The organism is Ruminococcus sporogenes (assembly GCF_054655175.1).
In genome coordinates this window covers 1-40,816 of record NZ_BAAHOA010000007.1, presented here as the reverse complement: position 1 = coordinate 40,816, position 40,816 = coordinate 1, and the positions used below count along the sequence as shown (strand labels likewise).

41 protein-coding genes are annotated in these 40,816 nt (G+C 42.5%); 16 read left to right on the top strand and 25 right to left on the bottom strand.

What is annotated here, in order from left to right:
• Positions 1-69 precede the first annotated feature (69 nt).
• A complete protein-coding gene (locus tag ACYQ0N_RS14985) occupies positions 70-1,368 on the bottom strand; it encodes a hemolysin family protein (protein WP_460163135.1) in 1,299 nt (432 codons plus the stop codon).
• Between the two features lie 276 nt (positions 1,369-1,644).
• Here ACYQ0N_RS14985 and ACYQ0N_RS14980 point away from each other — a divergent pair, with 276 nt between their 5' ends.
• Positions 1,645-3,048, top strand: a complete 1,404-nt coding sequence (locus ACYQ0N_RS14980) for a MurT ligase domain-containing protein (protein ID WP_177532437.1) — start codon at positions 1,645-1,647, stop codon at positions 3,046-3,048.
• A complete protein-coding gene (locus tag ACYQ0N_RS14975; RefSeq protein WP_460163134.1) occupies positions 3,011-3,718 on the top strand; it encodes a hypothetical protein in 708 nt (235 codons plus the stop codon). Before ACYQ0N_RS14980 ends, ACYQ0N_RS14975 begins: the two co-directional genes overlap by 38 nt.
• Before the next feature lie 56 nt (positions 3,719-3,774).
• On the opposite strand, the gene ACYQ0N_RS14970 is transcribed toward ACYQ0N_RS14975, so the two are convergent.
• Positions 3,775-4,068 carry a hypothetical protein gene (locus tag ACYQ0N_RS14970; protein ID WP_177532439.1) on the bottom strand — a complete coding sequence of 98 codons (294 nt, stop codon included), beginning with the start codon at positions 4,066-4,068 and terminating at the stop codon, positions 3,775-3,777.
• Positions 4,069-4,176: 108 nt separating this feature from the next.
• On the bottom strand, positions 4,177-4,896 hold the full coding sequence (locus ACYQ0N_RS14965; RefSeq protein WP_460163133.1) for an RsmE family RNA methyltransferase: 720 nt from the start codon (positions 4,894-4,896) through the stop codon (positions 4,177-4,179).
• Positions 4,897-5,066: 170 nt separating this feature from the next.
• On the opposite strand from ACYQ0N_RS14965, the gene ACYQ0N_RS14960 reads away from it, so the two are divergent.
• From ACYQ0N_RS14960 to ACYQ0N_RS14950, 3 genes are read left to right on the top strand one after another with little or no spacing between them, the layout of a single operon-like run.
• Complete coding sequence (locus ACYQ0N_RS14960; RefSeq protein WP_177532441.1) at positions 5,067-5,666, top strand: hypothetical protein; 600 nt, start codon at positions 5,067-5,069, stop codon at positions 5,664-5,666.
• 14 nt (positions 5,667-5,680) lie between these two features.
• Positions 5,681-5,992 (top strand): hypothetical protein, encoded by a 312-nt coding sequence (locus tag ACYQ0N_RS14955; protein WP_460163132.1) that lies wholly within the window; start codon positions 5,681-5,683, stop codon positions 5,990-5,992.
• Positions 5,985-6,416, top strand: a complete 432-nt coding sequence (locus ACYQ0N_RS14950) for a HEPN domain-containing protein (RefSeq protein WP_177532443.1) — start codon at positions 5,985-5,987, stop codon at positions 6,414-6,416. Before ACYQ0N_RS14955 ends, ACYQ0N_RS14950 begins: the two co-directional genes overlap by 8 nt.
• An 81-nt stretch (positions 6,417-6,497) precedes the next feature.
• Here the strand turns inward: ACYQ0N_RS14950 and ACYQ0N_RS14945 are convergent, their stop codons facing one another.
• Positions 6,498-7,382, bottom strand: a complete 885-nt coding sequence (locus tag ACYQ0N_RS14945; protein ID WP_460163131.1) for a phosphatidylserine decarboxylase — start codon at positions 7,380-7,382, stop codon at positions 6,498-6,500.
• A complete protein-coding gene (locus ACYQ0N_RS14940; RefSeq protein WP_177532445.1) occupies positions 7,379-8,008 on the bottom strand; it encodes a CDP-alcohol phosphatidyltransferase family protein in 630 nt (209 codons plus the stop codon). Before ACYQ0N_RS14940 ends, ACYQ0N_RS14945 begins: the two co-directional genes overlap by 4 nt.
• Positions 8,009-8,338: 330 nt before the next feature.
• Between ACYQ0N_RS14940 and ACYQ0N_RS14935 the strand changes: the two genes are divergently transcribed.
• From ACYQ0N_RS14935 to ACYQ0N_RS14910, 6 genes are all read left to right on the top strand, one after another.
• Positions 8,339-9,127, top strand: coding sequence for a peptidylprolyl isomerase (locus tag ACYQ0N_RS14935; RefSeq protein ID WP_460163130.1), 789 nt, complete (start codon positions 8,339-8,341; stop codon positions 9,125-9,127).
• A gap of 172 nt (positions 9,128-9,299) precedes the next feature.
• The gene (locus tag ACYQ0N_RS14930; RefSeq protein ID WP_177532446.1) at positions 9,300-10,583 is read left to right on the top strand and encodes a UDP-N-acetylglucosamine 1-carboxyvinyltransferase; all 1,284 of its coding nucleotides are present in this window, start codon (positions 9,300-9,302) and stop codon (positions 10,581-10,583) included.
• Positions 10,584-10,737: 154 nt separating this feature from the next.
• Positions 10,738-11,520 carry an MBL fold metallo-hydrolase gene (locus ACYQ0N_RS14925; protein ID WP_177532447.1) on the top strand — a complete coding sequence of 261 codons (783 nt, stop codon included), beginning with the start codon at positions 10,738-10,740 and terminating at the stop codon, positions 11,518-11,520.
• On the top strand, positions 11,520-11,996 hold the full coding sequence (gene rlmH, locus ACYQ0N_RS14920; protein WP_460163129.1) for a 23S rRNA (pseudouridine(1915)-N(3))-methyltransferase RlmH: 477 nt from the start codon (positions 11,520-11,522) through the stop codon (positions 11,994-11,996). The genes ACYQ0N_RS14925 and rlmH overlap by 1 nt, the downstream gene beginning before the upstream one ends.
• Positions 11,997-12,171: 175 nt before the next feature.
• Positions 12,172-14,532 (top strand): cellulase family glycosylhydrolase, encoded by a 2,361-nt coding sequence (locus ACYQ0N_RS14915; protein ID WP_460163128.1) that lies wholly within the window; start codon positions 12,172-12,174, stop codon positions 14,530-14,532.
• A gap of 188 nt (positions 14,533-14,720) precedes the next feature.
• Positions 14,721-17,177 carry a glycoside hydrolase family 94 protein gene (locus tag ACYQ0N_RS14910; RefSeq protein WP_460163127.1) on the top strand — a complete coding sequence of 819 codons (2,457 nt, stop codon included), beginning with the start codon at positions 14,721-14,723 and terminating at the stop codon, positions 17,175-17,177.
• Positions 17,178-17,242: 65 nt separating this feature from the next.
• Here the strand turns inward: ACYQ0N_RS14910 and ACYQ0N_RS14905 are convergent, their stop codons facing one another.
• From ACYQ0N_RS14905 to ACYQ0N_RS14865, 9 genes are all read right to left on the bottom strand, one after another.
• The gene (locus tag ACYQ0N_RS14905) at positions 17,243-18,034 is read right to left on the bottom strand and encodes a peptidylprolyl isomerase (RefSeq protein WP_177532451.1); all 792 of its coding nucleotides are present in this window, start codon (positions 18,032-18,034) and stop codon (positions 17,243-17,245) included.
• 8 nt (positions 18,035-18,042) lie between these two features.
• Positions 18,043-19,440 carry a cysteine--tRNA ligase gene (gene cysS, locus ACYQ0N_RS14900; protein ID WP_460163126.1) on the bottom strand — a complete coding sequence of 466 codons (1,398 nt, stop codon included), beginning with the start codon at positions 19,438-19,440 and terminating at the stop codon, positions 18,043-18,045.
• A gap of 14 nt (positions 19,441-19,454) precedes the next feature.
• On the bottom strand, positions 19,455-19,955 hold the full coding sequence (locus ACYQ0N_RS14895; RefSeq protein ID WP_177532453.1) for an FUSC family protein: 501 nt from the start codon (positions 19,953-19,955) through the stop codon (positions 19,455-19,457).
• Positions 19,948-20,601, bottom strand: a complete 654-nt coding sequence (gene epsC / locus ACYQ0N_RS14890; RefSeq protein ID WP_177532454.1) for a serine O-acetyltransferase EpsC — start codon at positions 20,599-20,601, stop codon at positions 19,948-19,950. Before epsC ends, ACYQ0N_RS14895 begins: the two co-directional genes overlap by 8 nt.
• Before the next feature lie 465 nt (positions 20,602-21,066).
• On the bottom strand, positions 21,067-22,230 hold the full coding sequence (locus ACYQ0N_RS14885) for an FprA family A-type flavoprotein (RefSeq protein WP_177532455.1): 1,164 nt from the start codon (positions 22,228-22,230) through the stop codon (positions 21,067-21,069).
• A 144-nt stretch (positions 22,231-22,374) separates the two neighbouring features.
• Positions 22,375-23,073 carry a hypothetical protein gene (locus ACYQ0N_RS14880; RefSeq protein WP_177532456.1) on the bottom strand — a complete coding sequence of 233 codons (699 nt, stop codon included), beginning with the start codon at positions 23,071-23,073 and terminating at the stop codon, positions 22,375-22,377.
• A 90-nt stretch (positions 23,074-23,163) separates the two neighbouring features.
• Positions 23,164-24,108: a glycosyltransferase family 2 protein gene (locus ACYQ0N_RS14875; RefSeq protein WP_460163125.1), complete on the bottom strand. Its 945-nt coding sequence runs from the start codon at positions 24,106-24,108 to the stop codon at positions 23,164-23,166.
• 12 nt (positions 24,109-24,120) lie between these two features.
• Entirely contained in the window at positions 24,121-25,263 is a 1,143-nt protein-coding gene (locus ACYQ0N_RS14870; protein WP_460163124.1) for an SGNH/GDSL hydrolase family protein, read from the bottom strand.
• 13 nt (positions 25,264-25,276) lie between these two features.
• Positions 25,277-27,631 (bottom strand): hypothetical protein, encoded by a 2,355-nt coding sequence (locus ACYQ0N_RS14865; protein ID WP_460163123.1) that lies wholly within the window; start codon positions 27,629-27,631, stop codon positions 25,277-25,279.
• Between the two features lie 570 nt (positions 27,632-28,201).
• Between ACYQ0N_RS14865 and ACYQ0N_RS14860 the strand changes: the two genes are divergently transcribed.
• Positions 28,202-28,471 carry a helix-turn-helix domain-containing protein gene (locus tag ACYQ0N_RS14860; protein WP_460163122.1) on the top strand — a complete coding sequence of 90 codons (270 nt, stop codon included), beginning with the start codon at positions 28,202-28,204 and terminating at the stop codon, positions 28,469-28,471.
• A gap of 429 nt (positions 28,472-28,900) precedes the next feature.
• On the opposite strand, the gene ACYQ0N_RS14855 is transcribed toward ACYQ0N_RS14860, so the two are convergent.
• The gene (locus ACYQ0N_RS14855; RefSeq protein ID WP_177531345.1) at positions 28,901-29,146 is read right to left on the bottom strand and encodes an IreB family regulatory phosphoprotein; all 246 of its coding nucleotides are present in this window, start codon (positions 29,144-29,146) and stop codon (positions 28,901-28,903) included.
• Between the two features lie 259 nt (positions 29,147-29,405).
• Here ACYQ0N_RS14855 and ACYQ0N_RS14850 point away from each other — a divergent pair, with 259 nt between their 5' ends.
• From ACYQ0N_RS14850 to ACYQ0N_RS14840, 3 genes are read left to right on the top strand one after another with little or no spacing between them, the layout of a single operon-like run.
• Positions 29,406-30,086 (top strand): hypothetical protein, encoded by a 681-nt coding sequence (locus ACYQ0N_RS14850; protein ID WP_460163121.1) that lies wholly within the window; start codon positions 29,406-29,408, stop codon positions 30,084-30,086.
• A complete protein-coding gene (locus tag ACYQ0N_RS14845) occupies positions 30,086-31,033 on the top strand; it encodes an ABC transporter ATP-binding protein (protein ID WP_177531343.1) in 948 nt (315 codons plus the stop codon). Before ACYQ0N_RS14850 ends, ACYQ0N_RS14845 begins: the two co-directional genes overlap by 1 nt.
• On the top strand, positions 31,026-32,402 hold the full coding sequence (locus ACYQ0N_RS14840; RefSeq protein ID WP_460163120.1) for an ABC transporter permease: 1,377 nt from the start codon (positions 31,026-31,028) through the stop codon (positions 32,400-32,402). Before ACYQ0N_RS14845 ends, ACYQ0N_RS14840 begins: the two co-directional genes overlap by 8 nt.
• Positions 32,403-32,870: 468 nt before the next feature.
• Here the strand turns inward: ACYQ0N_RS14840 and ACYQ0N_RS14835 are convergent, their stop codons facing one another.
• The 3 genes from ACYQ0N_RS14835 to ACYQ0N_RS14825 all read right to left on the bottom strand — a co-directional run bounded on the left by ACYQ0N_RS14835 (position 32,871) and on the right by ACYQ0N_RS14825 (position 34,865).
• Positions 32,871-33,374: a flavin reductase family protein gene (locus ACYQ0N_RS14835; RefSeq protein WP_177531340.1), complete on the bottom strand. Its 504-nt coding sequence runs from the start codon at positions 33,372-33,374 to the stop codon at positions 32,871-32,873.
• Positions 33,375-33,465: 91 nt separating this feature from the next.
• Positions 33,466-34,236, bottom strand: coding sequence for a sporulation transcription factor Spo0A (gene spo0A / locus ACYQ0N_RS14830; RefSeq protein WP_177531339.1), 771 nt, complete (start codon positions 34,234-34,236; stop codon positions 33,466-33,468).
• 197 nt (positions 34,237-34,433) lie between these two features.
• Positions 34,434-34,865 carry a hypothetical protein gene (locus ACYQ0N_RS14825; protein ID WP_460163119.1) on the bottom strand — a complete coding sequence of 144 codons (432 nt, stop codon included), beginning with the start codon at positions 34,863-34,865 and terminating at the stop codon, positions 34,434-34,436.
• A 253-nt stretch (positions 34,866-35,118) separates the two neighbouring features.
• Between ACYQ0N_RS14825 and spoIVB the strand changes: the two genes are divergently transcribed.
• Entirely contained in the window at positions 35,119-36,321 is a 1,203-nt protein-coding gene (gene spoIVB / locus ACYQ0N_RS14820; protein ID WP_177531337.1) for a SpoIVB peptidase, read from the top strand.
• 74 nt (positions 36,322-36,395) lie between these two features.
• Here spoIVB and ACYQ0N_RS14815 read toward each other — a convergent pair whose 3' ends face one another.
• From ACYQ0N_RS14815 to ylxM, 7 genes are all read right to left on the bottom strand, one after another.
• Positions 36,396-36,659 (bottom strand): HPr family phosphocarrier protein, encoded by a 264-nt coding sequence (locus tag ACYQ0N_RS14815; protein WP_177531336.1) that lies wholly within the window; start codon positions 36,657-36,659, stop codon positions 36,396-36,398.
• Between the two features lie 281 nt (positions 36,660-36,940).
• Complete coding sequence (gene trmD / locus ACYQ0N_RS14810) at positions 36,941-37,645, bottom strand: tRNA (guanosine(37)-N1)-methyltransferase TrmD (RefSeq protein WP_177531335.1); 705 nt, start codon at positions 37,643-37,645, stop codon at positions 36,941-36,943.
• Positions 37,635-38,141 carry a ribosome maturation factor RimM gene (gene rimM, locus ACYQ0N_RS14805; protein ID WP_460163118.1) on the bottom strand — a complete coding sequence of 169 codons (507 nt, stop codon included), beginning with the start codon at positions 38,139-38,141 and terminating at the stop codon, positions 37,635-37,637. Before rimM ends, trmD begins: the two co-directional genes overlap by 11 nt.
• A gap of 112 nt (positions 38,142-38,253) precedes the next feature.
• The gene (locus ACYQ0N_RS14800; protein ID WP_177531333.1) at positions 38,254-38,487 is read right to left on the bottom strand and encodes a KH domain-containing protein; all 234 of its coding nucleotides are present in this window, start codon (positions 38,485-38,487) and stop codon (positions 38,254-38,256) included.
• Between the two features lie 91 nt (positions 38,488-38,578).
• On the bottom strand, positions 38,579-38,821 hold the full coding sequence (gene rpsP, locus ACYQ0N_RS14795; protein WP_177531332.1) for a 30S ribosomal protein S16: 243 nt from the start codon (positions 38,819-38,821) through the stop codon (positions 38,579-38,581).
• Between the two features lie 68 nt (positions 38,822-38,889).
• Entirely contained in the window at positions 38,890-40,251 is a 1,362-nt protein-coding gene (gene ffh, locus ACYQ0N_RS14790) for a signal recognition particle protein (protein WP_177531331.1), read from the bottom strand.
• 22 nt (positions 40,252-40,273) lie between these two features.
• Positions 40,274-40,621, bottom strand: a complete 348-nt coding sequence (gene ylxM / locus ACYQ0N_RS14785) for a YlxM family DNA-binding protein (protein WP_460163117.1) — start codon at positions 40,619-40,621, stop codon at positions 40,274-40,276.
• Between the last annotated feature and the right edge of the window lie 195 nt (positions 40,622-40,816).

Below are 40,816 nucleotides of genomic sequence, written 5' to 3'. Positions count from 1 at the left end.
AACAAAATATATCGTGATTTCTCTGATAAATGCAATATTATGCACAATATATACACTTTTGCTAAAGCGTTACTCGTCATTCTCTTCCGATTTCTTAAAAACAGCCTTTATCTTAGTAATCCAATTATCCTCTGTCAGAAGAACGGTAAATTCAAAATCTCCGTATTTAACCGAGGGCGTTTCGTCCTCATCGGGAATACGTCCCAGCAAATCCACTATAAACGCGCTCATCGTATCGTAGTTATGACCCTCGGGCAACTGGATTCCTATTATTTCCTCGGCGTCCTCCGGATTCGCGTCTCCCGAAACGGTAAACACCCCATCTGAAATCTGCATAATATCAGCCTTTTCATCGTCGTATTCGTCCTGAATGTTTCCGACTATTTCCTCCAGCAAATCCTCAAGGCTGACCATTCCGGCAGTTCCGCCGTATTCGTCCACAACTATCGCCACCTGCGACTTGGTTTTCGTCATATTTTCAAAAGCGTCGGCGCATTTGCAGGTTTCCGGTATGTACATAACCTTTCTCATAAATTGTCTGACCGTAAAATCCTCGGAATGCTCGCAGCCCACCAGACATAAAAGGTCCTTTACATATATTATTCCTATAATGCTGTCCACTGTTCCTTCATAAACAGGGATTCTGGAATAGCCCTCGTTAATAGCAAGATAAACTATATCTCCTATCTTTGATTCGACGTCGGCGGCGCATAGATCTGTTCTGTGCGTCATAACCTCTGAAACAACGGAGTCTCCGAATTCAAAGATATTATTTATCATTTCCCGCTGGCTCTCCTCGATAACTCCGGTTTCATTTCCGGCGTCTACCATCATAAGAATTTCCTCTTCTGTCACAACGTCCTTAGAGGAGCTGACGGGAATCCTCAGTATAAAGCAGAAAACCGCTGAAACGCCATAGCTCAGAGCGCTGAACGGCGACATAACAACCATCAGAATCTTCACCGGCAAAACGGTGTTTACGGCAAACGCCTCTATATTGCTTCTCACCAGCTTTTTGGGGAGCATTTCCGTCAGCGCCGTTATACCCACTGAAACGCAGGCAACGGTGACGCCTGAAAGCGCCGCTCCCTTGACGCCCCTTGCGTCATGAGAAACGAAAATAACCGCTAAAACAGCAATCAGTATGCTGAACACAGTCCTCGCGGCAGAAAAGGTTATGAGCATTCTGCTTGGATTTTCAAGAAGCCTCATAAGCCTTTCGTATTTTTTATCCTTTTCCGCGGCGGTTTTTATTTTTGAATCGTTCACCTCGATGTCCGCATATTCGCATGCGGAATAAAAGCATTTGAGAACTGTAAATATAATTAGCAAAACAAGATAAAAATACCGGCTCCCGTCAGAATCCATTTTACTCTCCGTTTAACTGCAAAAGCAGCAGCCGCATTTTCCGGCAGACGGCCCGCCGTATTTCAATTATGTTAATTATATAATACGCCCGATGTTTTGTCAATAGCGCGGCTTTATTCTCTTTATTAATATACTAAGGACTGCATATAAAAGACGTTTGATGACAAGAATATAAATTGGAAGTCTTTAATATCGGGACAGATTATTGACAATTACGGCAAGTAATGATATCATAAGAATTAAAAAGATAAAAATTGTGGAATTAAGGTAAATATTATGAAAAAACCAATAAGATTTTATATTTCCGTAATAGGCGCAAAGCTTATTATAAAGCTTATGCGGATAATGCGGAGAAACGCGACCAATCTGCCCGGAGAAATAGCTCTTATTTTCTATCCGCAGCTTCTAAAATATTTTGAAATGCCCGACACTGTTATTGCGGTAACCGGAACGAACGGTAAAACCACCGTTTCAAATCTCATCGGAGAAATACTGGGCAAAAACGGCTTCGACCTGATATCAAACAGCTTTGGAGGCAACGTGGATACCGGTATAGCGTCAATTCTTCTTGACAACTGCACTCTTTCCGGAAAATTCAAAAAAAATACCGCGCTTTTCGAAATGGACGAAAGAAGCGCGCCTCGTGTGCTGCCCTATCTCCGTCCGGACTGGCTTGTATGTACAAACCTTCAGCGGGATTCAATGAAAAGAAACGCTCATCCGGAATTTATATTCCGCATACTAAATGAAAACATGCCTGAAAAAACAAAGCTTATCCTCAACGGCGACGACCTTATAAGCGGACGCCTTGCACCGGAAAACAAAAGGAGCTATTTCGGCATATCAAAGCTGAAATACGAAACGCCGACAGAGGATAATATCATATGCGATATATCCGATTGCCCGGAATGCGGCTCGGAGCTTGACTTTGAATTCCGTCATTATAACCACATAGGGCGCGCGGTATGCCGCCGCTGCGGATTTTCCACTCCCGAAATAGACTACGACATGACCTCGGACGAGCATGATACGGCGGTTATAATGCATAACGGCAAGCCGGAAAAATACAGACTGCTGAACAAACGTATAACAGATTATTATAACGTTACCGCCGCCGTAGCTTTCTGCCGCGAATTCGGTTTGTCTGAACAGCAGGTGGCGGATTCTCTTAACGGAATGAATATAGTAAAATCAAGATACGATAATTTTGAAGCCTGCGGCAAAGAGGTAATAGTTTCGCTTGCAAAGGGTCAGAATCCCGTCGCCTGCTCCGGAGTATGCGATTTTATAAGACGGGAACCCGGAAAAAAGGCTGTTATAATGATTCTTGAGGATCTCTACGATTCCAAGCGCACATCTGAAAATATAGCGTGGATATATGAAACAGATTTTGAATTTCTAAAGGGAAACGGCGTCGAGCAGATAATAGTCGGCGGAAAAAGAGCCTCCGATTATATAGTCAGACTGCTTTTAGCCGGAGTGGAAAAGGAAAAGATCTTTACCTGCACCGATGAAAAGGAAACAGTTAAGCTTCTGATTCCCGAAAACATAGATAAAATCATGATAATGTACGATCTTTTTAATGTAGAATCGCTAAACAGCATAAAATCTCAGCTTATGCAGATGAAGATTGGAGACGGCTATGAAAACAGCAGAAATATTATTCCCGGAAATCTGTAATCTTTTCGGCGATACGGGCAACGCCCGCTTTATAAAAAGCTGCGCTGAGGATTATATTGAAACTCCGTTAAACGGCACGCCGGCCTTTGTCGGCGAGGACGTGAAGCTAATTTATTTAGGACCGCTGACAGAAAATAATCAAATAAGAGTCATGGAACGCCTTGCGCCTTACAGAGAAAGAATTTCCCGGCTTATAGATAACGGAACGGTCTTTATCGCCACCGGAAATTCCTATGAAATTTTCGGAAACAGCATAACCGACTCTGACGGCTCCGTCACGCCGTGTCTGGATATTCTCGATTTCAGCGTTAAAAGGAATTTCTTTAAAAGGGAAAGCGGTCTTATACTTGGAACCTATAAGGATCTGGAAATAGTGGGATTTAAGGCTTCCTTTACAAAAATCTATCCCGGAGAATCGGCAGAATGCTTTGTCCGCGTAACCAAAGGTCTTACTATGAATCCTGAAAGCAGCTTTGAAGGTATTGTAAAAAACAACTTTTTCGGAACTTCGATTCTTGGACCCTTGCTTATACTGAATCCGCTCTTTACCAAAAGAGTTTTAAGCGTCGCCGGTATACCTGCGGAAAAAATTCCGTTTTACAACGAAATGATGGACGCCTACAGAATAAGACTGAAGGAATTCAAGCAAAAACAAATAGGCATACACTGACATAAAAAAGGACTTGCAGAAAAAAGCCTGCAAGTCCTTTTTTATATCGCTGCAAATCAAACCTCGTCCGACTCCACAGCGTCTTCAGCTTTATCAAAAATTTCTTCCTCAGTACAAGCGCACGCGTCGGATACAACGCCCACGTCCTCAGCCTTGTCCGCCGGAATATCGTTGAAGTCGTCGTTGTCACAGTCCTCGCGGTAATCGTCGTCGCAGCCGCAGCAGCAGTCGTCGCAATCGGCGTCTATCGCGTCGCAGCCGCAAGACTTATTTTTTGAAGATTTATAAATAACTGCGGCGGCTGCGGCTGCGCCGGCGGCTAAAAGTCCTAAAATCAAACCTTTTTTCATATTATTGTCCTCTTTTCTCCGCAAGAAAAATATTTTACGGCTTGCGGTCCGAAAGAAATATGTGCGTTTTTATTATTATATCACAAAGCAAAATAAATTTCAACAATTTTATAAATTTTTTGTGATATACATCAAAATTGAAATTGCTGTGACGGGCGCCGTTTCACATCTTAATATTCTGTTTCCGAGCCACACGGCGTTTATACCGGCTCTGCACGCATAATCCGCTTCCTCGGCGTCGAATCCGCCTTCGCTTCCTATAAAAAGAGAAAAATTACTCTTTCCCAAAACCTCAAGCTCCGAAAATCTGATACCGCCCTCCTCGTAAAGCATTACCGGACATTCGCTTTCAGACATTTCGGCAACCGCTTTCTTAAAGCCTATAAGCGGCATAACCCGCGGAACTATTCCCCTTCCCGACTGCTTGGCCGCGCCCATGGCTATCTTATTCAGTCTTTCAAGCTTTTTGGAAAAATCCTTTTCGGAGGGCCTTGAAACGCACCGTCTTGTCAAAACCGGAACTATTTCGGCGGCGCCCAGCTCCACCGATTTCTGAATAATAAGCTCAAGCTTATCCAGCTTAGGCACGGCCTGATACAGGGTAAGATTTATATCCGGTTCGGCGGCGCAGGGCGTATGCTCCAGTATATCAAGAAAAACCGCGTCCTCGGTTATTCTCTTGACGGCGCACCTGTAATCCACGCCCTCCGCGCATACCGTCAGCCTTTCTCCGGGTTTCATTCTGAGCGAAAAACCGATATGCCTCGCGTCTCCGCCTGTAATAACAGGCAGCTCCGGATTCATTTTTTCAAGAAAAAATCTCGGCATAATTCCTCCCTTTTATTGTTTGCATGAATATTATAAAAAATCCTAAGTAAATTATACTATATCCGGCCTTTTTTTTCAATATTTTTTTACAAATTTATGCGTAGTCCATTGACACCGCCGGATATATGGAGTATTATAAATATCAGTACTGAATGAAAAGAGGATTTATTTTGATTAAGAAATTTTTTTCACTTTTAACATGCGCCGTGCTTTCAGCGTCGCTTTTCTGCGGCTGCGGCGATGAAAGCGGCTCGTCCAATGAATATTATTACGGACAGGCTCTCAAGGAGGTCGACGGCAAGGATATATATCTGATTTATGACGGAAGATACGTTACGGACGACGAAATGGACGTTTTAACAAATTATTACAGCTCTATCCAGAGAAAGGACTATGAGCTGTTTAAAACAACTCAGCCCGGGCCGTACGTCGATTTCCTTGAAAAAAAGCAGTCAAAGGAAGTCTCCTCGTATGTGGACGACTTCTATAAGGAGGTCGAGGACGGCGTCGGGGGAGATTTTGATTTTACCCAGATAGAAGTTACCGACTGCGGCACAAGTCGGGAGGATTCCGGAATAAACGATATAAAAGAGCTTCTCGACGGAATTTACGAGGACGCCGGTATGGAAAAGAGCTTTTCAGATACTGTCAATGACGCCAAATATATAGTGTTCAATCTGTCTGCTGAGAGCAAGGACGGTGAAACCTTTAATCTTTCGGACGAAATGAAGTATATTTTTACCTGCGAGGACGGAACGTATATTTTTTAAACGGAGGGATAAACATGAAGGACGATCCTGTCATAGTAAAAACTGCGGAGCTGATCAAGGAAAACTGCTCTGAAATCGTTAAGATATATCTTATTAGCTATAAGGTGGATAACGGAGGAGAGGTTACCAGCTTCAAGCTTGCGCTTATACTGAGGGATGAGGCGGAAAATCTTCCCGAGCTTGAATGCCGTCTCTATCTCAACGTAGACTGCGAGCTGCCTTTCGACATGGTAATTTACCGCAGAAGCGAATTCGATAAGCTTAAAAGCGAAATCGGCACCTTCGCATGGAAAATAAATAATTCGGGAGCTGTGCTTTATGAGTAGAGGATACCGCGACGGCGACAGCAGAAGATATTTTGACTGGCTTTATTACGCCAACCTGGATCTGCTTGCGGCAAAAAATCTCCAATGCGACGAAAGGTGCTACAACGGAGCCGCGTTTCACTGTCAGCAATGCATAGAAAAAGCTCTCAAGGGCTATCTTCTTTTTAAAAAACACCGTCTTTACGACGGTCATAACCTTACATGGCTGTGCAAGCAGGCAATGCAGATAGACGGACATTTTTCCAAATGGCTTGAAAAAAGCGCGCTTTTGAACCATTATTATATAGAAACCAGATATCCGGCAGATATACCCTTCGACATAGACACGGATACTGTTATGGAGCTTATACACTCCTCGTCAGAAATGCTTAGCTTTATAACGGAAATTATACATTTTGATTTCAGAAGCTACAGAAAAAAATAAAAGCGGGCTTTTGTCTTGTAAAATAAATATTGATAAAGGCTTTATTAAAAGCAAAAAGGAGCTTAGCGCTCCTTTATTTTTTTATTTCAGTAGAAAATTTCCCCTGCGGCCTATTTTTTCCCCCATTTTTACAACCGTTTCAAAACCGTCGGCGGTATTTTTCAGTATGTCCCCGTCAATAATAACCGCGTCCTTTTTTACCAGCAGAACAATGGTCGAGCCTCCGAATTCAAACATTCCCTTTTCCATGCCTCTGCGTATTTCACCGGCGTCGTCGTGGTTGACAATTCTTCCCACCATCATAGCTCCGACCTCCGCTTGAACCACATCGCCGAAATTATCCGTGTGAAGCACCGTATATTCACGGGTATTCTCTTTATAAATATCGGCAAATTCTAAAGCGATAGGATTTACCGTATGATATTTGCCTTTTATCTTCCTGTTACCGGATTTTCTGCCGTCGTCTATATAAATATATCGGTGATAGTCGTCTACCTCAAGCCTGAATATCATGCAGTAGCCGCCCGTATATCTCCGGGCAAGCTTTCCGCACCGCAAAAGCGAACTGACGCTGTAGCATGAATTCTTTATTTTAAAAACGCTGTTCCGATCTATCTTAAATACGCTCAGCTTGGAATCGCAGGGACTTATAAAATGCTCCGGGCTTTTATCAATCGGCCGATTTTCGGCTTTTATCCTTCTTGTAAAAAATTCGTTATACGAGCGATAGAAGGCAGGCTCATATTCCGACATATCTATACCGGATTTCCTTATAAACGGAACTATCATAAACCGCGACGCGGTACCGCTGCAAAATCCGCCGGCTATCTCGGAAACCGCCGGAGCAGTCAGCAGCTTAAGAACCGCTCTGCCCGGTAAAGAGCCGTAAAGCAGATTCAGCAGCGTTTCCTGCCCGTCGTTCTTAGTTATTATATTTCCGCTTCTGTCCTTGAATTTCTTTATCATCCGTTGTTTTTCACCTTATATATAAGCCAAATCATTTCAGCCGCGCCAACGGCTATAAAAATGAGCATAGTTTTCATTTTCGGCTTTTTCAGCCTGAAGCGAGTAATAAAAGCCGCGCCTATAAGCAGAAGCAAAAAAGCGTAAATATCCGGAAACAACGCTCCCATATCCTTGCGGAAGCTGTAAAACAGCGGAAGTATAAGAGCGACGCTCGTTACCGGCAGTCCCTCGTATTCACGTCTTGCCTCGCTTGTTCTTACCTGTCTTGATTCCTCCGCGACATTGAAATACGCAAGTCGTATCAGCGCGGCAAGAGTAAAGAAAATCATTATAGCGATATGATAAAATTTGTTCATACCGACAGAATAGCCGATCGCCGCGGGAAGCAGTCCGAAGCAAATAAGATCGCAGAGCGAATCTATTTGTATTCCGAATTTTTTCTCGTCGTCGGTTCTCTTTCTTGTGCGGGCGACCTTGCCGTCGAACATATCGCACAGACCGGATATCATCAGAGCAATCACCGCCATGGTGATATGGCTTCCGCTCATGGCAAGATATATTCCTATCAAAGACGACGCGAGCCCCATATAGGTCAGGATAACCGTATAATTATAAAAGCCTATCATGACGTAATCTCCTCATTAACTAAAAAACATATGAATTTATTATACCAAATTTCCGTCAAACTTTCAAGGCATAAAAAATATAAAGTTTTAAAAAGACGGAATTTAAACCTTCGCGCTGAAAACGTCTGCGTTTTCTCTTTATTTCCAACATATTCAAAACGCGTAAGAATATTTGTTTTGTGTATATTTTACATTTTACAATTAAGAAAACCAGCATGTTTAATAAAATTTAAACCAATAATACGCATGAAATGTCCTATATACTTTACAAACTCAGTTAATTAGGGTATAATGGTAAAGTTATCAAGAATTTATCAGAGGTGTTAATATATGTTTAAACTGAAAAGAACGGCGGCTTTTGTTCTGAGCCTGGCTATGACGGCGGCTCTGCTTTCAGGCTGCGGAGACAAGGAAAACTCATCGTCGGACAAGACGTCGGGTTCGGACGGTAAATCCTCCGCGCAGCAGTCCAGCGGCAAGCTTATGAATTTCACTCCTCCGGAAGAGGGCGAGGAAATTATCGTTATGACTATAAAGGATTACGGCGACGTAAAGATCAAGCTTTTCCCGGAACAGGCTGAAAAAGGCGTTGAAAATTTTACCGGTCTTGCTGAAAAGGGCTATTACGACGGTCTCATTTTTCACAGGGTAATCAATAATTTCATGATTCAGGGCGGCGATCCCGAGGGAACCGGAATGGGCGGCGAATCGCTTTGGGGCGGTAAATTCGACGGAGGAACGTCTCCCGACCTTACCCATGCGGCGGGAGCGGTCGCATACGCGAACAGCGGCGGAACATCTACGGACGGCAGCCAGTTTTACATCGTTACCGGCGAAACTTACGATGAAGATACTCTGACCTCGCTTACCGAATATTACAAAATAACGTTAAGCGACGAAGCCAAGGAAATTTACACTACTATAGGCGGAACGCCGTGGCTTGACGGATCCTATACGATATTCGGACAGGTTTTCGACGGACTTGATATCGTTTTCGACATTCAGGGCGTTTCCACAGATTCCAACGACAAGCCTGAAAAGGACGTTGTAATCGAAAAAATTTCAGTTGAAAAATACGACGGCGGCGACGTTAAATTCTATATGAGCGACTATAAATAAATTTAAGAATTTAAATCTGGTAATATTATATAAAATTATATATGAAAATATTGTTCTGTTTCTATACTGGAATAAGGATAATTTCACCTGAACAGACTATAATATAGGTGAGAAAAAAGAAAAAGATATTTCTGCTGTGTACATACGGGAAATATCTCAAGGAGAGGAAATCTTGGAAAAATTTGTTGTTAAGGGCGGACGCCGTCTGCATGGCGAAGTCGAAATAAGCGGAGCAAAAAACGCGGCCGTCGGTATTATTCCGGCTGTAATATTGTCCGACGAGCCCTGTATACTTGAAAACGTCCCGGATATCAGCGACGTATCAATCAGCCTGAGAATACTCTATGAAATGGGCGCGGGCGTTCAGACGATCGCCAGAAATACGTTTCGGATAGATCCTTCCGGCATAATGAATTTCTGCGTCCCCTACGAAAGCGCAAGGCAGATGAGAGCGTCCTATTACTTCTTAGGCGCGCTGCTCGGAAAATTCAATAAGGCGAGGGTTTCAATGCCGGGGGGCTGTCCTCTGGGAGACCGCCCCATAGACCAGCACCTGAAAGCGTTTTCCGCCCTCGGCGCGGCATGCTCTATCGACCACGGAATGGTGGACGTAACGGCGGATTCGCTTAACGGAAGCCAGATATATCTGGACGTTGTTTCCGTGGGAGCTACAATGAACGCTATGCTGGCCGCGGTAAAGGCAAAGGGCTTAAGCATTATTGAAAACGCGGCGAAGGAGCCGCATATCGTAGATCTCGCAAACTTCCTTAATTCCATGGGCGCCGACATCATGGGCGCCGGTACTGACGTTATCAAAATCAGAGGCGTCGATTACCTGAAGGGAACTACTTACTCAGTTATACCGGATCAAATCGAGGCGGGTACTTTCATGGTAGCGGCTGCCGCAACAGGCGGAGACATACTTGTAAAGAACATCATACCGAAGCATTTGGAGCCAATAACCAATAAGCTTGAAAAAATAGGAGTAAATGTCGAGGAATTTGACGACAGCGTAAGAATCTGGGTAGACGGTCCTTTGGTTAAAACCAATATAAAGACAATGCCTCATCCGGGTTTCCCGACAGATATGCAGCCTCAGATGGCTACTCTTTTGACTCTGGCGGAGGGCACAAGCATTATTACGGAGGGCGTATGGGAACAGCGTTTCAGATATGTCGACGAGCTGCGGAGAATGGGTGCCGATATATCCGTAGACGGCAAGGTGGCGGTTATCGAAGGAACCGGACATCTTCAGGGCGCTCCGGTCAAGGCCTGCGACCTTAGAGCGGGCGCAGCTCTCATTATCGCGGGACTGGCGGCGGCAGGCGTGACGGAAGTAGAGGATATCCACCATATCGAAAGAGGCTATGACAATCTTGACAGAAAGCTTCAGCTGCTGGGCGCGGATATTGTAAAGAAGAGCTTTCCCGGAGCTTCGGTAAAAAAAGCATTATAAAAATATTTATTCGGGCAGGCAGATACGTCTGCCCGTTTTTGTTGGTTTTAAAATATACGACGATTAATGATTCTGTTTCGCCGTATATTTTAAAGTTTTATAAAAATACATGAAAAAATGAAATTTACTTAGTATTATACAGAAAGGAAAAAATATGGCAAGGATATACCCTCTTTTCAGTTCAAGCAAGGGAAATTCCTCTTTTTTAGGAAATCCGTCCGCCGGAATACTTATCGACGCGGGAGCGTCCTTTAAAAAACTATGCGGCGCGCTGGATCGCTGCGGTATAGAAATCGGCGCGGTTAAGGGAGTATTCATAACTCACTCCCACAGCGATCATGTAAAGGGACTTAAAACGCTAACTGCGAAAACCGGTATTCCGGTTTTCGGGCAATGCGAAACTCTCTGCGAGCTTGTTAAAAAGGAGCTTATTTCTCCATGCTCTGAAATATATGAGCTTGACTGTCCGGCCGCCGTGGCAGGAATGGAAGTAAGCTGCTTTGACACTCCTCATGACACGGTCAGAAGCTGCGGTTACCGAGTGAGCTTTGAGGACGGCCGCACCTGCGCCGTATGCACAGATCTCGGCCATGTCACTAAAACCGTAGACGAAAATATACTCGGCTGCGATTTGGTTCTGCTGGAATCCAACTATGACGAAAATATGCTGAAAAACGGACCGTATCCATATTATCTGAAAGAAAGAATACTCTCGGCAAGCGGACATCTTTCAAATAAGTGCTGCGCCGGACAAGCTCGAAGGCTGATAAGCAGAGGAACTACAAGAATAGTTCTCGGTCATCTGAGTCAGGAAAATAATACTCCGCAAACTGCGGAAAAAACTGTTTTATCAGGTCTTTCAGAATTTAAAAGAGACATGGATTACATATTGAAGGTAGCCCCGGTAGAAACTGACGGCGAAGCCGTGGTGTTCTGATGATAAATGTAAAAATAGTAGCGGTGGGAAATTTAAAGGAGCAGTATCTGAAAGACGCCTGCGGAGAATACATAAAAAGACTTAAAAGATACTGCAATATAAGCGTTAAAGAATTAAACGAATCAAAACTTTCCGACAAAGCTTCTCCCAAGGATATACAAAAAGCGCTGGAAACGGAAGGAAAAGCTATACTCAGAGAATGCCGCGGATATCTGATAGCCATGTGCATAGAGGGAAAACAGCTTTCCAGCGTTGATTTTTCAAACAAGCTCATGTCGGCGGCGGCGGCAGGAGGAAGCAGCGTTACCTTTGTTATAGGAAGCTCGTGCGGAATATCCGACGAGGTCAAGCGAACCGCCGATCTGAAGCTTTCTATGTCTGAAATGACTTTCCCTCACCAGCTTGCGCGAGTTATGCTGACAGAGCAGATTTACCGCGCCTTTCAGATAGCCTCAAACGGAAAATACCATAAATGATTTCATAGAATAACTATACGGTTATTGTGCAAATTGTATAATATATACAACTCTTTTTTGTATCTCCGATTTTAGTCATATTCTATATTTTATATTGACTTTTTTATTAAAATATGGTATTATTATTTTAACAATAATTGTTCGTTATTGAAAAAAAATAAGGAGTTTGATAGAAATGAAGCTATTGAAAAAAGCGCTTTCTGCTTTTGCCGCACTGGCTATGTGTACGGCGTTTTTCGTAAACTCGGCAGCTCCGGCGGATATAATAACCGCGGCAGGAACCGTCCGTGATATGACCTCGCAGGAAGTTGTAAGCGATATGGGCTTGGGCTGGAATCTCGGAAATTCATTCGATTCCTATTATGAAGGACAGACAATGTCTCCTTCAGCCGTTGAAACGGCGTGGGGCAATCCGACTGTTACTAAGGAGCTTATACAAGCAATCAAAAACGAAGGTTTTAAGACTATTCGTATACCTGTAACCTGGATGAACTGCATCGACTCGTCAAACAACATAAATGAAGATTATATGAAAAGAGTTCAGGAGGTTGTTGATTACTGCATTAACGAAGGCCTTTACGTCATACTGAACGTTCATCACGACGGCGGCTCAGAGGGCGGCTGGCTGAGAAACGCACAGAACGACTATACCAACGTTTCCGCAAAATATCAGAAGATCTGGGAACAGATCGCTTCTAACTTTGCAGATTATTCAGACTATCTTATTTTCGAATCTATGAACGAGGTAGGATTCAACACATCGGGAAATCCTACGTCTGAAAACTACAAAACTCTTAATAGCCTTAATCAGCTTTTTGTTAATACAATAAGAAATTCAGGCTCTAATAATGAAAAGCGTCACCTGCTTATCGCTGGATACTTTACCGACACCAATATGACGTGCGACAACAGATTTGAGGTGCCTAACGATCCTGCCGGAAGATGCATAGTTTCCATTCATTATTATTCACCGTCGGCGTTCTGCGTAGCGGAGCCAAGCTCTACATGGGGCTACAGCAAGACATGGGGAACAGCCGACGAGCAGGAGGCTCTTGAAGCCGATCTTGATCTGCTTAAAACCAGATTTGTAAATGCCGGAATTCCTGTAATCATTGGCGAATACGGAGTTCTGACGGAATCTGAAAACGGCAAGGACAAGGCGAGCATAGTTACATATCTTAAATCAGTTGCTGAAGGCGCTCTGCAAAGAGGTATTTGTCCTATTCTTTGGGACAGCGGCAACGGCGGCGATATGAAATTCATAAACAGAACCTCCAAAACATGGAATATTTCAGAGCTTGAAGCCGTTTACGCTGATCTTGCCGGAAAATATTCCACAGGAGTTACAACGCCTGCCGTAACCACTCCGGACGTAGAAGAAAATTCACAGAAGGTTGCGCTGAAAGAGGACGAAAAGGGAAATCTGTATGTTGACCTTACGCCTTATGTAGGCAGACTTATAACCGGAGTAGGCTTTACTGTCGAGGGCGATACGTATAACGGCAACGGCGGCGTTCTGCTCGGCTTCAACGTATACAGCGACGCTACTTCCTGGGGCGGCGTTTATAAGGGCATACAGGCTCCTTTCCTCGGACAGAACAACGGTCAGGTTACAAAATACACCTTCGACGCTGAAAATGAGGAATCCGTTGATCCTAAGGAAATAATGTACGACGGTCAAACTATGACCTTCTCAATAAACTGGACATATCCTGGTACATATAAGGATAAGCTTTCACTCGGCGGCGAGGTTATACTTTATTTTGACGGAGCAGAGCAGATTACCACGACTACCACAAACCCTCTTGAAACAAAATTTGAAGAAAGAGTTACGGCAGTGGTTGATAAGGAAGTAAACGAAGAAGAAGGTATAGACAGACCTACAATGAGAATTGATATTTCTCCCTACAAGGGCAATAAGCTCGTAGGCGTTAAATTCAATATGACCGGAACTCACGGCGACGGAAACGGAGCTTTAAGCTATAATCTTGTGGACGAAACCGCTGAATCGGGTACAAAGTGGGCTTACACTGCATTTGACTTCAAATCTGCAAACGACGATATTTATGTTTCTTTGGCTTCCGACGTCACTGAAAACCTAAGCTATGATTTCTTAAGCTTCAATATATGGTATGAGAAGGACGGAAAAACCTCGGCGGATTATTCCTTTAACCCCGACGTAACTCTTTATTTTGAGGACGAGGTAGTAATTCAAACCACGCCGGCGGCTACGACAACGACAGGCGGCGATACCACTACAACCGTAACGACGACAGCAGACGTCCCTTCTTCAGACGAAACAATAGATCCTGAGCTTGTTACAAGATACGGCGACGTAAACTGTGACGAATCTGTAAACATCGCGGACGTTATTGCGATTAACATGTATCTTCTGGATAATAAATCCAACCCTCTTACAGACGTCGGTATCGCAAATTCCGATGTTGTAAGGGACGGCGAAATCAATACTTCTGATTCGCTGACGCTTATGAATTATGTTGCAATGGTAGTAGACGAATCTAAGCTCGGAGCTTAAAACAAACTAAGAAAACCGCAGTTTCTGCGGTTTTTCTTTTTTTAAAACAGGCTTAAGCCGTTTATTGCCGCTGATTTTAAAATGCAATAAAAACTCTTGAATATAGTTTTAATTTATGCTATAATGTTAATAATTGCAGCGCTGATTTTCAGCGCGTTGTATTAAAAATTTACATAAGGAGAAAATCTATGAAATTTGGATTTTTTGACGACTCAAAAAAAGAATATGTCATTACTTCCCCTAAAACCCCTTATCCGTGGATCAATTATCTCGGAACACAGGAATTTTTCTCGCTGATTTCAAATACAGCCGGCGGATATCATTTCTATAAGGACGCCAGACTAAGAAGAATTACACGTTACCGCTACAATAATGTACCGGTCGATATGGGCGGACGCTATTTTTACATAAATGACAACGGTACGATCTGGGCTCCGGGCTGGTCGCCTGTTAAAACGGAGCTTGACGGATATGAATGCCGTCATGGTATGGGCTATACTATAATTAAGGGAACTAAAAATAATATTTCCGCAGAAGTCACTTTCTTTGTTCCCCAGAATTACAACGGCGAAATACAGAAAATGACGCTGAAAAACGAGGGCGGCGAAGCGAAAAAAATCAAGCTGTTCTCTCTTGCCGAATGGTGCCTTTGGAATGCGCAGGACGATTCAACCAACTTCCAGAGAAATTTCAACACCGGAGAGGTTGAAATCGAAGGCTCGACTATCTATCACAAAACAGAATATAAGGAAAGAAGAAATCATTACGCTTTCTATACTGTAAACGCTGATATTGACGGCTATGACACTGACAGAGAAGCTTTCCTTGGACTTTACAACGGATTTGAAAATCCTCAGGTAGTGGCTGAAGGAAAGGCGTCAGGCTCCGTTGCCGACGGTTGGTCGCCTATAGCTTCTCATTATATGGAAATAACTCTCGCTCCGGGAGAATCAAGGGATCTTGTTTTCATTCTCGGATATGTTGAAAATCCGGTTGAGGAAAAGTTCAATGCCGACGGTTCTGTGAATAAATCAAAAGCTCACGCTATGATAGAGCAATATAATACGGTTGAAAAGGTTGAGGCAGGTCTTGCCGAGCTTAAGGCTATGTGGGACGCTCTTCTTTCAAAATATACCGTTGATACTCCTGACGATAAAATGAACAGAATGGTAAACATCTGGAATCAGTATCAGTGTATGGTAACGTTTAATATGTCCCGTTCCGCGTCTTATTTCGAAAGCGGTATCGGCAGAGGAATGGGCTTCCGCGACTCAAATCAGGATCTTCTGGGATTCGTTCACCAGATTCCGGAGAGAGCAAGGGAAAGACTTATCGACCTTGCTTCAACGCAGTTTGAAGACGGAGGCTGCTATCACCAGTATCAGCCGCTTACCAAAAAAGGTAACGATGAAATCGGAGGCGATTTCTCAGACGATCCGCTGTGGATGATACTTTCAGTAGCGGCGTATATCAAGGAAACCGGCGATTATTCCATACTTGATGAAATGGTGCCTTATGATAACGATTCCAGCAAGGCCCAAACAATGATGCATCACCTGAAGCAGTCGTTCTACCATGTTGCTGAAAACGTTGGTCCTCATGGACTTCCTCTTGCAATGAGAGCGGATTGGAACGATTGTATCAATTTAAGCTGCTTCTCGTCTGAGCCGGGAGAATCCTTCCAGACTTCGACGTCTCCTAAATACGGCGAGGATAAATACAGCAAGGTTGCCGAATCTGTAATGGTTGCAGCGCTGTTTACATATGCAGGTCCTAATTTCGTCGACCTTTGCAGATATAAGGGCGACGACGGCGAGGCGGTCAAAGCTCAGGCTGAAATTGATAAAATGAAGAAAAACATTATGGATTACGGCTTTGACGGCGATTGGTTCCTCAGAGCATATGATGATTTCGGCAAAAAAATGGGCTCCAAGGAATGCGAAGAGGGTAAGATATTTATCGAGCCTCAGGGCTTTGCGGTACTCGGAGGAGTAGGCAAGGAATCAGGCGCCGACATCAAGGCTCTTGAAAGCGTTGACAAATATTTAAACAGCGAGCACGGTCTTGTTCTTAATAATCCTGCCTTCACAAAGTACTATATCGAATACGGCGAAATCTCCACATATCCGGCAGGATATAAAGAAAATGCAGGTATATTCTGTCATAATAATGCATGGATTATTTGTGCTGAAGCCTTCGTAGGCCGCGGCGACAAGGCATATGAATACTATTCAAAAATCGCTCCTGCCTACAGAGAAGAAAAGTATTCTGATCTTCACAGAACAGAGCCGTATGTTTATGCTCAGATGATTGCCGGCAAGGACGCAAAGCGTCACGGCGAAGCAAAGAATTCTTGGCTTACCGGTACGGCTGCGTGGAATTTTGTTGCGGTATCACAGTATATTCTGGGTATAATTCCTGACTGGAACGGTCTTAAAGTAGATCCGGGCATTCCTCACGAATGGGACGGATTTAGAGCTATAAGACAGTTCAGAGGAGCATCCTACGATATAACCTTCAGAAATCCCGATCATGTATGCAAGGGAATCAAATCTGTAACGGTTGACGGAAAAGCTATTGAAGGCAATGTTCTTCCTGTATTCAACGACGGCAAAACTCATGAAGTTGAAGTTATAATGGGCTGATCCCATATATAAAAAACCGGACTGTAAAAAGTCCGGTTTTTATTATATTCTTAAAGCCTTGAAATTCAGTCCTGCTCTTCTCCGTAGGTCGAAATCTCAATTGTTTCTATCATAACGTCGTCAACAGGTATCTTTATTTCGTCCTCGTCCTGTACAACTTCAAGATCCGTCAGCTTGTCTATTACGTCAAAGCCCTCATAGGTCTGTCCGAATACCGTTATCTGCTGGGAAAGATTAGGAACGCCGCCAAGCTCTATAAAAGCGTCAGCAACGGTAGTGTCGTCCTTGTTTGTATCAAGCAGCTCCTTTTTGAAATCCTCGGTAAATTCCACGCTGTTGAGCACCGCGAAACGGCTTCCGTTAAGCGTCTTAGAATTTCCGAATAGCTTTTTGAAAAAGCCGCCCTCCTGCCCTGTCACCATGCTGCAAAGCGCGCCCTTAAACGGCCATAAATTCTGATTCAGCTCCTGCTCGACAGATTCTGCCGCTTCATTGTATTTATCTCCTAAATCGCCGTTCTTTTCAGCGCTTCCCGCGCCGAAATAAACGCCCGGCTCAGACTGAAAAACATAAGTATTGTCATAATAGCCTTCTTCTGCAAGCTTTGTAAAGCTTTCAACAGCCTTTGGAGCATATTCGGGGTAAAGCACAGCCTTTATATCTCCCATACTCGTCTTTATAACCGCCACCGGATCATCGTTCTCCGGAGTCTCCTTCTGAACAAGCTCCAATGTTTTCATATCAATATAATTAGCGCTTTTCTTGCCCATATAATTCATACATGAGACAGCGGCGAAGCTGAACGCAGACGCCGCAACAAGTCCCATAAGTATGAATCTTACTCTTTTATTCAGCATATACTACCTCAATTCGTCTTTTTGATTTCCGTTCCCTGTCTCGTTTCCTTAATCGTATAGCCAAGCGCGGCTATTTCATCCCTAAGCTTATCGGCAAGCGCAAAATCCTTTGCTTTTCTTGCCTCGGCTCTTTTCTCAGCCAACGCCATTACCTCGGACGGTATTTCGTCCGCAGGTTTTCTGTTATAAAGCAGCCCGAGAACTCCCGTCAAGGTATCAAAAAGCTCCGCGCCCTCCTCAAGCTGCTCTCTTGAAACTGAACTATCGGCAGCCATTGTGTTAAGATCCCTCGCCAGCTCAAACACCGCCGTAAGGCCGTCGGCCGTATTCAGGTCGTCATCCATAGCCTCTGTAAACTGAGTCTTTCTTTTTTCAAAGGTCTCTTTTGCGCCGCTGCCGACCTCGCCGCTTTCAGCGGCCTCAATAGCCCTGTCAAGACCGCTGCGGCAGTTATACAATCTTTCAAGAGACGCTTTGCAGGAATCCAGAAGCTCCGCGGTATAATTCATAGGCATTCTGTAATGAGCCTGAATCATAAGATAGCGGATAGTTTCATATCCGTATTTTTCCGCCGCGTCTCTGGTCAAGAAAAAGTTTCCCGCTGATTTGGACATTTTTTTATTGTCAATATTTATATGACCGTTATGCATCCAGTAATTTGCAAACGTCTTTCCGGTCGCCGCTTCCGACTGCGCTATCTCGTTTTCATGATGAGGGAAAACAAGATCCTTTCCTCCGCAGTGAATATCAATCGTATCTCCAATACAGTCTTTTGCCATAGCGGAGCATTCAATATGCCAGCCCGGACGTCCCTTACCCCACGGAGAATCCCAGTGCTGTTCATTTTCGTCCGCCGACTTCCACAATGCAAAATCAAGAGGATCTTCTTTAAGGCTGTTAACCTCCACTCTCGCTCCCGCAACAAGATCGTCCAGCGACTGTTTAGAGAGCTTTCCGTAGCCTTCAAACTTCCTTGTACGATAATAAACGTCGCCGCCGGACTCATAGGCATAGCCTTTTTCCACAAGAGTTTTAATCATATCTATAATTTTATCCATGTAAATCGAAACCTTAGGATGAACATCAGCCGGACGGACATTCAATCCCTTGGCGTCCCTTTCGTATTCCGCGATGTATTTAAGAGCCGTTTCCTCGGGAGTCTGACCTTCGCTTTCAGCCTGCTTTATAATTTTATCATTTACGTCGGTATAATTCTGAATAAATTTTACGTCTAACCCCCTAAACTCCAGATAACGCCTAAAGACGTCGAATACGCATATAGGGCGGGCGTTTCCTATATGAATATAATTATAAACCGTCGGACCGCATACATATATACATGCTTTTCCCTCGTTTATAGGCTTAAACTCCTCTTTTCTGCCGGTCAATGTATTGTATATTTTCATCTATGTGATTCCTTTCATTCATTATTTTCTTTATTTCTGTCCGGACTTTTTATCGTCCTGTTGACGATCACTGCCGTAAGTATTCCCGCAATGGTTTCAAGCATACGCGAAACGGCGAAAAGATAATGATTTTCGACCTCAAGATGCGACAGAACTATACTCAAAAAAACAACGCAGGCTATGAACGCGCTCGACTCACGGTTCATCAGCACTGTAAGATATATAACAGGGGCAATACAAAGGCTTATTAAAACATAATAAAGCAGCGAAAACGGCACAAGAGGCGTATAATCTATTACAAGGAGAATCAAAACTGCGGCGGCTCCCCCGATAAACGTGCCGACACATCTTATAATTCCCTTTTTTATACTTTCGCTTGTGGTCGCCTGCATACACAGTACGGCGGCAATCATACTGTAAAAAGGATGTATATCAAATATCATACCCATAACGGCACACAGGAAAACCGCGATAACGGTTTTCCATATTCTCATGCCGATACGGATTTTAGGCATTTTCCTTATTTTCAAGCTCATCAATTCTTTTCATAAGTTTTTCTACCTTAACCTCCAGAGAGCACATTTCCTGAGAAACGGGATCAGGTATATGAATCTGGTCAAGCTCTTTGCATACCTTTACCCTTACTCCCCTGTTTTTAACAATTCTGGCTGGAACTCCCGCCGCCGTACAGTTATCGGGAATTTCCTCAAGAACCACTGCGTTTGCCGCAATTTTAACGTTGTTACCGATTTTAAACGGTCCTAAAACCTTAGCCCCGGCTCCCACCATAACGTTGTCGCCAAGGGTAGGATGACGCTTTCCCTTATCCTTTCCGGTTCCTCCCAAGGTTACGCCCTGATAGATCAGGCAATTGTCGCCTATTTCGGCGGTCTCGCCGATAACAACGCCCATTCCGTGATCAATAAAAAGACCCTTGCCAATTTTTGCGCCCGGATGTATTTCTATACCCGTTCTGAATCTCGCAAACTGGGAAATTATCCTTGCAATTGTCAGCATACCATGCTTGTAAAACCAATGCGCTCTCCGATAGCTGTGAACGGCATGCAGACCTGAATAAGTGAGCCAGATTTCAAAGGCGCTCCTTGCAGCCGGATCACGTTCCTTCACAAGCGCTATATCTTCACGAAGCTGTTTAAACAAATTATCACCTTCTTTATATTAAAAAACCTCCGACCAAAAGGTCAGAGGCGAAATTTCCGCGGTTCCACTCCGATTTATTGCTCAACCCCTTAACGCAGGAAATACGCGGAGCAATACTAAAAAAAGCCAAGGCTTTATTTTTTCCTGCTCCGGACTGACAGCCGCACTTCACATTGCTTCTCTGCCGCGCTCACACCGCCGCGCAGCTCTCTGATAGAGATTTATCAACGCTACTCTGACTGCTACGTCTTTAACCTATATAATATATTATACTCAACAGCGGCGATTTTGTCAACGACCGCGTTACTTTTTAATCAATCTGTTTATAAGGTTAAAAACAAGCAGAAATATGTTTAATAGATGTAATTAAAATAAATATCATTGTTCTACCCCCTATTTTCAATGTGCCCGTTTATTTTATCTTTCAACATAAAAAAACCTCCGCTTAAAAACGGAGGTTTTATTTTATTTAATTACAGCTTCTGCAAGCTCTTCCATTTTCGGAATATCCGCGTCTTTCATTACCGATTTAATTGTTACCGCCGGCTCTGCAATCCTGATATTTTTCATTCCGTCAAGAATACCCCTTATAGTCTTAGCCGCGGAAGGAGCCCACGAGCCGTTTTCAATTATACCTATTTTTCTGTTCTGATAATTCTTTGACTTAAGATGGTGCAGAAAATCCTCCATGCAGGGAAAAACTCCGGCGTCATAGCTTGCGGCGGCAAGTATCATTGAGCTATAACGGAACGCGTTCTCCACAGCCTCCGCCATATCCTCCCTTGCCAGATCCATAACCTCTATCTTCTTAGCGCCCTTAGCTTTAAGAATCTCCGCCATTTTTAAAGCGGCGGCGGCCGTATTGCCGTGTATCGACGCATAAGCTACGAAAACTCCCTCTTCCTCAGGCTCATAGCTGCTCCAAACGGAATACCTTTCGATATAATGTCCTAAGTTTTCCTTAAGTATAGGTCCGTGCAGAGGACATATCATTTTGATATCCAAAGCCGCGGCTTTTTTAAGCAAGGCCTGAACCTGCGCTCCATATTTGCCGACAATATTAAAATAATATCTTCTTGCCTCGCAGTCCCATTCCTCATCAGTGTCTAAAGTACCGAATTTTCCAAAGCCGTCTGCTGAAAAAAGTATTTTTTCTGTTTTCTCATATTCAACCATAACCTCCGGCCAATGAACCATCGGAGCCATGATAAATTTCAAGGTATGTCTGCCCAGATTCAGTTCTTCGCCCTCTTTGACAATGATTCCTCTTTTTTCAATATCAATTTCAAAAAACTGCACGATCATCGCCGCAGATTTAGAGTTTAGAACAAGCTTCATTTCCGGATATTTTTCAGCGGCCGCCCTTATATTTCCTGCATGATCAGGTTCAAGATGCGAAATCACAAGATAATCCGGCTTTCTCCCGCCCAGCGCCTTTTCAAGATTAGAAAGCCATTTTTCTGAAACCTTTGTATCGGCCGTATCCATAACCGCAATTTTATCGTCAATAATTAAATAGGAATTATATGAAACTCCGTTAGGAACCTCATATTGGCTTTCAAATAAATCCAAATCCCCGTCGTCAACGCCTATATATAGAATATCGTCTGAAATTCTTACGTCGCTCATTTTTTTACACTCCATTTCCGTTCTGATAAACGAATATTCATAAAACAGACAGGCTTCCGCTATCAGTAACAGTTATTATTTATGTATACTAATATAACACATTTTTTATCATAATTCAAGTATCAGCATTTAAAAATGTTAAAATCAGCCATAAGAATCCATTGTGATTTTTCCGAGTCCGCCGTCGTCGTAGATATTAAGATAAATAGTTTTTCCCGCATTATCGGTATACGTCAGATTTGTATATTTTTCATCGTCGTTTCTTTCAGAAGCGGAAGGCTCGCCGTAAGCCGATTTAATTGCCTCTTCGTCAGCTCCCCATGTTATGCCGCCCTCCAGCGTCACCTCAGGATACTGAGTCTTGTCCTTTGACGTAAATTCAATAGACCAGATATGCATATCGTCGACCTTGCTTTTTTCATCGTTAAAGTTGGCAAAACCGATACAGATTGTGCCGTCGTCCATTCCCTCATGATCAAGATATACGCTTCTCTGATAGAAAACTCCGGAGTCTGTCAGAAGATCCTTCATTCCGTAAACATTGTAATCAAAGCTCCAGCCCTGCTCTGTAAGAGAAGAATAAGGCAGCTTGATTAAAACCAGCTCATTGCCGTCAAGAGTGAATTTCATGGATTTCCACGCTCCGTCTGACGTTATCAGCTCTTCGGGGGCATTCTGTCGGCCGCTTTCCTGCTGACTTTCCTCGCTTGCGCTGCTTCCCTCAGCTTCGCTTCTGGATTTTGCTATATATTTATCTCTGTCTATATCGCCGCAGCCTGTAAATATTCCTGCGGCTGTCACAGCGCACAGTATAACCGCGGCTAACCTTTTAACACGATTCATTTTATACTCTCCTTTTGCTTTTTAAACATAGATATTTTACCACAGTACGCATTATTAGTCAATAAGCGGATTAAGGAATAATAAAACTTGTCAGTCGCCGAGATATTTATCTATAATAAATTTCGGACGTTCCTTGGTTTCAAGATAAATCTTGCCTATATATTCGCCGATTATTCCTATAGCCAGAAGCTGAAGTCCTCCGATAGCCCAGACTGATACGACAATCGAAGTCCAACCCTCAACCGTATCTCCCATAAAATGACGTACAAGAAAATAAACGAGCATTATTATGCTGACGGTAAATATGCCTACTCCAAGCGTCGTTATCATTCTTATAGGCTTGACAGAAAGAGAGGTGATTCCCTCCATTGCAAAAGCAAGCATCTTTTTAAGCGGATATTTTGATTCTCCTGCAAAGCGTTCCTTTCTTTCATAGTAAACAGAGTCGGATTTATAACCGATCAGGGGCACTATCCCGCGTAAAAACAGATTTACCTCCTTGAACTGTTCCAGACCTTCAAGAGCGCGGCGGCTCATAAGACGGTAATCCGCATGATTGAAAGTAACCTCTACGCCCATTTTAGCCATTATTTTATAAAAGGATTCCGCTGTAAATTTCTTAAAGAACGTATCCGTTTTTCTTGCGCTTCTGACGCCGTAAACTACGTCGCATTTCTCATTTGAAAATTTATCGACCATACCGTCGATAGCGTCTATATCGTCCTGCAAATCAGCGTCTAAGGAGATCGCGGCGTCGCATTCGTTTTTAACGGTCATCAGTCCGGCCAGCAAAGCGTTCTGATGACCTCTGTTTCTGGAAAGCTTCACTCCGCGGAAAATACAATCGCTTTCATGAAGCTCCTCGATAATCTCCCAAGTTTTGTCCTTTGAACCGTCGTCCACAAATACTATTCTGCTTTTATCGCTTATTTTTCCCGCCAAAATAAGATAATTCATTTTTTCCTTAAGCTGTCTTGAGGTTTCATGTAAAACCTCCTGCTCATTATAGCAGGGAATAACCAAAAACAATGTCATATAAAGCTCCAATCAATTTTGTTTTTTATCCTTCTTTTTTCTTTTCACTAAAACCGCCGCCAGAATTATAACAGCCACCGCCAGTCCGACTATCGGCAGTATAGTCATATAAGCCTTATCCGGTATCTTTTCAGCTTTTTTAACAGCCGTCTGTGTTTCTATATTTTTCGTTTCGTCCGTTTGAGCTTCCGCGGACGCCTCTTGAGTAATTTCCGGCCCGGCAAAAACGTCCTCGGTTTCATTTACACGAAACTGTCCGAGCGAAAGCCTTTCTATTTCACTTCTAAGCTCCTCGGGAATTTTATCTGTTGAAATCATGCTTTCCAGCTCTCTTATAAAAATACCGTTTTCTCCCGAAAGCCTAAGCTGCTGAACAATTTCCTCGGCAATTAGCAGATGACCTATTTTATTTGGGTGAATATCCATATTTTTAATATTGGTGTAAAGAGTACAGCCGCCCCTGAATTTATTCTGTATATCCGCATATTCCATTCCGGATCCGTTTCTTATAGAGCTGTTGATAGTTCCGAGATAGATCGACGTAAACGTATAAAGCGGACTGTAAACCGGCTTCATTTTCTCGTCGTCGGTTTCAAACGGGTTGTAAACCGTCTGAAAGATCAGTCTTGCGTCAGGATTTATCTCCTCTATCCTCAAGGCTATTTTTCTTATATTTTCGCCTGCCTGTGCGGCGGCGGGCCCAAGCGACGAAGAAAACGAAAGTATCAGCTCCTGAATGGCTTCGGGCGAAAATCCAAAACCGCCGTTACCTGACGGCGCTGAAAAACTGCCCGCAATACCTATCAGATCGTCATAGAAAACGTCCATCACGTCGTTTCCGCCTATAGAAATACAGATCAGGTCGGATTTTCCGACCGATTGCGATACAGCGCCGTCGCCCTCAAGCAATTCAAGAAGCTGGGAGGTTGTTTTTCCGTCGGCGGCAAAATTCTCAACCTCGGCTCCGAAATATTCGCCGAGATAACTCCCGTAGCTGCGTTCTCCGTCATTAAGACCATAGCCGGAGGAAATGCTGTCTCCCAAAACCGTAATGCTTTCTATTTCTCCCGCGCATGCGCCAAAAGTCAGGCAAACAACCGCAGACGCTGAAACTGCCGCAGCGGCAACCGCCTTTAATATGATTTTCACGTTCACCGTGTAAGCTCTCCTATCTCCAGAATTCAAACAGCCTGCCGAACGACGTTATCATAGCCTTCCACTGCAAAGACATACCGCCTCCGATTATCCAATTATATACCTGCCCGAAGCTTAGAACGAGGCATATTCCGGCCGAAAGCAGCATTAGCCTGTTAAGATGCTTTTTCAACGTCTGGGAGCATCTTCCGTACATAATAAACGCTATTGCCAGCGCGCCGATTAGTATCTGCCATGCGAAATCAACGCAGTATCTTGTGCCGTAGCCGCTTTCCCATATTGAAAAAATTATAATGAACGGCGCGGCTATGCATACGGCGAAAATCATAAGCGCGTAAAGCCGTTTATTTTTATTTTCAGTATATCTGTAGGCTCTTATTCCATAACCGTAGGACAAAACGGGAAGCGCCTTCCAGATAAGCCCCACGGCAGACGCCGTCGCAACAAAATAATATCCCTGCGGAAAGAACGTTTCAACACTTGAACTGTCAAAGAACGGAAATACCGGAATAAACGACGGTACCGCAAGCAGATAATTAAAAAAGCCTATCAGAACAAAATGAGTATGATACTGTGCCGCGGTAAAATCGTTTATAGTCAGCGAATACTGAATACCGAAATCAAATACCGAGCCGAACCTCGCATAATTATAAATCATCTGCGCTCCTCCGATAACCGCAAAGGGCAAAAGCGCGCAGAGGAAATAAGGCAGATAATGCCTGATCATTGATTTGCTTTTAGTATAGCAGGATCTTTTTTTCCTGAATCCGGCGTAAATAAATATCAGCGAAGCAACGCAGTATACCGCCAGCGTCGGACGGCACAAAACTCCAAGACTTAAAAATACCGCAGAAAGAGCAAGCCGCCAATTTTTTATTTTACCGTCCCCGATAACATTGGAGCTTATTAAAAAGAACGCTCCCGCGGCGACGCAAGCAAATCCCGAGGTCTGAGCAATTTCATAGAAATTCGGATTGCTGAAGCAAAACCATACGCCCGTAACAAGCTGGAGCATGAATAGTCCCGCAAGCGCCAACGAAGACCTTATTTTCGGGAAAAATTTTGAAATAAACGCAAGATAAAATTTTGAGAGAAAAAGTATTCCAACCGCTCCGTAAAGCCATACCGCCCAGACGGACGGGAAATAATGGTCGGTTATCAGATGATAGGGGAGAAACAGCGTAACGACCGGAGCAATGCCGTAATAGGAATAATATTTTCCCTCGTAAAGCAGATGATCCCATGCGTAATCCACTCCCGACTCCAGCCGCTGACTCCAGTCGTAAGGATTTTCAAGCTCCAGCAGCGGCTGTTCAGCCTCCCTCAGCAGAGATACCTGACCTGCCTCAAAGGCGTCCACAAGCTCCTGCGTCATCTGATTACCCGACTCCTGACTGAAATCCTTTTTAAGACTGTGATTGGAGTCGCTGTATCTGTAAACATTTGTGAGAAAAAGAGCCGCCAGTATGAAAACGCCTGTCAAAGCGTAAGCGCAGATTTTATTGACTACGCGGTTTTCTCTGAACGGTTTTTTAAAAACAGGAGACGCCGTCATCATATAAACCGCCATACACGCCGTAAGCATTATCAAAAATCTTAAAGCTGAAAAATCAAGAAAAATCGGCAAATTTAAAACGATACGGCTTATAGTTACCGTTTCCCCCTCTTCGGCAGTAAAGGAAAATTTCAGGTTGTGAACGTTACCTGAAAAATTGCAGGGAATAGTTTCGCTTCTGCGGTTATTCTGAATTACTTCGGCGGAAGCCGCAGAATTTCTGTAAGAAGCGTTGCTGTCGTCGGACATATCGACGTTTATCTCCGCATAACTCTTTTTGTCAGACCGTGCCTCTACAGTGATCGTGCCCACGGGCATATTTATATTTTTAAATTCCAAGGAGGAATAACCTGTTCCGGAATTTTTACCGTTCGAAAAATTCACAGCCGACGCATTTTCAGCGGGCAGCTCCATAACCTGATAATTTCCTCCGAAAAGATGAGCCGAATTGAAATTGAAAACGAACAGCTCCGCTATAAGACAAACCGTCAGTGAACGGAGAAAAAAATTCAGGATATCGCCGAATTTCTGCGGCGGCTTTTTTCTTATAGCCGTAATAAAGAGAATAACCGCGCCAAAACCCGCGCACCATGCGGTCAGTCCGGAATAGCCGCCAAGCTCCGCCGCTCCGGAAAGATCAAGTATAGTCAATATTATAAGAATCGCTTCACAGCCGAAAGCGGCGTAAAACGTCTGTCTTATATGATTATGAAAAAAGCGGTTTTCATGCTTCGAGGTCGCCGTAAACGTGAAAACTGACAGTAATATAAACAATAACGCTGTCAGGATAAATACTATAAAGCCAAAATCCATAATTTTTTCCGCCCTCTGTTATTTTTGTATATTTATATTATACATTTTATTTAATATACTGTCAATATTATCGCATAATTTTGCTTTTGCAAAAAGCTAAGCAAAATATTTTTGCTTTTAGAAAAAGCATGGTAAAAGTATTTTTCATTTCTTTGCTCGTAATGTTTTGCTTTTAGAAAAAGCATAGTAAAAGTTATTTTTTAGCTTTTCAGAAAAAGCAAGGTAAAAGTATTTTTCATTTCTTTGCTCGCAATGTTTTGCTTTTACGAAAAGCAGAGTAAAAGTATTTTTCATTTCTTTGTTCGCACAAAGAAACGAAACAAAGAAATGCGCCGGCTCAAACGCCGCCGGACCGCTATGCCGCATAAAGCGGCAAATTTTATACATTAAATTATAAAGCTAACTAAATTGACTCCCATTAAAAGCTTACATATTTCGGATGGGGGATTCTCCTATGTTATATAAGAATATGATTTAAGTAAGTTACGTTATCCTCAAAATTTTAAGTATATTAATTATCTTTAATATCATTTATAATTAATATATATCAGATATATAAGGAGGATAAAAATGAAGAAGGAATTTGAAGGAATTAATGAATATATGAAAAGTAAGGCTTATAGGGAAAAATGTAAGATTCTTGGCAATAACATTAAATATTACAGAAAGAAAAAAAGATTAACAGAAATGCAGCTTGGTAAAAAGATTGGAAAAAGCAGAAAATTTATAAGTCGTATCGAATATAGGGGATATAGTATGATAATTTACATAACTACTCTCTATGATATAGCAAAAGCTTTGGATATTGAAACAAGCTGGTTGTTAAAAGGTATAGATTAATCTTCTACTTGTAATTCACTTCTCCTATGTTCTTATATAACATAGGAGAATCTCCCATCCGAGATATGTAAGCTTTTACTGGGTGAGAAAACAGTTATATTTATAAATTCATGTATAAAATTTGCCGCTTTATGCGGCATAGCGGTCCGGCGGCGTTTGAGCCGGCGCATTTCTTTGTTTCGTTTCTTTGTGCGAGCAAAGAAATGAAAAATAACTTTTACCATGCTTTTTCTAAAAGCTAAATCTTGCGTGCAAAGAAATGAAAAATACTTTTACCATGCTTTTTCTAAAAGCTAAATCTTGCGTGCAAAGAAATGAACAACACTTTTACTTTGCTTTTTTCAAAAGCTAAATTTTATTTTGCTTTTTAAAAAAAGCAAAACAAAAGCCGGCTGATTGTGCTCAGCCGGCTTTTGTTCGCTTACGAAATCATTCATCCAAATAGGACTTAACCAATACCTGCAACAGCTCGTCTCTGTCAATATGACGGATCAGGCTCCTTGCGTTATTGTATGTGGTTATGTATGTCGGATCCTCAGAAAGAATATAACCAACAATTTGATTAATGGGGTTGTAGCCTTTTTGAATCAGAGCGTCATATATAATGGTAAGATTTCGTTTCAGTTCATTTTCTTTTTCATCGTTTACTGAAAAAGTCATTGTTTTGTCACACATTTTAACTTCAGCCCCCTTGATAGCTTTATAAGCTTATTATAACCCAATTTTAATCAATAAACAAGACGTTTTAAAATTTTTTTATGTTTTGGAGATGTTTAACATAGATATTTTATTTAATATGCACAAATCTTTATTTCTATACATAATTTTTCATATTTTCCCTTGACACTAACTGTACTATGATGTATAATACAATTCGTAAGGTGTTCTACATGATATGATACACCTAAGACAATTAGAATAAAGGAGTGATTTTATGAAAAGCTTTTTAAAGCGCGCTAACCGCGGTCTTATCCTCGGAGCAATCGTTCTTGTCGGATTTGTGGTTTTCGTTATAACCGACACTATCGGCTTTAAAAAAAACAAACCTCAGATAGAAGCCGCCGTTACCGCTTACACAAGCGCACTTGGTGAATGCGCTGTAACCTCATCGTCAAAGGACGAATTCAAAAAGAAAGCAGATAACTTAATGTCGGATTATTGGTGCTCCGACAGCAATTCCGGAAATAGCGACAATTATTACGGAATCAACATCAGCGGATACAGAAATCAGCTTGATACCGTTGCTGCGGAGGACTATTCCGGCAAGAAAACCGAAAATAAAATTACTAAATGGACGGCTAATCCATTTGATTTCAGTATTACCAAATCCGGACCCGGCTATGCAACCGTTCAGTTCGAATGCGAAATAGTAGCGGAATTCACCGGAAACCCTTATCTCTTGACTCCCTGCGAGGTAATGCCGATAAGAGATTTTTCATATTACGGCGATAGTCATGATAATACGAACGCTCTGACTCAGTTTAGCATGTCCGCCACTTACGTTATAAAGGTAAAGGAAATAGACGGCAAGTGGAAGGTATGCTCGGCTCAGTCCTGGGGCTGGGCAAGTCCGGAGCTGACCGTTCTGGATCAGACGGAAGGAGGAGAAGAATAATGAACGCTGCGCTTAAAATTGAACGCCTTAATAAATATTTCGGAAAAAGACAGATTCTGCACGATATCTCCTTTGAAACCTATCCGGGCGAGGTATTCGGATTTCTCGGTCCCAACGGCGCCGGCAAAACAACCACTATCAAAATTGCCGTAGGTCTTTTAAGACTGGACGACGGCGATATAAAGATAAACGGAAAAAGTCTTTCAAAAAATTATGAAGCCGCGATGTCGGATATAGGAGGCATAGTTGAAAACCCTGAATTCTATAAATATATGACGGGGATGCAGAATCTCAGACAATACGCAAGAATGAGGGGCGGAATAGACGATAAAAGAATCGACGAGGTAGTTGAAATAGTAGGTCTGAAAAACCGTATCAACGACAAGGTAAAAAAATATTCTCTCGGTATGCGTCAGCGTCTCGGCGTTGCACAGGCTATACTTCACCGTCCGAAGCTGCTTATCCTCGACGAGCCTACAAACGGTCTTGATCCCGCGGGTATCAAGGAACTGAGAGATATACTGAAAAACGTAGCTCATAAGGATAATACCTGCGTTATAGTTTCCAGTCATCTGATGTCTGAAATGGAGCTTATGTGCGACAGAGTAGGTATTCTTGTAAACGGAAGTCTTAAGGGCGTTCATACGGTTAAAGAAATGATATCCTCCTCAAACGGCGACTTCTGCGAATATATTATAAGAGTAAGCGACTGCGCTCATGCTCTCGACGCGCTTGACTTCATATCCGTTGAAAACAAGTTCATTGAGGACGGCGGCCATATAAGAATAAGACTTGAAAAGGATAATGCGGAGGAAGAAATATTTGAAGTAACGGCAAGAATCGTAACCCGCGGATTAAGGCTGGGTACGGTTGCGCCTGTTGAAAACAAAAAGCTTGAGGACGTATTTATTGAGCTTACAAAGTCGGGAGGCGTTCAGATTGGGTAAATTTATTAATCTTGTTAAAAACGAATATATCAAGCTGATGCTCAAGGTCAGCACATGGGTAATGCTTGTAATACTGCTTATCGCTTCAGTCGGACTCCCCGTTATGGCTCTTATCGGACAGAAGCAATATGAATCCTATAGCTCTGACGACAGTAATATTATTGAAAGCTATCAGTCGGAAATAAACTATCTTAAGGACGTAAAAACCGAGGGCTGGGAAAAGGAAGTCGAACTGAATCAATATCTTATAGACAATAATATAGTCGGCGACTGGCGCAATGAAGCGGCAAGGACAATGTTTGAACTGAAATATTCCGCCGCCGAATACGGCATAACAGATTATGAAACGATTGTTTCCTCAATAGACAGCGCGATTAAGGACAGCAACTGGAAGGACTATTTTCAGACTGCGATCAGTCTGTCCGAAAAATCCGATACTATCATAGACAAATCGTCGGGAACTCTCGAGCTTTATAAATATTGTCTTGATAACAGTATTGCTCCATATGAAAAAAACTGGAAATATGAAGTAGCCGTACAGCTTGAATCCTCAAAAGCTCAGCTTACTACGCTGGAGGAGCAGAAAGCTTCAGGACAGTCTGTAGACGCATCTGAAATGGAAAACCTGAGAGAACAGTGCAAGAAATACGAATACCGCCTTGACAACAATATCGACTTTGATATTTCGGAAAACAACAACTGGATGGACGGCAAATTCAATTTCTGGTCAGTTTTCTGCACAAGCACAAGTCTGGTGACATTTATAGGAGTTATAGTAATAATTGCAGCGGGAGGAATTGTTTCAGGCGAGTTTTCCTCCGGAACTATAAAATTCCTCATGATAAATCCTGTTAAACGCTGGAAAATATTAGTCTCAAAATATTTCACCGCTCTAACCTTCGGGTACCTTGCCATGATAGCGGCTTATATTGTATCCGCGCTGGCAAGCATGACCTTCTTCGGAGCCGATCACCTTAACGCGGCGTTCATATCGGTTTCAGGAGATACCGTCAAGGAAATATCAGGATTTCTATACGCCGCAAAGCTTTACCTTTTAAACAGCGTAGAGCTGATTGTTATGGGATCGCTTGCATTCGCGATTTCGTCGCTTTTCAGAAGCTCCGCTCTTGCGATAGGCATAAGCGTTATGGCTCTTTTCGGAGGAAGCACGATAACCCTCATGCTGGGACAGCTTCAATTCGACTGGGGCAGATATTTAATATTCTCCAACCTTAATATTTCGGCAGTTGCCGAAGGAAACTCAATGTTTGCAGGACAAACGGTACCATTCGCATTAGCCGTTATAGCTGTCCATATGGTTATTTTCCTCCTTACCGCATGGGACGGCTTTAATAAAAGAGAAATATAAAAAAATAAAGGAACAAAAGATAAAAATAGTCCGCATAGCGTCAAGTGAAGCTGTGCGGACGAAATTTTTTGCTTTTGAAAAAAGCAAAGAAAAATATTTTAGCTTTTACGAAAAGCATGAAAAAGTATTTTTCATTTCTTTGCTCGCACAAAGAAACGAAACAAAGAAATGCGCCGGCTCACACGCCGCCGGACCGCTTATGCCGCTTAAAGCGGCAAATTTTATACATAAATGTGTGAGATAACTATATTGACTCCCATTAAAAGCTTACATATTTCAGATGAAAAATCTCCTATGCTTTATAAGAATGTGGTTTTACTTAACTTATTTCTTTATTTTACTTTTTTTAGCTTTTACGAAAAGTATAGTAAAAGCTAAATTTTGCGTGCAAAGAAATGAACAATAACTTCTACCTTACTTTTCATAAAAGCAAAAAGAAAAACCGCATTAAAAAATGCGGTTTTATTTTTAAGCTTTTTTGTATGCGCTAATAATTTCCCCGATAAAAGCCTTATGAAAAGGATCGCTTTCGTAAAATTTCAAAAGACCTTTATCAAGAAAGTCATCTTCCTGCATTTCACTGGTATAAAGCTTACGGCAAACCAAAACCATTTCAGCCTCCTCAAAGGCGGCTACGCCTTCGATTTCAATCGGAGTCAATCCGGTTTCCTTAGCTTTATCAACGTCTCTTCCCGAATGAGAACCGCAATAGCTCAATGCGCTGCGGTATTTCTCATCAAAGAAGGACGCGGTAAAATATTCATTCTTTTCCATTAGCTCAAAGGTCTTTCGAGATGTCCTTACATATGCTGAAAATACCGGCTTGTTCCAGAGGACGCCTGCTTGCCCCCAGGAAGCCGTCATTGTGTTATTCTCTCTGTTGTCTCCGCTTGTAAGTAAGAACCAGTCCTTGCCAATAAGCTTGAACGGATTAAAGCTTTCGCCGTAAATATCAGTTTTGATAAAATCCATTTTAAATCAGCCCTTTCAATCTAAGTATAATATCTCTCGACGGGGATATAATAACATATTATCACAAAAGCTGAATTATTACAAGTATCCTTTACGCTCTTTTAAGTGAAGCAGGTTTATATTGTAAACGCAGCTTATCCGTGATAAGCGCAATAAATTCTGAATTTGTAGGCTTTCCCTTGCAGGTGTTGACAGTGTAGCCGAAAAATGAGTTGAGAGTGTCAAGATTGCCTCTGTCCCAAGCGATTTCGATCGCGTGTCTTATCGCTCTTTCAACTCTTGAAGAGGTCGTGTCAAATTTCTTTGCAACGGTAGGATAAAGCATTTTTGTAACGCTTTCTAAAAGCTCCTTCTGCTCAAGCGAAGCTAAAATCGCTTCTCTCAGATAGTGATAGCCTTTAATATGTGCGGGAACGCCGAGCTGATGTATAACTTCGGTAACAACGACCTCCATATCCTGGGCATTGTCACCGGTCTGTCTGATTCCGTTTCCTCTGACAAGTGAAAGTATTCTTTCTCCCAAAGCATTCATGTCAAACGGCTTGAGCATAAAATATGCGGCTCCGCTCTGCATTACCTGCTTTTCTATAAAAGGGTTGTCGTAAGACGACGTAATTATAAACTCCGGACTTTTGCCGCCGAGGGACTGAACCTTTTTAATAAGCTCTATTGCGTCCATATGAGGCAAAATCGCGTCTACAACGATAACGTCGGGCATGTCATTTTTTATAGTCTCAAACAATACTCCTCCGTCCTTCGGTCTGGTTACGGCGTACATACCCAGTCCTCTCAAAGTGCTGGCACAGGCTATACCATATTCGACACTGTCGTCTCCGATCAACACCTTAATTTTATTAACCATTGTTCTACCTCCTGATTTTTTCTACTTCATTATAATATCATATGAAAACGCATGAATCAATAGCAATTATTAAACGTTTTTATCAGAAAATGACATGATTTGTAAAAAAATTGTTAAAATTTTATTAAGCTCATAATATTGCAAGACAAAACACAAGATAATAATCATAAACAGGAGTTTTTTTTACATCTTAAATTTCAATCGCCTAAAATTTTCGGCGCCGGCAGATTTTTTTGTTTTTCCTTTTCCTCCCGCCTGATTTTTCGTTTTAACGTTTCATCATATGAAAAATACTGCAATACGGCGGCGGCAATCAAAAGAATAAACGGTATTAAAGTCGGCAAAATACGGTTTCTGTAAATATCGGACGCCGGCTGCATGGTATAACGGTCGCTCCATCCGCTTTCATCCGCATATTTCATCATTTTTGCCAGAACCGTCATTGCCGCGGCAAACCCCGCGGTATTCGCGATAACGGCAGCTAAATTAAATTTCATCATACATAGGACAACGGACGCCGTCATCAAAACAGACGAAATTATCATAACCACGCCCGAAACGATAAATTTGCTTCCGTATCCTCCGTATGTTGAAATCCAGCCTATACCCGACATTAAATTCATAAACATGGGAAAAATCGCGGTTGTCGCAATTAAAAATATTTTTATTATCAGAAGGATTTTTTTTGTAATTTTTTCTTTTTTCCTCAAAGGATTCACTTTATTTTTTATAATTATCACCATCTGTTGTTGAATTTCGGCAGAATTACGCGCTTTCTAAAATTTTAGCAAATAAACATCATCATAATTGCCTTAATAAAAAAGTTCAATCATGCCAATATTACTACTGTGATGAGAAAACAAAATTTGAAAGGACGTAACAATGAAAAAAATTTACAGATCGGCATTTGCCGTTTTAACTTTATTCATTATTAATATCTGCTTTATAACCGGATATTATTCCGTAAGTCTTCCGGATAGCTTTTATGTTTCTAAGGGCAGTTCACTGAAGCTTTCAACAAAATTTTCAATAGAAGCTTCGGGAAATGAAACGGTAGCTTCTTTTGCCGGCGACACTGCTCCGTCGGTAGAAACCGCTAATCTTAAGCTTTTCGGACTTATTCCGGTAAAGAGCGTTGAAATACACACTGTTGAAACTCCCGTTCTTATTCCGGGAGGAGAGCCTTTCGGCATCAAGCTTTTAATGGAAGGCGTTATGGTTGTGGGAATGGGTGAAATAAAAACCTCCGACGGTATGGTATGCCCCGCGGAGGAATGCGGAGTCAAGGAAGGAAGCGTTATTCTGTCCTTAGACGGAAAAAAGCTTTCCTCAAACAACGATATAACCGAAATCGTTTCAAATTCAGACGGCAGACCTCTTGAAATAGTCTATACCGACGGAGGAAATGAAACTGTTTCCGTTATAACGCCTGTATATTCCGTAACAGACTGCTGCTACAAGGCCGGAATATGGGTAAGGGACTCCACCGCAGGCATAGGCACAGTAACCTTCTACGAGCCTAAAACCGGAAGATTCGGCGGTTTGGGACATCCTGTATGCGACAGCGATACCGGCGAAATAATACCGATCTCCTCCGGCGAGGTAGCTGACGTAGAAATAACCAGCGTTATAAAAGGAAAGTCAGGTACTCCGGGAGAGCTTCAAGGCTGCTTTACCTCCAGAAAAACCTCCGGGGTTATCTATGCAAATAACAAATATGGAATTTTCGGTGAAATGTTTACGAAAACTCCTGTTTCAGAGGGCTTGCCTATGGGGCTAAAGCAGGAAATTAAAACCGGAAAAGCCTCCATATATACAACTATAGACGAAAACGGTCCTCAGGAATATGAAATTGAAATCGAAAAAATAGACTGCCGAAACAGCGGTACAAAAAACATGACTATTAAGGTCACTGACAAGCGTCTGCTTGAAAAAACCGGCGGTATAGTTCAGGGAATGAGCGGCAGCCCTATAATACAAAACGGAAAGCTTATCGGAGCTGTAACCCACGTATTTGTAAGCGATCCTCAGAGAGGCTACGGTATATTCTGCGAGAACATGTATGAATCCGGTATATCAGGCTGAATCTGAAACGTTTTTATTTTTATATAAGCCAGGGCGTTACTAAAAAGTAACGCCCCCATTTTCTTTTTAATAAATCAGTTACTGAAACCGCTTTCTACCAATTCTACAAGCGCGTCTACAGCCTGCTGCTCATCGGCTCCGTCAGCAATAATTCTAATTGATGTTCCGCCTACGATTCCCAGTGAAAGGATACCGAGAAGACTCTTGGCGTTTACTCTTCGTTCTTCCTTTTCTATCCAGATTGATGACTTGAACTCGTTAGCTTTCTGAATAAAGAAAGTAGCCGGTCTGGCATGAAGACCTACCTGGTTCTGCACCATAACATCTTTCACAAACATAACAAACTCTCCTATCTTTGCATAATTGAAAAAAAAATTTTTCATTATTCAATGTTTTTATGTCTTTTGCTGATTACAATTATACAAGCTATTTTTCCCACAGTCAACGGAAAATTTACACTAAATATGCCTTTTTGGCAAAAATTCTACGCTTTAGTTAATGTTAAGATTTTTGGGCGGTTGATATTTGTTTATAATAACGAACAATTTTATGTTAATTAATATATTCACTACCCACAATTTTCAACAATACTTTATATGCACTTTTCACATATGCTTATTTATTTATTTTTACAGTCATTAATATATTTTTCATACATGTCGGGACGTATTTCTCTTGTCAGCTCAAGACTTTTTTCCAGACGCCACTCGGCTATATTTTTATGATGCCCTGTCAGCAGCACGGAAGGAACCGCTTCTCCCTCCCATATTTCGGGACGGGTATATTGCGGATACTCAAGCAAACCTGAAAAATGGCTTTCATCCTCATAGCATTCAGGACTTGATAAAACGTTTTCGCACATCCTTGCAACCGCGTCGGTAACAACTGCCGCCGGTATTTCCCCGCCGGTGAGCACATAATCTCCGATGGATATTTCCTCGTCTACTATTCTGTCAATAACGCGCTGGTCCACTCCCTCATAATGACCGCAGATTATAAGTATATTCTTAAGCTTTGAAAGCTCCGCAGCTCTTGACTGCGTAAACACCCTGCCTTTCGGTGTCATATATATAGTATGCGGCTTTACGCCGGTTTGTTCGCATACCGCCAGATAACAGCGATATATCGGATCGGCCTGCATAACCATTCCCATTCCGCCGCCGTATGGTATATCGTCCACCCGCCTGTGTTTATCAAGGGTGTAGTCCCTGATCTGATGACAGCTTATTTCTATAGCTCCCTTTTTTCTGGCGCGTCCCACAATGCTTTCCGAAAGGATTCCGTCTACCATTTCCGGAAAAAGCGTTGCAATATCAATTCTCATCAAACAAGCCCTCCAGCGGACGTATAAGAATAATCGAATTTTCAATATCGGTTTTTATTATAACCTGTTTTATAGCCGGAACAAGATATGTCCTGCCGTTTCCGGAAATTTCATAGACGTCGTTTGCTCCGGTCTGCAAAACGTCCTTTACTTCTCCGTAAATTACTCCGCTGTCGGCGTCTTTGACAGTCAGTCCTATAAGATCCTGAATAAAATACGCTCCCTCCTCAAGCGAAACGTCGCCGCGGTCAATATAAATTATATTGTTCCTGAGCGCGTTTGCCGCCTCCGGCGTATCTACACCTTTTAGCTTAATCAAAACCATATTTTTATGGACTCTCGCCGATTCGACCTCGACTCTGTTTTTTTCTCTGCCGAGATAAAGGACGTCAAAGCCGCATAGAAAATCCGGCGAGTCGCACCACGGAGCAGCTTTAACTTCTCCGTTCAGACCGTGAATATTCACTATTTTTCCGGACTCAAGCATTTTTTTCATTCTGATATGCCTCCAAAGAGATATTCTAATTTCAATCTTATTTAAAAGCAGTCTTTTTAAATTAAATAAAAGCTCAAACAATCCCTTTCCGAGAATATCTGAGCCTCTTTTTTCAGTCTATTTCAACAGCGGTTTTTATACCGCTTTTGGCAGCGCCGGCACGCATAATAGTGCGTATCGCCTTAGCGATTCTGCCCTGCTTGCCGATAACTCTTCCCATATCGTCCGGGGCTACGCTCAGGTGAAGAACGATTACACCCTCTTCATTAGGCTCGTCCTCGGTGATTTTTATTGCGCTTTTATCTTCAACAAGCTCTTCAACTATCGCATATAACAATTCTTTCATGGAATACCTCCGTAAGTCCTCTGCTAACAGCCGTATTACATTAATGGATATTAAAGGCAAGAGTAAACTCTTGCCCCTCTTTTCCGATTAATTAAAGAACGCCCTCTTTTTTCAGAATGCCCTTAACCGTATCAGTCGGCTGTGCGCCTTCTGAAATCCACTTCTTTGCCTTTTCAGCGTCTACTGAAACTACTGAAGGCTCCTTTGTAGGATCATAATAACCGATCTCTTCAATGAATCTTCCGTCTCTGGGATATCTTGAATCAGCAACAACTATACGGTAAAAAGGAGCTTTCTTTGCGCCCATTCTTCTAAGTCTGATTTTAACTGCCATTTCTTTCACCTCCGCAGTGCATAAGTATTTATATATTAATGCTTGATTGCATTAACCGGCTTATTTTTTTACATAGGCGGCATTTTATCAAAATTCATTCCGGCAAGACGTTTCATCATTTTCTTGCCTTTTCCGCCCTTACCGCCTCCGCCGAACTGCTTCATCATCTTCTGCATCTGTTCAAACTGCCTTAAAAGACGGTTTACATCCGATACATCCACGCCGCTTCCGGCAGCTATCCTGCGCTTTCTGGACGGATTTATTATAGAAGGCTTTGCTCTTTCAGCCTTTGTCATGGAGGTTATTATCGCCTCTATTCTCAGAAACTGCTTGTCGTCTACGTCTATATCCTTCAGCTTATCGCCTACTCCCGGAAGCATAGACACTATGGACTTTATCGAGCCCATTTTCTGTATCTGCCTGAGCTGATCGAGCAGGTCGCTCATATCGAATTTATTTTCCTGAAGCTTTTTGGCTACCGCCTCGGCTTCCTTCTGATCCATAATATTTTCAGCTTTTTCTATAAGCGTCATAACGTCGCCCATACCGAGTATTCTCGACGCCATTCTTTCAGGATGGAACTGTTCGAACTCGTCAAGCTTTTCGCCTGTTCCCACAAACTTTATAGGCTTGCCCGTTACTGCAAGCACTGAAAGCGCCGCGCCGCCTCTTGTATCCGAATCAAGCTTCGACATAAGCACACTGTCTATTCCAAGAGCCTCGTCAAAGGACTTAGCCACATTCACAGCGTCCTGACCTGTCATAGCGTCCACAACCAGCATAATTTCGTCGGGGTTAACCTCCGCCTTAATATCCTTTAGCTCGTTCATTAGCTCTTCGTCTATATGAAGACGTCCGGCGGTGTCGAGAATAATTATATCGTTGCCGTAATCCTTCGCGTGGGCGACCGCCTGTTTAGCAATAACTACAGGGCTGATCTGTCCCATTTCAAAAACCTTTACATCGGCCTTTTCGCCTACGACCTTAAGCTGATTAATTGCTGCCGGACGATAAATATCGCAGGCAACCAGCAGAGGTCTGTGACCTTCTTTTTTAAAGTGCTTAGCAAGCTTTGCCGAATGGGTGGTTTTACCGGATCCCTGAAGTCCGCACATCATGATTATACACGGACCCTTTGAGGGCATATTTATTCTTGAGTTTGAATCGCCCATAAGAGCGCACAGCTCGTCTTTAACTATTTTTATTACCTGCTGCGCGGGAGTCAGACTTTCAAGCACCTGGCTGCCCACAGCCTTTTCCGACACTTTGGCCACGAAATCCTTTACTACCTTGTAGCTTACGTCCGCCTCGAGAAGCGCCATTCTGACTTCTCTCATAGCCTCTTTTATATCGGCTTCTGTCAGCTTTCCCCTTGATTTAAGCTTTCGAAACACGTTATTTAGTTTTTCCGAAAGACCTTCAAACGCCATAAACGCTCTCCCTTCAGCTTTATCAGAATAAGTCGCCGGTTACGGCGGCAAGCTCGTTTATATTTTCAACGATATTTTCATCGTATTCTTTAAGATTTATCAATTTTTCCGCATACCCGCGGATACTTCCGCAGTTCTCACGGCATTTTGCGATCTTTTCGGCAAAACCGAGCTTTGATTCAAAGTCCTCAAAGATCTGTTCGCTGCGCTTTACACTATCTCTGACAGCCTGTCTTGTGATACCCTCGCATTCGGAAATTTCACCCAGAGAGAGATCCTCCCAGTAATAAAGCTCCATAACGCTCCGCTGCTTATCCGTCAGAATATTACCGTAGATATCCAGCAAAAAAGCGTAGTCAAGATTTTTCATATTCATTCTCCGAAAAGGTGTAAAGTAAATCAGCTTTACACATTATATCATGTCGCGACCGCTTTGTCAACAGTTATTTTGCTTTTTTAAAAAGCAAAGCAAAATATTTTAGCTTTTAGAAAAAGCATAGTAAAAGTGTTTTTCATTTCTTTGCCCGCAAGATTTAGCTTTTAGAAAAAGCTTAGTAAAAGTATC

Excerpts from the sequence above, each read along its gene's own strand:
- ylxM (WP_460163117.1), bottom strand. The coding sequence starts at position 40,621 with ATGAAAAATCTTGACTACGCTTTTTTGCTGGATATCTACGGTAATATT.
- ACYQ0N_RS14955 (WP_460163132.1), top strand. The coding sequence starts at position 5,681 with ATGAAGGACGATCCTGTCATAGTAAAAACTGCGGAGCTGATCAAGGAA.
- ACYQ0N_RS14970 (WP_177532439.1), bottom strand. The coding sequence starts at position 4,068 with ATGAAAAAAGGTTTGATTTTAGGACTTTTAGCCGCCGGCGCAGCCGCA.
- ACYQ0N_RS14975 (WP_460163134.1), top strand. The coding sequence starts at position 3,011 with ATGAAAACAGCAGAAATATTATTCCCGGAAATCTGTAATCTTTTCGGC.
- rpsP (WP_177531332.1), bottom strand. The coding sequence starts at position 38,821 with ATGGCAGTTAAAATCAGACTTAGAAGAATGGGCGCAAAGAAAGCTCCT.
- ACYQ0N_RS14855 (WP_177531345.1), bottom strand. The coding sequence starts at position 29,146 with ATGTGTGACAAAACAATGACTTTTTCAGTAAACGATGAAAAAGAAAAT.
- ACYQ0N_RS14925 (WP_177532447.1), top strand. The coding sequence starts at position 10,738 with ATGGCAAGGATATACCCTCTTTTCAGTTCAAGCAAGGGAAATTCCTCT.
- ACYQ0N_RS14895 (WP_177532453.1), bottom strand. The coding sequence starts at position 19,955 with ATGCCTAAAATCCGTATCGGCATGAGAATATGGAAAACCGTTATCGCG.
- ACYQ0N_RS14815 (WP_177531336.1), bottom strand. The coding sequence starts at position 36,659 with ATGTTTGTGAAAGATGTTATGGTGCAGAACCAGGTAGGTCTTCATGCC.
- ACYQ0N_RS14910 (WP_460163127.1), top strand. The coding sequence starts at position 14,721 with ATGAAATTTGGATTTTTTGACGACTCAAAAAAAGAATATGTCATTACT.
- ACYQ0N_RS14880 (WP_177532456.1), bottom strand. The coding sequence starts at position 23,073 with ATGAATCGTGTTAAAAGGTTAGCCGCGGTTATACTGTGCGCTGTGACA.
- ACYQ0N_RS14825 (WP_460163119.1), bottom strand. The coding sequence starts at position 34,865 with ATGTTTATGAATTTAATGTCGGGTATAGGCTGGATTTCAACATACGGA.
- ACYQ0N_RS14915 (WP_460163128.1), top strand. The coding sequence starts at position 12,172 with ATGAAGCTATTGAAAAAAGCGCTTTCTGCTTTTGCCGCACTGGCTATG.
- ACYQ0N_RS14865 (WP_460163123.1), bottom strand. The coding sequence starts at position 27,631 with ATGGATTTTGGCTTTATAGTATTTATCCTGACAGCGTTATTGTTTATA.
- trmD (WP_177531335.1), bottom strand. The coding sequence starts at position 37,645 with ATGAGAATTGATATTGCAACGCTTTTTCCGGAAATGGTAGACGGAATC.
- rimM (WP_460163118.1), bottom strand. The coding sequence starts at position 38,141 with ATGAAAAAAATGCTTGAGTCCGGAAAAATAGTGAATATTCACGGTCTG.
- ACYQ0N_RS14860 (WP_460163122.1), top strand. The coding sequence starts at position 28,202 with ATGAAGAAGGAATTTGAAGGAATTAATGAATATATGAAAAGTAAGGCT.
- ACYQ0N_RS14800 (WP_177531333.1), bottom strand. The coding sequence starts at position 38,487 with ATGAAAGAATTGTTATATGCGATAGTTGAAGAGCTTGTTGAAGATAAA.
- ACYQ0N_RS14835 (WP_177531340.1), bottom strand. The coding sequence starts at position 33,374 with ATGGATTTTATCAAAACTGATATTTACGGCGAAAGCTTTAATCCGTTC.
- ACYQ0N_RS14940 (WP_177532445.1), bottom strand. The coding sequence starts at position 8,008 with ATGATAGGCTTTTATAATTATACGGTTATCCTGACCTATATGGGGCTC.
- ACYQ0N_RS14905 (WP_177532451.1), bottom strand. The coding sequence starts at position 18,034 with ATGCTGAATAAAAGAGTAAGATTCATACTTATGGGACTTGTTGCGGCG.
- ACYQ0N_RS14980 (WP_177532437.1), top strand. The coding sequence starts at position 1,645 with ATGAAAAAACCAATAAGATTTTATATTTCCGTAATAGGCGCAAAGCTT.
- ffh (WP_177531331.1), bottom strand. The coding sequence starts at position 40,251 with ATGGCGTTTGAAGGTCTTTCGGAAAAACTAAATAACGTGTTTCGAAAG.
- ACYQ0N_RS14845 (WP_177531343.1), top strand. The coding sequence starts at position 30,086 with ATGAACGCTGCGCTTAAAATTGAACGCCTTAATAAATATTTCGGAAAA.
- rlmH (WP_460163129.1), top strand. The coding sequence starts at position 11,520 with ATGATAAATGTAAAAATAGTAGCGGTGGGAAATTTAAAGGAGCAGTAT.
- ACYQ0N_RS14875 (WP_460163125.1), bottom strand. The coding sequence starts at position 24,108 with ATGACATTGTTTTTGGTTATTCCCTGCTATAATGAGCAGGAGGTTTTA.
- spo0A (WP_177531339.1), bottom strand. The coding sequence starts at position 34,236 with ATGGTTAATAAAATTAAGGTGTTGATCGGAGACGACAGTGTCGAATAT.
- cysS (WP_460163126.1), bottom strand. The coding sequence starts at position 19,440 with ATGAAAATATACAATACATTGACCGGCAGAAAAGAGGAGTTTAAGCCT.
- ACYQ0N_RS14950 (WP_177532443.1), top strand. The coding sequence starts at position 5,985 with ATGAGTAGAGGATACCGCGACGGCGACAGCAGAAGATATTTTGACTGG.
- ACYQ0N_RS14945 (WP_460163131.1), bottom strand. The coding sequence starts at position 7,382 with ATGATAAAGAAATTCAAGGACAGAAGCGGAAATATAATAACTAAGAAC.
- ACYQ0N_RS14985 (WP_460163135.1), bottom strand. The coding sequence starts at position 1,368 with ATGGATTCTGACGGGAGCCGGTATTTTTATCTTGTTTTGCTAATTATA.
- ACYQ0N_RS14885 (WP_177532455.1), bottom strand. The coding sequence starts at position 22,230 with ATGAGCGACGTAAGAATTTCAGACGATATTCTATATATAGGCGTTGAC.
- spoIVB (WP_177531337.1), top strand. The coding sequence starts at position 35,119 with ATGAAAAAAATTTACAGATCGGCATTTGCCGTTTTAACTTTATTCATT.
- ACYQ0N_RS14965 (WP_460163133.1), bottom strand. The coding sequence starts at position 4,896 with ATGCCGAGATTTTTTCTTGAAAAAATGAATCCGGAGCTGCCTGTTATT.
- ACYQ0N_RS14850 (WP_460163121.1), top strand. The coding sequence starts at position 29,406 with ATGAAAAGCTTTTTAAAGCGCGCTAACCGCGGTCTTATCCTCGGAGCA.
- ACYQ0N_RS14935 (WP_460163130.1), top strand. The coding sequence starts at position 8,339 with ATGTTTAAACTGAAAAGAACGGCGGCTTTTGTTCTGAGCCTGGCTATG.